We start from the raw sequence: 49,932 nt of genomic DNA on the forward strand, positions 1-49,932 counted from the left end.
CCCTGTATTTTTTGACATAATTGTAGCGTGTTATGGAAAAGAAAAGAGTATTGCATGATAGCCGCAAGAATGGTATTGTTTGTTGATGGATATATACGTAAAGAAGGAGTGTCACAATGCGATTAAGACATAAACCGTGGGCAAAGGACAAGCTGCTGGCATATCCCCAATATGCAGTGCAGCATCCGGAGGAATGGAAAGGAAAATGGGATCAAGCTTTCAGCGTTAAAGGACCCATTCATATAGAGGTAGGTACAGGAAAAGGCAGATTTATTACAGAGATGGCAAAAGCTAATCCAGATATTAACTATATCGGGATTGAACTGCAAGAAAGTGTCATCGTTTCCGCTTTAGACAGAGTGATTGAGGCGGAAATTCCGAATCTAAAGCTGATGAATCTCGATGCATCTAAGCTGACTGACTATTTCCTTAAAGGGGAAGTAGAGCGCGTTTATTTGAATTTCTCTGATCCATGGCCAAAAACTAGACATGAGAAGAGAAGGCTAACTTATAAGAATTTCCTAAAGTCATATGAGGAAGTCCTTATCCCGAACGGTGAAATTCACTTTAAGACAGATAACCAAGGGTTATTTGAATATTCTCTTCGCAGCTTCTCTGAGTATGGCATGCTGCTGAAGTATGTCAGCCTTGATCTTCATAACAGCGATTATGAAGGTAATATAATGACTGAATATGAAGAGAAATTCTCTGAGCGTGGCAGCAGAATTTACCGCAGTGAAACCCAATTCAGATGATAAGACAAAGAGACTAATGCTAAAGCTAGTCTCTTTTTTTGTTGTCTAAAGAAAAATCAACTATAATTTTGGTAAGAATAATGATTAGGAGGCTAGCTTGAATGAACAGTTTAAAGATTGGTGAAATTACGGTGACATGGCTAAATGGTGGTGTTACAAAAATGGATGGTGGTGCCATTTTTGGTGTTGTACCAAAGCCATTATGGTCCAAAAAGTATGAGTGCAATGAGGTAAATCAAGTAACACTTCCTTCAGACCCGATGTTTCTTGAGTGGGATGGAAAACGAATACTGATTGATGCAGGAATTGGAAATGGGAAGCTTACGAAAAAGCAAATGCGCAATTATGGTGTTGATGAAGAATCTTTTCTTGAAAGAGATTTACAAGCACTTGGGGTTTCTCCAACAGAAATTGATTATGTGCTGATGACACATATGCATTTTGATCATGCTTGCGGACTATCTAAGTTAGAAAATGACAAATTGGTGTCTATTTTTCCGAATGCAGAAATCATTACTTCAGAAACGGAGTGGCAGGAAATGAAAAACCCGAATATCCGCTCTAGAAATACATATTGGGAACAAAATTGGCAGCCGATTGAAGCACAAGTCAAAACCTTTGAAAAAGAATGGAGCATGGGTCCGTTAAAGCTTATTCATACGGGAGGCCATAGTGATGGTCATTCTATTCTTCTTATCGAAGACGGAGGCGAGACAGCCATCCATATGGCAGATTTATTGCCAACACATGCACATCAAAATGTTCTGTGGGTGACAGCATATGATGATTACCCGATGACATCCATATCAGAAAAACAAAAATGGTTTAAATGGGGAGCAGACAAAAATGCCTGGTTTACATTTTATCATGATGCATTATACCGAAGTGTTAAATGGAATGAAGCAGGAGAAATAACAGAAGCAATAAAGCGGGATTAGTAAAAATGTCCATTGCAAGTATCGCAATGGACTTATGTATCTTTAAAGCTCATATATATCAAGCAAATTTCCTGTTTTGCTGTCTGCTAGAAATTCGAAAGACTCATTTTTGCCATCATTATCTCTCGTGATTCCACCGCGATAAATGAGCTGTGTTGTACCGGCTGTTTCATAGGGTTCTTTTTGCATGTTGATCCAGCTGCCTGTAATAGGTCCTTGCTCTTTAAAAACAGCCTTAACTATTTTTAGAACGCGGTCACTTGACAGGGAATAATTTCTGGAAACAGCTTCCTTTACTGCATAGCTTGCTGCAAATCCTACAGCTGCTCCTGCAACTATCGTTTTCCAGTTCATGATTTTAGCTCCTTTCTTTCGTTCTTATTATAGCCAAAATATTAGAGATAAGTGAAATAAAACCAAAAAAACCAGTAATAAACCTATTTTGGTTATATTAATAATAATCTATTTAGCAAGCAATATGTTTAATGGTGGCAAGGAAATTAATATTTCGATAAAATAAATATATACATAATTTTTAAAAAAAGAGGAGCAATACGATGAATGAGCAAACATTGGAATTATTCCGTACACTGACTGAGCTACGCGGTGTTGCAGGAAATGAGCATGAAGTACGTGATTTTATGCGTAAGGAGCTTGCCCTTTACAGCGATGAAATCATTCAAGACAATCTTGGCAGCATTTTTGGTGTGAAAAAAGGAAGTACTGATGGTCCTAAAGTAATGGTTGCAGGACATATGGATGAAGTTGGCTTTATGGTTACTTCTATCACAGAAAACGGAATGCTGCGTTTTCAGCCGCTGGGAGGTTGGTGGAGCCAAGTCTTGCTTGCCCAGAGAGTTCAGGTAATGACAGACAACGGTCCAGTTATCGGTGTAATAGCTTCAATTCCTCCACATTTACTTGATGACGCACAGCGTAATAAACCGATGGATATTAAAAACATGCTTATTGATATCGGTGCTGACGACAAAGCAGATGCTGTTTCAATCGGCATCAAGCCAGGGCAGCCTATTGTTCCAATTTGTCCTTTTACTCCAATGGCTAATAAAAAGAAAATTATGGCCAAGGCTTGGGATAACCGCTATGGCTGCGGTCTTGCAATTGAGCTGCTGAAGGAGCTGCAAGGAGAGGTGCTGCCAAATACTTTGTATTCTGGTGCAACTGTTCAAGAAGAGGTTGGCTTGCGCGGCGCGCAAACAGCTGCCAATATGATTCAGCCAGATATTTTTTATGCATTAGACGCGAGTCCTGCAAATGATACTTCTGGTGATAAAAACCAGTTTGGCCAATTAGGTAAAGGTGCTTTGCTTCGCATCTACGATCGGACAATGGTAACGCATAGAGGCATGAGAGAATTTATCCTCGATACAGCTGAAAGCAATAATATTGCGTATCAATACTTCATCTCCCCTGGCGGTACAGATGCAGGAAGAGTGCATACAGCAAATGATGGAGTGCCTAGTGCTGTAATCGGCATCTGCTCACGATATATCCATACAAGTGCATCCATCATTCATATTGATGACTATGCAGCTGCAAAGGAACTGGTTGTGAAGCTTGTAAAAGCGACAGATAAAGCAATGGTGGATTCAATTAAAGCAAATGTATGAGGAGAGTAACAAGAGGCAGACAATTAGACTGTCTCTTTTTCCATGAAGAAAAAGGTTTTTAAAGAGAGGCGGATGGAAATGATTGTTTGCATCGGAACAAGAAACCCAGCAAAAACAAGTGCTGTTAAAGAAGGATTCAGCACAATGACAGACGTAGAGTTCATAGAAATAGATGTCTCTTCAGAGGTAAGTGCCCAGCCATTCTCTGATGAAGAAACAATGACTGGGGCAATTAATCGTGCAAAAAATGCTTTAGCTGCTGGAAAAGGCGACATTGGCATTGGTCTTGAAGGCGGTGTAAAGCAAACAGAACATGGCCTGTTCGTCTGCAACTGGGGAGCCCTTGTACTTCGCGACGGCAGAACCTATATTGGCGGAGGTGCGAGCATTCCTTTGCCCACGGAAGTGGCAGATGCTCTGTTGGAAGGGGAAGAGCTTGGTCCTGTAATGGATCGTTATGCAAACAAAAAGAATGTCCGTCATCATGAAGGTGCTATTGGCGTATTTACGAACGGCAGAATTACGAGACAAAAAATGTTTGCACATGTTATCGAATCATTGGTTGGACAATACGAATATGATGCTAAGTCACGTTCATAATAAAGAGTAAGCATAATAGTAGTGAAACAGCAGAGATTTTGTTAGTATCAATTAATAAAAAGCTTTAATCAGGGGGATTAAGACGATGAGAGATCTACAGTCACAAGAAGAATTTAATGAGTTGAAAAACAGCAGCAATAAACATGTTTTCCTATTTTCTGCTAACTGGTGCGGAGACTGTCGCTTCATTGAACCATTCATGCCAGAAGTAGAGCAAAAATACAGTGAGTATACATTTATTCACATTGACCGCGATAAGTTCATCGATACTTGCATTGAGTTAGATGTATTTGGAATTCCAAGCTTTATCGCATTTGAAAACGGGAAAGAGCTAGGCCGTTTTGTCAGCAAAGATCGTAAAACGCAAGAGGAAATTGAGCAGTTTATTGAGTCGTTATAATCATATAAGAGAAAAATGAAAAACAGCGTGTCTCTGTAAAAACGCTGTTTTTTTCTGCACGACAAAATTCTACATTCTTTGAAAAGACGGTCAACTGCTATTATAATAGGAACAGCATAGATCATTACCCACTCTTAAAGGGGGAAAAAGCATTAATGAAGATGGATAGCAAAAAAATGAAAAATCTCTTACAGGACAGGCTTAAAGCCGAAGGAAGAGTATTTACGTTTGATTCTAAAAAGGATCAACTTCGAATAGAAAGCAAGGATACAGGAAAGGGTGTAACCGTTTCTCTGCCAGGAATTATTGCAAAATGGGAGCTGGAAAAGGAAAAGGCTGTTGACGAGGTTGTATACTATATTGAAAATGGTTTAACAGCATTAGTGGATGACCCTACACTTGAGGGGAAAGAAAAAAATATTTACCCTGTTATTCGTTCCACTTCGTTTCCAGTTCAAACGAATGAAGAAATACCCTTTGTAGTAGATGAACATACAGCAGAAACAAGAATATATTATGCCTTGGATATGGGAAATACGTATCGACTCATTGATGAGAAAATCATGGCGAAGGAAAACTGGAAACATAGCAGAATTAAGGAAGTAGCCTTGTTTAATGCTCGCTCTTTAAGCACGGCCCTTAAAAAAGATGTTGTAGCAGGCAACACTTTTTATTTCCTAAATACAAATGACGGATATGATGCTAGCCGCATCCTTAATGACTCTTTCCTGAAGGAAATGAGCGAGACAGTGAAGGGGACGATGGCAGTTGCAGTACCTCATCAAGACGTATTAATTATAGCGGATATTGAAAATGAGACTGGTTATGATATTTTGGCACAGATGACGATGAGTTTCTTTGCCAGCGGCAGAGTGCCAATCACTGCGTTGTCCTTCTTGTATGAAGACGGCAGCCTTGAGCCTGTTTTTATATTAGGTAAAAATAAGAAAAAAGAGCAATAATATTAAGTGCTTTGTATGCAAAACTTAATCAATTTGATTTGATAATATTGCCTGAATGAAAACAGGATGTAATATTCGTTATCTACAATAAGGGTAGTGTGCGTGTTGATTAAGACTAAGAGGGTCTTATTAACAAGCAACTGCCCTTTTTCAATAGGATATTTGGTAAATAATAGATGCGAATAAATGTTTTGCCTTCTTGCAATTAAAATTTTGTAAAATATAATAGAAAAAGCAGGGATAATAGCGATTTTTATCTCGATTTTATTAATAAACTGTTAAAATAGTAGAGAGAAAGATGGAAAGAGTGATTTACAGTGAGTTGGTTCAAGAAAGTAATAAAGCAGTTTATTAAAGAGGACCAAGAAGAAACGGACCAATTTGAAGCTGCAGAAGAAAAAAGCGAAGCACCGCATGTACAAAACGATTGGAATAATGAGTGGAAAAAAGAAGTAGATTCAAAGATTATTTATCAATATCCAAAGGGGAAGTTTCGTTTTCCTGTTATATCAGATGATGAAATAGGCATTTCCGGCAGACCAGCCAGACAGGAGAACGCAGCTGAACGAAGGCAGAGTGGTTCAGCCTATGCTAAAAGGCAATCACCGCCGGAAGAGGAAAAGCAAAACACACCAGCTTTTACAGGCAGGCAAACACCGCCCGAAGAAAATGCATTTACTGCAGGCAGGTTTGAGAAGCCAGGTGAAAGAACCCTGCAAGGGGCAGCCAATGCAGGCAAACAAGAGCGCCCGCTAGAAAGAAGACAGTATGGTTCAGCAGGTAAGGAAAGATCTGAATTTCAACAAGGCAGAAGGAAGTCTGCTGTTTCAAATAGGCAGGAGCCTGCTGAAACAAAACCAAGCTCCGATGCCTTACATAACAGAACAAAGCCACGGGAAATACCAGAAAGCAGTCCGAAGAGCTATCAGTCAAAAATGCCGTTTAAACCGACAGAAATACCGTCTCCTATTTATGGATATAATCGGCCGGCAGTTCAAGCTAAACCAAAGATGGAACCAAAATCGGTCCGTCCCGTTATGGACAGCAGCGATTTTCTGACATCTATTATGCGAAGAAAAGAGGCGGAACAAGCAGCCTTACGAGCACAGCAGAAAGAAGAGCCAATCGAGAGCTCATTGCTGGATAAAGAATCATTAGTGCGCCCAAACAGTGGTGAGGAAACGAAAGCTGAACTCACCCCTGAAGCAATAGAGAAAAAAGCCGAACATCTTCTTACAGAGGTAACAGAAAGAAACAAAGCAAAAGAACAAGAAGTAATATATGCTGCAGAGACAGCACTTCTCCCAGAAGAAAAACAGCAAATCGAATCCGCTGCAACCTTAGAGCTTGCGGAGCAACCAATTCCTCATGAAGAACAACAGGAAGTAAGCATAGCAATGCAGGAGTCAATAGAGGCAGAAGCAGAAATGCCTTTCGTTGTGGAGCTGATAGAGGAAACAAACCTTCAGGTAGAAGCGCCGGATACTTTAGACGCTCGAATCCAGCAGGTGCTAGAGGAAGAAGTGATTGAAGCAGAAATAACAGCAGTTATTGAAAATGGAGAAGACCCTGTCATGCAGGCAGAGGAGCCGTATGCAGTTGAGACAGAAGTTCAGCCTGTGCCAGAGGAAGAAGTGGTTGAAGCAGAAATAACAGCAGTTGTCGAAATGGCGGCAAAACCAGTCATGCAGGCGGAAGAGCCGTACACAGCTGAGTCGGAAATCCAATCTGCGCTAGAGGAAGATGAAGTTGAAGCAGAAATAACAGCAGTTGTCGAAATGGCGGCAAAACCAGTCATGCAGGCGGAAGAGTCGTACACAGCTGAGTCGGAAATCCAATCTGCGCTAGAGGAAGATGAAGTTGAAGCAGAAATAACAGCAGTTGTCGAAATGGCGGCAAAACCAGTCATGCAGGCGGAAGAGCCGTACACAGCTGAGTCGGAAATCCAATCTGCGCTAGAGGAAGAAGTGGTTGAAGCAGAAATAACAGCAGTTGTCGAAATGGTGGAAGAACCATTCATGCAGGCAGAGGAGTCGGATACAGTAGCGACAGAAGTTCAGACTGCACCAGAGGAAGAAGCCGCTATTGTCGAAATGGCGAAAGAATCAGTTGTCCAGGTGGAGCCGTACACAATTGAGTCGGAAGTTCAGTCTGCACTAGAGGCAGAGGAAGTAATGGAGGCAGAAGCAGTAGTTACCGAAAGGGCCGAAGAACCTGTCATGGAGGCAGAAGAGCTGAGTATTTCCAACCCAGTAAGCGAACAATTGCGAGAGGCAAATGCAATTCAGCCAGCAGAGCAGACAATATTACTTGAAATGGAAAAAGTGGCAAGCGTTCCAGAAGAGGTGGAACCTGTTGTTCTAAATGCTGCTGAAAATAAGGATTCTAATCATTCAGAAGCTGTTGGGTTAGATGAAAACTCTTCAAGTGAGCAAGAGACAGCCAAACATGGACAGCAGGAACAGGAAGTGGGAGATAAGCAGGCTAACGAGGCTGACCAAGCTCCACCTGCCAAGAAAAAAGCTCTTCCTTTTAATGTGTTAATGCTAAATACTGATCGGAAATCTCTTGAAAATAAAAGAAAACAACAGCCAATAAGCAAACCAGTGCCTCAGCCTGAGCCTGTTAACGATGTGGCAGAAGAACCTGTGACAGAAGAAACAGCAGCTTCACTTGAGTCTGTTGCGGTGCAGGAAGAGCTGCCGTACTATGTCTTTCCTGAAGAGAATTTATTAAACCCTCCGATTTTCGATGTGGAGCATGACGGCTGGATTGAAGAACAGACTGAGCTCTTGAATCATACATTTAAGAACTTTAATGTTCATGCGAGAGTTGTTAATGTCACACAAGGGCCGTCTGTTACAAGATATGAGGTACAGCCAGAGCCTGGTGTGAAAGTCAGCAAGATCACCAATCTTTCAGATGACTTAAAGCTCAGCCTTGCTGCAAAGGATATTCGAATTGAAGCGCCGATTCCTGGCAAGCATACGATTGGGATTGAAGTTCCAAACCGGACAAGCAGACCTGTATTGTTAAGTGAGATTCTTAATAGCAATGAATTTAAAGAGTCTGCGTCTCCACTGACAGTTGCGTTAGGTCTCGATATTTCAGGTAAGCCGATTGTTACTGATTTGCGCAAAATGCCGCATGGATTAATTGCAGGAGCAACTGGTTCTGGTAAAAGTGTTTGTATTAACACAATGTTAGTAAGTCTGCTGTATAAGGCGAAGCCAGAAGAGCTTAAACTATTGCTGATTGATCCTAAGATGGTGGAGCTTGCTCCATATAATTACATTCCTCATCTGGCAAGCCCTGTTATAACAGATGTTAAAACAGCAACAGCTGCCTTAAAATGGGCCGTTGAGGAGATGGAGCGGAGATACGAGCTGCTTGCACATGCAGGTGTAAGGGATATAACTAAATTTAACCAGCTTGCAGAGGAGCATAAACAATATGCGGATAAGCTGCCGTACATTGTTATCATTATTGATGAGCTTGCAGATTTAATGATGATGGCCCCTGCAGATGTAGAGGAAGCCATCAGCAGGATTGCCCAAAAAGCAAGAGCATGCGGTATCCATTTGTTAATCGCGACACAAAGGCCGTCTGTTGATGTTATTACAGGACTGATTAAGGCAAATGTACCGACAAGAATCGCATTCTCTGTATCGTCTCAAATCGACTCAAGAACAGTCATTGATATAAGCGGTGCAGAAAAGCTCCTCGGTAAAGGGGATATGCTTTTCTTAGAAAACGGGACATCAAAGCCAGTCCGCTTACAAGGGACATTTGTTTCAGATGAGGAAATTGATCAGGTTGTTGCACATGCTAGAAGAGAAAGAAAACCGGAATACTTGTTTGAGCAAGAAGAGCTTCTTAAAAAAGTCCAGATGTCTGAAGAGGAAGATGAGCTGTTTTATGAGGCATGCGAATTTGTGATTGAGCAAGGCGGTGCTTCAACTTCAAGCCTGCAAAGAAACTTCAAAATCGGCTATAATCGTGCAGCAAGACTTATTGACATGATGGAGAAACACGGGTATATTTCAGAGGCAAAAGGCACAAAACCAAGAGATGTACTCATTACGGAAATGGAATTTTTGCAGCTTCATGACACGGAACAACATTAATTTTTCATAAACTGTCTGTATCACTAATATAAATCCTTTCAGTAGGGAATATGATTGATACATAGTTTTTCTCCATAAAAGATGGTATAATGAATAAATGTGAGTGAAAAAAGGAAAAAAAAGTTAAATCTGGCCTGATTGGATATTACCTTGTTTTAGCATTTTCTTTAAAAAGGTAATATCCCTTTATGAGGCCCATAGTGGCGAAATTTATGCTATGAGCAAATTATAGGTTCATTTCATATACTGTGTAAAAGATATACGATAGTTGGAGGTTCTTTATATGACTATTTACCACTTCGTAGGTATTAAAGGGTCAGGGATGAGTGCACTTGCACAAATCCTGCATGATATGGGATTAAAAGTTCAAGGTTCAGATGTAGAAAAGAGATTTTTTACACAGGTGGCTTTAGAACAGTCAGGAATTAAAATTCTTCCTTTCTCAAAGGAAAATATTCAGCCGGGAATGAATGTCATTGTGGGCAATGCTTTCCCTGATACGCATGAAGAAGTTGTGGAAGCAAACGCACTGGGTCTACCAGTTGTCCGCTACCACCGTTTTTTAGGCGACTTTATGAAGCAGTTCACGAGTGTGGCTGTGACAGGCGCCCATGGTAAAACATCCACAACAGGGCTGCTTGCTCATGTGATAAAAGGCGCGAAGCCGACAGCATATTTAATTGGGGATGGAACAGGAAGAGGTACGGAGAATGCGGAGTACTTTGCATTTGAAGCATGTGAGTACAGAAGACACTTCTTATCTTACTTCCCAGATTATGCCATCATGACGAATATTGATTTTGATCATCCTGATTATTTTGCGAATGTTGATGATGTATTTTCTGCCTTCCAGGAAATGGCTTGGCAAGTGAACAAAGGAATCTTTGCTTGTGGTGATGATGAACAGCTTCAAAAAATTCAAGCAAAAGTGCCTGTTGTGTTCTACGGATTTGACGATGAAAATGATTTCCAAGCAAGAAATGTTGTAAAGTCAACAGAAGGTACGACGTTTGAAGTATATGTAAGAAATACTTACTATAATACATTCTCAATTCCGACATTTGGCAACCATAATATTTTAAATGCACTTTCTGTTATTGCTTTAAGTCATTACGAAGATTTGGATGCAAGCATTGTGCAGGAACGCTTAATGTCATTTGAAGGTGTAAAACGCAGATTCTCTGAAAAACAAATCGGAGATCAAGTAATCATTGATGATTATGCACATCACCCAACGGAAATCAAAGCGACGGTTGAAGCTGCAAGACAGAAGTATCCGGACAGAGAGATTGTGGCAGTATTCCAGCCGCACACATTCTCACGTACGCAAACTTTCTTAAATGAATTTGCTGAAAGCTTAAGCTTGGCTGATTCCACTTATTTGTGTGAAATATTCGGATCTGCAAGAGAAAACCATGGCAAGCTTAGCATTGAAGACTTGGCAGAGAAAATTCCAGGCAGCAAAGTCATTTCAGAAGAAAAAATTGAAGCACTGAAAGCACACGAAAAGAGTGTTATCCTATTTATGGGTGCTGGAGATGTTCAGAAATTCCAAGAGGCGTATGAAAAATCGCTTGTGTAAATAGTATAAAAAAGATGCTGCTAAAAGCAGCATCTTTTTTTTGTCATTTTATTTAAGGTTTTCTGGATTCAATGACTCCAGTTCAGGTATAACAAATCTTCCATCCTTACGAATAAGCACACCGTCGAAATAAATTTCTCCTCCGCCATAATCAGGTCTTTGAATATTGACCATATCCCAATGAATATTAGAATGATTGTCATTGAATGCATCATCATAGCATTGTCCTGGTGTGAAGTGGAAGCTTCCATCAATTTTTTCGTCAAACAGAATATCCTGCATTGGATGAAGAATATATGGATTTACCCCAATCGCAAACTCCCCAATAAATCTTGCGCCCTCATCTGTATCAAGGATTGCGTTCAAGCGTTCTGTATCATTAGAAGTTGCTTCAATGATTTTGCCATCCTTGAATGTAAGCTTAACCTGCTCAAACGTGAATCCTTGGTATGGAGATGGTGTATTATAGGTAAGCGTTCCGTTTACAGAATTGCGCACAGGAGCAGTATAAACTTCCCCGTCAGGTATATTCATTTGGCCAGAGCACTTGATGGCAGGAATATCTTTAATAGAGAAAGTCAAATCAGTTCCAGGGCCAGTAATTTTTACTTCATCCGTTTTGTTCATTAGATCAACAAGACTATCCATTGCTTTATCCATTTTGCCATAGTCTAGATTGCAGACATTAAAGTAGAAATCTTCAAATCCATCTGTGCTCATTTTTGCAAGCTGGGCCATAGATGGACTTGGGTAACGAAGCACAACCCATTTTGTCTTCGGAACACGAATTTCCCTGTGGACTTTCTTTCCGATTGTAGAGCCTTCGATTTTCATTTTTTCAGCAGGAACATCTGCATGTTCATTAATATTGTCACCTGCACGAAGTCCAATATAAGCATCCATTTGGCTCATTACATTCGCTTCAAAGGCAGCCATCATTTCATATTGTTCTTCTTGGGCACCTAATAGCAATGATCTGTTCACATCATTATCCTTTAATGAAACAAATGGGTATCCGCCTGCAGCATATGCTTCCTTCACAAGAGCTTTGACTAGCTCCTTTTGCAAACCGAAGTTTTCAATAAGTACTTTTTCTCCTTTTTGCAATCGAATAGAGTAATTAATTAAGTTTTTAGCTAACAGCTCAATACGTGGATCTTTCATAAAATGCCTCCTATATTATTAAAAAATTTCGACTCTTCTTTGTATGTAGATACGTCGAACCCCCGATTATGTGGTCAACTATATTATTGTACCCTAAAAAATATTTTTCTTAAATAATATTGTCTGAAATAACCTAAACTAGGGGAGTCTTTTGACACAAAAGTTATAGGATGAATTTACCTGTTTTATTTGTTTCTGGCTGTTTTTCCAACTATAATAGAAGAAAGGTTTAGGCATTCGCCAAATTGGGAAAAACATTGAAAAAGCGGAGGTGTATAGTAAATGATTATTATTTTATATTGCAGTGTTGCATTGATTGCCATTGCTTTCACTATTTTGGTAATTTATGTTGCCAGAACATTGAAATCGTTACATATCACACTTGATAGTGTCTCCAAAACATTAGTTGGCCTTGAAAGACAGCTTGATGGTGTCACGAAGGAAACGACCATTTTACTGCATAAGACAAATGTTTTGGCAGAGGATATTCAGCAAAAATCAGAAAGCCTCAACAGTGTTGTCGATGCTGTTAAAGGTATTGGCACTTCAGTTAAAGGATTTAATGATTCTATTCAAAACATCAATCAAAATGTGGAGCAAAAGCTTGTCCACAATCAGGACAAGATTGCCCAAGTACTTCAATACAGCAAGATGTTCTTTAACATCAGAGATCAGTGGAAAGCTCGCAAAGCTGCTGAGAGTAACATAAAAGTAAAAGCTCATTAATTTTTTAGGAGGGGTAATGATGACAAGGGAATACGAAACAACAGTTGTAGAAAATGAAAGCTCAAACGGAAAAGACTTTCTGCTAGGTGCCATTGTAGGCGGAATTGTTGGAGCAGCGACAGCTCTATTCCTTGCTCCAAAGCCTGGTAAGGAACTGATTCAGGATTTGAATCAGCAGGCAGGACTTCTGAAAGAAAAAGGAATTGAGCTCTCTGGCACAGTTAAGGATAAAGGAACTGAGTATATCAGCATTGCTAAAGATAAGACAGGCAGCTTAGGCAATACGGTAACGAAGCATTCCAATGGTTTAATGGAGAAAGTAAAAAATCGAGGGAAAGACGAACAGCAGACAGATAATGCAGAAGCTGCTGCAGGTACGGAAACTGACGACCCTTTCAAGGGCGAGTATGATGAAATCCAAAAGAAACTGGAAGAAACAAAAAAAGCGTTTGATGAAACAGAAAGCAGATATAACCAATAATAAGGTGCCCCAGCTAATGGGGCTTCCTTTTTATGTAAAGACAAAAACTGGAGGGAAATCCATGAAAAAAATTGAGACAGTAGAACAATTGGAAGAGGTTTTGAACAGCAGCAAGAAAGCATTCGTTGTGAAGCATAGTTTAACATGTCCGATTAGTGCGGCAGCATTTGACGAATATAACCAATATGCAGACACAAATAAAGATATCGATACCTATTATTTGGCTGTACAGGAGGCTAGACCGCTATCTAACTATATTGCTGAAACATTCGGGGTTAGACATGAATCGCCGCAAGCTTTGTTGTTCTCTGACCGTTCTGTTGTATGGAATGCATCACACGGTGGAATTACAGTCGACTCTCTTCAAGAAGCAAGTGCACAAGCATAAAAAAAGATGGCAACGGGATACTCCCCATGCCATCTTTTTTTTATGTTGCAGCAACCTTCCAGACAATGGAAAGGTCGTCACCTTTGTCGATAGGTGTTAAAAAGGTTGCTTTTTCCCCATTTTTCATCAGTTCAAAGCTTCCTTGGTTACTTTTTGGCATATCTATTTGCACATATGCAAATAAATCTTGGAATAAGAAGCCTTCAAAAGGTTTCTGTTCAATTTGAATTTTTTCGTTAGGATAAATTTTATCCTCTAGGTTTAATGCTTGCCCATTTCTTGAAACTTGAGCTAGCTGTTTGGAGAGGGTCAATTTCTTTCCATTAAAGGTGACAGGGAGCACTTGAACAAACAGCACCTGTCTTCTTTCCGCCAATTCTGAGACTGTTGGAATCTGCCTTTTTTCAATCATGATTTCATCGTTAGTATCAAAGCTGTGATTTAGCTTGGAGGGCAGTCCGTTTCGATAAAGCTTTCCGGAAAAAGCTGGAATGACAGTATCCTTTTCATTGATTTTTATTTGGAAAGGACGCAATTCCTCCAAAATATCGTATAATTCAAGACCTTCCAAGAGCTCTTGAATGGTATAGACTGTTACTACATCAATTACATCACGATCTTCTATCCATTTATCGAGAGAGGCTGCTTGCCCGTTGCAGAAAACTCTGTCACAAATTGTGTAATCCTTGCCATTAATGCGCACACTTCTGCCAGTATCTGAATCTAGCAAGCTCTTAATCTGTACTTGTGTCTGCTCTCCATCCTTGCCTTTTACCACTTTCAGACTTTGCCCGTTTTCGACTAAATCATCTAATGAACAAATTTCCCCATCTCTTGTAATGACAGGTCCTTCCCCATGGCTTCCTGGGATAGTAATTTTTTGCCCATTTAAAGAAATGATTTTTGCTATTCCCGGCTTGCCGTACAGTTTAGATACGGAGAGGCCAGAGGCAAGCAGACAGTCTCCAATTGTCAGCTTATTTACTTCAAACAGCCTGATAGGCTGTTCGTTCACATAAACAGTTTTATATTGCACAGGAGATTGACCTGCCGCTATCGCAATGCCTGCTGGTGTAACAAGCTCAGGTCCTTTAATAGCCGAATCCTCAAAGGTTAAGTTATTAATAGCATCAATGCCTCTAATTGCAACTCGGTTCGCAGGCAAATTTAACAGCTCTGCTATTTTTTCTTGAAGTGCAGGTGTTTGGCTACCTCCGCCGACAAGCATGACAGCCTTTGGTGACTGATGGTTATTCAGGAGCAGTATTTCCCGGCAAATGGCGTCTGCAAGCTTATCTAATGCAGGAGATATTTGCTTGATAACTTCTGCTCTGCTTATGTCTGTAGAAAAGCCAAGAATATCAGTAATCGTTATTTGCTCCAGTTCAGAGAGCTGTTTTTTGGCTGCTTCTGCTAATGGAAAATCCAATAAATATTGATCGCTGATTGCTTCTGTTATTTCATCCCCAGCGACAGGAACCATGCCATAAGCGATAACAGTGCCTTCATCAGTAATAGCAATATCGGATGTTCCTGCTCCAATATCTACAAGAGCGACATTTAATCTTCTCATAGATGGAGGAATCAATACATTAATGGCGGCAATCGGTTCAAGTGTCAAAGCCTCCATTTCCAAATCTGCCCTGTGCAATGCGGCAATCAATGATTCTACGACAACCTTTGGCAGAAAAGTAGCAATGATCTCTACCTTTGCAACATTTCCCTGCTGGTCAATCAAGCTCCCCATTTCTTGTTCATCAAGTGTGTAACGAAGCACAGAATAACCAACACAATAATAAAATTGACTGTTTTCGCGACTGTTTTTTTCAGCAACCGCACTTTGTGCCTGCTGGACGGCCGCAAGCTCCATATGTAGAATATCCTGCTTAGTCATCATTGGTTTTCTTGCGATTTCTACCGTATAAGCAGCTTTTTCTGTTTTTAGTGCTCTCCCTGCTGCAGCTACACTGACTTTGCGGAGAGGACCATGTTTTTCTTCCATTTTAGTTTTAATTTCCTGAATGATTTTAGCTACTGCAAGGACATCATGTATTTGTCCGTCTAGCATTGCTCTTTCTTTATGCTCAATGGAAAGAATATCTGAAACATGATAATTATCACTATCAGCTTCAATGATAATGCCAACTACGGATCGTGTACCAATATCTAATGCAAATAATTTTTCTTTATTTTGCAAAAAATACACCTTCTTTTAATGAAAATGATAAAAAATGGGTTTATTGTGTACATAATAAATGTTATTGTTTAACTTATATTTACAGAAAAAATATGAATAAAAACGCTTTAGTGCTTAAAAGCGTTTAATTAATAAAGAAAAGTAGTGACAACCGAATAAAGTTGTTTTATAATAAACCCAATTAAAAGAAATGTAACATATTTTTTAGTTGGTATAAAGAATAATCGGCAGTTGTCCAAACAGGTTATAGAAAACACTGATTTGGATTATTGATAGAAGGGATGATGGAGATAGTGAGCAATAAAGAATTGGAAATGCTTCGTGACAGAATTGATGAGTTAAACTTAGAAATTTTAGAGAAGATTAACGAGAGAGCTAACTTAGTCCAAAAAATCGCACAAACAAAAGTGACACATGGAGCACATCGTTATGACCCTGTAAGGGAACGCAAAATGCTTGACGATATTTTAGCTAAAAACGACGGGCCGTTCGATAATGCAACGATTGCCCACTTGTTCAAACAAATCTTCAAAGCTGGTCTGCAGCTGCAGCAAGAAGATGACAGCAAAGCACTTCTTGTTTCCCGTAAAAAGAAACCGGAAGATACAATTGTTGATATTAGAGGAACAAAAATTGGCGATGGAGTACCTAAATTCGTCTTTGGTCCATGTTCAGTTGAGTCATATGAGCAAGTTGCAAAAGTTGCTGAAAGTGTAAAAGCAAAAGGTTTAACATTGCTTCGTGGAGGAGCGTTTAAACCAAGAACATCTCCTTATGATTTCCAAGGTCTTGGTGTAGAAGGTCTAAAAATCCTAAAGCGTGTTGCTGATGAATACGATCTTCGTGTAATCAGTGAAATCGTAAGCCCACAGCATATTGAAGAAGCATTGGATTACATTGATGTTATTCAAATCGGTGCTCGTAACATGCAAAACTTCGAGTTATTAAAAGCAGCTGGTAGTGTGAAGAAGCCTGTATTGCTAAAAAGAGGACTTGCTGCCACAATTGAGGAGTTCATTAACGCAGCTGAATATATTATTTCTCAAGGTAATGACCAAATCATGCTTTGTGAACGCGGTATCCGCACATACGAACGTGCTACAAGAAATACCCTTGATATCTCTGCAGTACCAATCTTAAAACAAGAAACACATCTTCCTGTATTTGTTGATGTAACACACTCAACTGGAAGAAAAGATTTGCTGTTGCCTTGTGCTAAAGCAGCACTTGCAATCGGAGCAGACGGCGTTATGGCTGAGGTTCACCCGGATCCTGCAGTTGCTCTGTCAGATTCTGCACAGCAAATGGATATTCCGCAATTCGATGAGTTCTACAAATCAATTCTTGAGTCACCATACGTAAGAGCATAATTTTTTGAAAAAAGCAGATGGATGATACCATCTGCTTTTTTGTTTGCTCTTTCATTAGGTATAAGTTTGTTGGAAAATGTCTATAAAATGAGTAGTGATAATAGGTATCACGGGCATTTTAGATTCATATATGTTAGAATATTTAGAAATGAAAACGCTCTGACAACAGGGCTAACCTTAATTAATTAAAAAAAACAGCTTTTTTGAAAAAAAATGAAAGCTTGTCATTGCGGCATTTGCAACGTTATCGTATGATTAAATACATAATCAGACAAGATTAGCTAAATTGAAACAAACAATGTTTAGGTTCTAGCTACTTGCCGTAAAATAAATATAGTGAATGTACGTTTAAAAGGAGTGTAGAACATGAATATTACAATATATGATGTCGCTAGGGAAGCGAGTGTATCAATGGCTACTGTTTCCCGTGTTGTAAACGGAAACCCGAATGTGAAACCTGCAACAAGGAAGAAGGTCCTTGAGGTAATTGACCGTTTAGGATACAGACCTAATGCTGTAGCGCGCGGTTTAGCAAGTAAAAAGACAACGACTGTAGGTGTCGTTATACCTGATATTTCAAGCACTTTCTATGCAGAGCTTGCTAGAGGGATTGAAGATATTGCAACAATGTACAAATATAATATTATTTTGAGCAACTCAGATCAAAATAAAGATAAAGAGCTTCACCTTCTGAATACAATGCTTGGAAAACAAGTTGACGGGATTGTATTCATGGGCGGTAACATTACAGAGGAGCATGTTCAGGAATTTGAAAAGTCTCCAGTGCCGATTGTACTTGCAGCAAGCGTTGAATCAAGCAAAAAGATTGCTTCTGTAAATATTGATTATGCGCAAGCAACTTATGATGCTGTTACTTCTTTTGTAGAAAAAGGACATAAGGTTATTGCACTAGTGCTAGGTTCATTAGAAGAGCCTATTAACAAGTTGCATAAGCTTGAAGGATATAAGCGAGCATTGGCGGATGCAGGCATTGCCTTTAATGAAGATCTTGTTGTAGAAGGAGATTACACATACGAATCTGGTATGGAATCATTTGACAAACTAATGGAATTGGCTGAAAAGCCTACTGCTATCTTCGTTGGATCAGATGAAATGGCAATCGGCGTTATCCACTGTGCAGAAGATAAAGGCTTTAAGGTTCCAGACGATTTTGAAATTATCAGTTCTGACAATACAAAGCTTACACTAATGGTAAGACCGCAATTAACAACTGTTGTTCAGCCGCTTTATGATATTGGCGCAGTGGCAATGAGGTTGTTGACTAAGTATATGAACAAAGAAACAGTGGAAGATGGCATCGTTGTATTGCCTCACCGTATTGAGTCTAGAGGATCAACAAAATAATAATTTTTCAAAAAAAGATGGCTTTGGTAGATGCCATCTTTTTTTGTTTTGTATGTCTTATTTCCCATTAATTACACCTAGTAATCATGTCTTTAGATTTATAAAATGAAGAAGTATTATATTGTTATTTTACTATTTTTATAACTAATAGATAGATAGTCATGGGTAATAGGGGGAAATAGATGAAAAAGATAATGTGTATGTTGCTTATTTGTGCTGTTGTAATTTCTGTCCTTTCACCACAAATAAAGGCGGAAACAGTCCCAATGTTAGAAGTGAAGCTTGTCAATTATCTCGGCAATAATTCTTCCATTACGGTTGTTTTTAATGGAGAATATACCCTTTCCAACGGTAAAAAAGTCAGTGCAGGAACAGAGACTGTCATGAGTATTGTTAACAATGCGTTAAAACTGTCTACAAGCAAAGGACAGGTTCTTCTAGAGAATGGAACAATCACAGCAACTCCATTGAAAACAGATAGCTCTCTAGCATTAAATGGCCGCAGCTATTATGGGTCCTTCCAATTTGTATTAGAAAAAGACACGAAGAATAATAAATTGTATATTCGTCCAATCAATAAAATTGATATAGAAACATATTTAAGGGGTGTCGTTCCGCAAGAAATGCCAGCACTGTGGACTATGGAAGCATTAAAGGCGCAAACAGTAGCAGCAAGAACATACGCCTTAAAACATATAAATGATGCAAATATGGTGGATACTATTGCAAAGCAAGTGTATGGGGGGATTACAGGAAGTCATTCTCGCAGCGATACAGCTGTCAAGGAAACAGAAGGGCTTGTCCTGAAATACAATAATACGTTAATAGATGCAGTATTTTCTGCAAGCAATGGGGGCAAAACAGAACTAAACAGCAGTGTTTGGGGAGGAAATGCAGTTCCTTATTTTGCAGTAGAAGAGGATGCGTATGATTTTCACCCATCTACAAAGGAAAAGTTCCCTTGGGTAATCCAACTAAAACAGCAGCAGGTGACAGACAAGCTGGATTTGGATGCGGCTGACACATGGTGGACATCTGTGAAGGAAGCAGATGCAGACCAGCAAGTGCTGAAAAATATGAAAACCTGGTTGAAAACAGAAGGCTATACAAGTGATGTTAACAAGATAAAAATCTCCACAATTTCAAAGCTGGAACTCGATTTAAAAGCATTGTCAGCTGGTGGGAGAGTTTCTAAAGGATCTGTAAAGGTTGAATATCTGCTGATAAAAGCTGATGGCAAGACTGCTGAAAAGAAAACACTAGAATTAAATGGTGTTCCAGCATCAAAGATTCGGGCGATGGTAGGCATCGACAAAATGCCAAGCTATTTAATTGATGTTTCTGAATTAAAGAACGGAATAATTATTATTAAAGGCCGCGGAAATGGTCACGGTGTAGGCCTTAGTCAGTATGGCGCCAAAAACAGAGCAGAGGCTGGACACAATTATAAACAAATACTCCAGTTCTATTATCCCCGTACCGCTCTTGTTAAGGAATATAGTAATGCAAGCAGTAACTCGAACACATCAACTAACAAAACAGTAAAGAAAGATACTGTTGCACCTGTTATTTCAAGCTTTAAAGCTAATACCGATTACAAGAAGAATACAGTTAAGCTGTCCATGAAGATTAATAAAGCTGGCAAAACGACCATTATAATGAAAGACTCAAAAGGAAAGACGATCTCCACATTAGCCAATAATAAAGCAGTGAAATCTGGCTCTATTTCTGCTGATTGGATTATCAGCAAAATAGCAAATGGCAATTATACTGTTGAAATCACGGCAGCAAACTTGGACGGATATAAGAAAACCATTAAACAAAAAGTAACGATTTCAAAGCCTGCTAAAGAGAAAAAAGGCAGTGTTAAGGCATCAGTGCTAAATGTAAGACAAAAGCCAAGCACCTCTTCAAAAGTGATGACAAAACTAAAGAAAAAGCAAACAGTTATCATTCTTTCACAGCAAGGGACATGGTATAAGGTGAAATCAGGCTCAAAGACCGGCTATGTTTCTGCTAAATATATAACAGTATTAAAATAAAAAAAGACGTTCCGTTAAACGGAACGTCTTTTTTGCAGCAAGATCAAGTATTATCGCTTTTTTCTTCCTCACTTGCAGCGTTAGAGTCTTCTTTATCTGAATCAGTTGATTCATCATTTGTCTGTTCTTGCTTGTTTTTATCCTCGTTCGAAGCTTCTGTTTTATTCTCTTCCTTTTTCTCTGTGTTTTTCGCCGTATCTGCTTTCGCTTTAGAGTTTTCCTCTTTTTTAGCGCTTGTCTTATTGCCGACTTCTATCTTATTAGAGTTAGAAGATTCTTTACCAGCAATATCAACTGCTTTCACAACATAAGCCCCGCTGCCAGCTCTATAGGAGAGACTGTCACTCGCTTTAATGCTTGCGACCTTTTTGCCGTTTTGATACACACGATAGCCGATAACATCTTTTTCCCCGGATCTTGACCAGGTGATCGTGTTACCGCTGCTGCTGATTTTTGGAGCTCCTGGAGCTTTTCCGTTGTCCGTTATTTTATTTGATGGAACAACGACATTTTTCAGCGCTGTGTTATTTTGAATCAAGGTACTAGGATCCGTTACAGTAATTCCAAACAGTTTTTCAATATAGTCAGGATTTAATATAACTCCATTTTCAGCAAATTCACTTGGTGTTGAGTCTAAAGCCATATATTTCGTATCGCCAATCTGCACATATTTCCCTGCAACGATACTGTCATCTGTCTTGTTCGGAACAGCATTTGCTTTAAATAAATCTGTTGTAACAAGTCCCGCTTTTGAACATCCCTCTGAGGCAAGCAAACCAGAAAGGGAGCAGACAGATCGTCTGACAATTCCGCCTGGCATTGTAAAGCTTTCAGACGGGTCTACAAGCTTCGAATCGACATCGTAAGCAGCATTCATTAAATCTGCCCATAAATAGTTATTACGCATGCTGTAGCTCATCGTCCCGGAACTCTGGAGTGATTTAGGTGTGTCATAACCTGTCCATACCCCGAAGGAAACATTCGGGTTAGTAGCCACAAACCAGGAATCCTTAAATTCCTGTGTTGTTCCTGTTTTTCCAGCCCAGTCAGAGCTGAACTTCAAGCGGCTTTTAACTGCCGTAGCGGTTCCTTGATTAATAACATCCCGCATCATATCGATAGTTAAATAAGATGTTTGCGGGCTGAATACTTTCACTTTGTCTGCTTTATGCTTATAGATAACTTTTCCGTCTTTATCAACAATTTTATCAATCATATAAGCATCAACGAACTCTCCGCCATTTGCAAATGTTGCAAAGGCATTCGTATTTTCCTCAACAGAGACGCCGTTTGTTATTCCCCCAATAGAGGTTGCTCTGTTAGAATAATCGGCATCTGTTAATGTTGAAAAGCCCATTTTTTCTAAGTAGGTAGCAGGCTTTTGCGGCAGAATTTGCGCATAAGCCTTTACCGCAGGGACGTTATAAGATTTAGCGAGTGCAACCCTTGCTGTTACAAGACCATGAAACTGGAAGTCATAGTTGTTCGGCCAGACTGTCCCAGGTCTTGCTGGGTCCAGAGCCAAAGGCACATCTGGAAGGACTGTTCCAGGTGAAAGTGTTCCTAATTCAATGGCAGGACCGTATACGAGCAGCGGCTTCATTGTGGAACCGTTCGGTCTTGGGGCTGTGCTATGGTTTGTAGCTTCTCTGTCATAATCTCTTCCTCCGACAAAGCTGATAATAGCACCAGTCTTATTATCAATCAGCACCGCACCTGTTTCTACAGGCTCCATGATAGTTTTCTTTTCTCCTGTTTCGCTGTTTGTAACAGTTTGTGGTTTATCAGGACCGTAATATGGGTATTTAGCTACTACATCCTGAAATTTATCATACATTTTTTTATTGATTGTACTGTGAATTTCATAGCCGTTCTGATGGATTTGGCGATCAGCCAGCTCATAATACTGCTCTTCCAGAACTTCATCTTCCTCTAAATCCTTCGCATTATAGCCGTCTTCTTTTGCAAGCATTTCAGCGATGATTTGGGTCGCTCTATTTTCAATTTCGTAAGTAACCCATGGATATTTTTCAGTCGGACTTGCCTCAGGGCTCGCGAAATCCTTCGTTATATCATAGGCAGATGCTTTTTCGTACTCTTCTTTTGTAATTTTATGCTGGTTGTACATTCTTGTCAGAACCGTCTGCAGTCTTTCCAAACCAGGTTCTAAATTCTTTTTGACTGTTCCATCTTGGGTGAACGGAGTATAGCCGAACGGACTTTGCGGCAGTCCAGCGATAAATGCTGCCTGCGGCAATGTAAGATCTTTTGCTTCCACCCCAAAGATTCCTTTTGCAGCAGACTGTACACCGGCAATATTTCTGCCAGAGGCATTTCTGCCGAAAGTAGACACATTTAAGTATGCTTGAAGAATCTCCTCTTTAGAGAAAAATTTCTCCAGCCTTAATGCGAGTAATATTTCCTTTGCTTTTCGTTCAAAGGAAACTTCATTCGTTAAAATCTGGTTTTTGATAAGCTGTTGTGTTAAGGTGCTTCCTCCAGACTGTGTGGAGCTGTTAGAAACTTCCTGAACCAATGCTCTCATTATCGCTTTAGGAACTACACCATCATGCTTATAGAAGTTCTCGTCCTCTGTGGCAACGATCGCATCCACTAAATATGGTGATACATCCTCTATTTGCACTTCTTCTCGTTCTAAATCTGTCGGCAGTTTTCCTAAATAAACGTTATCGGCAAAATACAGTTCGGACGTTTCTTCATAATTATAAATGTCCTTTTGCATCGTCTTGTAGGAGCGGATAGGTTCCTCCTTAACAAGAGAAGCAAAATAGCCTGCACCGATTCCTCCAGCAAAAGCACCGCCGACTATCAGTAGAATAATGAATATCAATATAATATTCCAAGAGACTTCATAAGTGATACGAGCTCTTTTGGCGGTTTTTTTATTGGTGAAGAAGCTTAGGAAACCATGGAGATAGTTTTTCCACTTCGGGCTTTCATTCATATGGTATCATTCCCCCTAAAATCACATACATTATAGCATAAAGCAATGGGCAATATGGACAATGTTCGATAATTTCCAACCTTTTTCGCAAAAGCATTTGACATGCTACGTTCTTTTATGGTAAAAATAACTCAAACTAATATTGATTCGTTATTGCGTTGATGGGAATAAGTAGTTCTTTTATCACTATACTAAGAGAGCCATTGGTTGGTGTGAAATGGCATATATAAAAGGATGAATTACCTCCCGTAGCTTCTGTTGGGAAATCCTCATATGGGTTAGTAGCAGCAGACGGTTGTGAGCCGTTATCTTTTTTAAGTGGAGAGAAGTTTTCTTTTCTCAATTAGGGTGGTACCGCGCTAAAAAAGCGTCCCTGCATATTCATGCAGGGACGCTTTTTTTTGTTTCAGAAAAAAGAGCCGCACAAAAAGCACGCGCTGTTAATAACAATCAAAAGGAATAACGAATGGAGGAATTATAGTGAATTTACTTGAGGATTTACATTGGAGAGGCATCGTTTACCAGCAAACAGATGAAGAGGGCTTAAAAGATGTTTTAGCTGACGAAAAAATCAGCTTATACTGCGGGGTGGACCCGACTGCAGACAGCATGCATATCGGACACTTGCTTCCGTTTTTGACATTGAGACGCTTCCAAAATGCAGGACATACACCAATCGTGCTTGTCGGCGGAGCAACAGGTCTTATTGGTGATCCGAGCGGAAAGAGCGAAGAAAGAAATCTGCAAACACTAGATGCAATCGGACATAACGTTAAATGTCTGCAAAAACAGCTCGAGAAAATATTTGATTTCGGTGGCGATAATGGTGCGGTGATGGTTAATAACTATGACTGGGCTGGCAAGATGGATATCGTTACATTCCTAAGAGATTACGGCAAGCATATCGGCATCAATTACATGCTGGCAAAAGACACAATCTCCTCAAGATTGGAAACAGGTATTTCCTTTACAGAATTTACTTACACAATCTTACAGGCCCTTGATTTCTTGCATCTTTACGAAAACCATAACTGTAAGCTGCAAATTGGCGGCAGTGACCAATGGGGAAATATTACGACAGGATTAGAGCTTATCCGTAAAAATAGTGCAGAAGGTGCAAAAGCTTACGGATTAACGATCCCGCTTGTAACGAAAGCTGATGGAACTAAATTTGGTAAAACAGAAAGTGGTGCTATTTGGCTTGATCCGGAAAAGACTACACCGTATGAGTTCTACCAATTCTGGATTAATACAGCAGATGCTGATGTGATTAAATACTTGAAATTCTTTACATTCCTTTCAAAAGAAACAATTGAAGAATTGGAGCAATCATTACAGGCTGAAGCTCATTTAAGAAAGGCGCAAAAAGCTCTAGCTGAAGAAATGACAAAAATGATTCACGGCGAAGCAGCGTTAGAGCAGGCCATGAAAATTACGGAAGCACTTTTCAGCGGAGACATTAAAAACCTGACAGCATCTGAGATTAAGCAAGGCTTTAAGGATGTTCCAACATACAAGCATGAAGAAGGTGATGCAGTTCTAGTTGACCTGTTAGTAGCTGCTGGCATTGTATCATCGAAAAGGCAAGCTCGTGAGGACATAACAAATGGTGCTGTGTACGTCAATGGTGAGCGAAAGCAGGATTTGGACTATGTTTTAGGTGAAGAGGATCGTATTGAAGGACAGTTCACCGTTATTAGAAGAGGGAAAAAGAAATACTACTTAATTCAATATTAATAAATGAAAGCTTCTTGGACTGTTTGTCCAAGAAGCTTTTTTATAGTGCCGACTTATTCTCTAAATAGAAAATAATTTTCTGTGGTACAAGTCCCTGCCGCTGAATACATTAGAAGTAAATATACATATGCGGAGGGATTTATGGGTACTTTTTTTCCTTATATATTATTAGGTGTTTCATTGGCGGCACCTGTTGGTCCTGTTAACGCTGCACAATTGGACAAGGGAATCAGAAATGGTTTCTTTCATGCCTGGGTGTTCGGGCTTGGTGCATTGGCGGCTGATGTCATTTATATGATGATGGTTTATTTTGGAGTAAGTCAGTTTATAAACACACCATTTATGAAAACCTTTTTGTATTTGTTCGGTTTCTTCGTACTGACGTATACCGGAATAGAAAGCTTGATTAATACAGCCAAAATTAATGTGACAGAAAGGAATAAACAGGACAATTCTTTGTTTAAGTCGTTTTTTTCTGGGTTTTTAATGTCTATTTCCAATCCTTTAACCATTCTCTTCTGGCTTGGAATATATGGCTCTGTATTGGCAAAATCAGCAGAGAGCTTTTCTAATAAGTCCTTCATATTATGCAGCTTGGCTATTATCTCAGGGATTTTATTATGGGATCTCATAATGGCCCTCATTTCAGGCATTGCAAGAAGGCTGCTTCATTCTAATATGCTGTATGTAATTTCTGTTTTGTCATCTTTATCAATGATTGGTTTCGGACTTTATTTTGCTTACCAAGCATATAAGGCTTTATTCTGAGTAGGTAAATTTTTGTAAACAGACGATTGACTGCATGGATTGTTCAAATCCATGCAAAATATGTTTTGTATCACAGAAAACACAAAGCCGGAAGTTCTAGGAGGATAATGATGCAAAACTCAATCAATGGAATGCAGCAAATAAACCAATGCAGACAGATTGTTCAACACTTAATTCAAAAGCATCTTCCTATCCTTCTAACAACATGTATCAACAATAATAAATAGAAGAAATGGAGGAATTACGATGAAAAAAACACAGAATGCTCCTGTAGCGGGAAAAACCTACGAAACAGAAGACTATCAAAAGAACGATGTTGTCTCAAAAGGGCTTGCTGAGACCCATGAGCAATCATCAGATACCTATACAGAAGGCACTATTGACGGCGTGATGGAAAATGTCGCTGGAGAAGATATTCCCCTTCAAAATGACGGTCATAAAAAATAAGCAAATAAAGGAAGGTAGGAGAAGCATCCTGCCTTCCTTTATTTTTAAGGATGGAAGAAGGATGTAACTTTTTTAATATTTTATATAGCTGAAGACCTTGAATTAAATAAAAGAATATTCTTACAAAAAGAATAGTAGGAATTAAGAACTATTGAAGGAGGAAATTTATAGTTCTTTATAACTGATGTTATCTAAACAGCTTGAATTTACAGGTAGATTCAGTCAAAATTTGTTATATATTGTCGACATTTGAAGAAAGATTATCCTTTTTTGTATCCGTTTACCCTTGTTAGAATAAATTTCTATGGAAATTATTAAAGGGGTAGTTTACATATGAGTATTCATTTAAATGAACAAATTGAAATGCTGAGAGAGAATATGATTTCAACAGGAATGGCAAAGGGGTTCACTTCTAAAGAAACAATTTTACTTAGTAAGAGATTAGATAATTTAATGAATTTACAAATGATGATACATAAAGGAGAAGCAGCTTCTTGAATTGAGGCTTACATATAAAAAATAAATCGAAGGAAGATGAACGTTGCAAGAAAACTTAATGACATTATATGATTATGACAAAGCATATGTAAGAAATGTATTGAAACGGGAAAGAGATTTTAAGGTTCCTGCTAAAGGTGGTCCGCTTCGAATTAAAAGTACAGAGCTAGTTGAGTGGCTGATAGAAGAACAGTCCAAGGATGAAATAAGGAAGCTTGTGACAATGATGAAAGCCATCAGAAAACGAAATGCTTCTGTGAGGACATTAATCGAGACTATAGCGATAGGCTTGATAAAATAATTGGAATGCAGAAGACCTGGGGGGGTCTTTTTTTTATGGGGAAGGAGCAAAGGCAGTGGTGAGAAAATTGGGGATCGCTAAAACGCCTTTGCTCCTTATTAGACTTATAGCCGTATTTTTCGGAATTAAACATTGGGCAGTATCAAAGAAGATGACAAAAAAGCCTCAGAAATTGCAGTAATTTCTGGGTCTTTTAGATGCTTTATTAACAGAATTATTTGTACTTTCTTATAAAGGATTCATGATTTAAGCCTTCACAAAAGTTGTGAAGGTCTTTTTATGTTCTTTTTTAAAAGCTAATAATTTCTTGAAATGAACAAACAGCAAGAAGTTACCTAATAAGGAGAATGTGACTTCTAAAAAATTATTAGGCAAAATTAGCTTTCTGTTACAATAATGTACCTATTAATTATACAAGTCATTTAGTCAAAGTGGATAAAACATGATCGATAACAAAAAGAAGATACAACGATATAAAGAATTAATGCATTGATAAAAAATGCAGTTCCAGTATTGATATTTTTCACAACAACTAAAGATAGGAAAAACAAATTAGAGAAATGGTGTAAAGGGAAGGGTTTTAGCTTTCAAGTTAAACTATTTACTGAAATATAGAGGATGTGTCTGTCCACACTAATAATTCAGTCCCAATATAAGCCCCAATACATCATTCTACGAAGCGTAATAAAAAAACCCCAGAAGCGTTGATACAACGCGGTTTCTAGGGTTTGATAATGCTGTATTAGCAAATCTATTAACGAGAGTAGAACTCAACGATTCTCTCAACCCTTGATATATCAACGTTTAAAGTAGTGTTATTCAGAATTGGCCACAGTTTTGGCCCCACTTAGACTTTCGGAGAATAACTGAACGGTTTCTTCTTCTAGATCCAAAAATGTGTGGCCGTATATATCGAGAATCATTTGTGGTGTATTTCCTAGTCGTTCCGCGACGACCTTCACACTTGCCCCACGTTTACCTTGGCTAAGGAGAAGTGTGGCATGTGTATGTCTTAATCCATGTGGAGTAATGGGTTTTAAATCAGCCTTTTTTATTATACGTCTCAGTGAATAAATGATGCTGTTGTCCGTGATAGGCTTGCCAGTTTGATAGGAAATGAAGATGAAATCATTATTATTCAAACGGTGTCCAAATTTTAGTCTCGTTTCCTTGCACCACTTCTTATACGTTTTCAACTGTTGGATTAAGATATCATCAATTAGGATGGTACGGTAACTATTTTTAGTTTTAGGTGATCGTACCCCTTTGTTGTCTCTAGTCCGTTCTACTGTAAGTGTTCTCTTAGAGAAGTCAATATTGTCCCATTGGAGTCCACATGCTTCTCCACGACGTACTCCGGTATAAGCTAAGAGCAACATGACGGTGTAATTAGTGATATTCTCATGCTCTTTTGCAGTTGATAATAACTTGTTTAACTCATGCGCTTCTAAAAAATTATCTTTTATACTTGTCCCTGTGGAAAGTAGTTCTGCCTTTTCATCGCGAATGGTAATTTTAGTGAAGCGGTTTCTAGGTAGAATTTCATCATCTACTGCTGCATTGATACCGATTTTAAATAGTCGATGAAATAGCTTTACAGTTTCGACATTATACTTTTTGAGAAGCGGATTTATAAAGGACCGTTTATAAGTTGTTTTGTCCAACTTTTGAAGCTTATAATGACCCAATAAAGGCTTGATTTGTAAGCGAATGGCCATCTCTCGTTGTTGACGAGTGGTAGGCTTCCAGTCTAACTTATGCGTTTCGTACCAAAGATCAAACCATTCAGCTATGGTGTAATTTGAATACTCTACTTGTTTGATAGCTCCTTGTAGTGTATTAGTTTTTACTTCTAATAAGGCTTGGTACGCCTCTTTTTCGGAAAGAAACCCTCGCTTCTTTTTCTCTTTACGTTTCCCCAATGAATCATAATATTTGTGACGAAACATCCAGCGTTTTTCGCCTTTATCATTAATGGAATAATAAAGCTCAGGATCCTTTTTTGATTTGTGATACTCCACTCTATCTATCCTTTCATTAGCATGGGTGAAGGGATAGAAAGAAAGTACACAGTGATTCTGTTTAAGTTAATTATAATCAAAAATAATGAAAATGTCTTTCCTAAGTATTGAAGTGTTTACAAGTTATTGATTTCATATATCAATGTTACTTTGTGGAAAAATGTACTTAAACTAAATGACAATTTAGTAAAGGAATTGACATTAGCGATTATTCAAGAATCGGGCCATTATCTGGAATAACACTTAAAAATTTAATTGGATATTTATGTTAAAATATAAAGAGAAGATCAGAAACGGGTGGGAAATTTTATGAGCAGCTGTGATTAAGGGAGTTGTAAGATGAACAGAAAACAACATTTAGCATTAATTGTTAGTGGATTACTATTGTTTATATACTTATCTTTTTCAAATTTGATTTTTAATGGGAAAATTTTGACAGTGGTTTCGAGCGAAATATTCTTCACGATTATTATTGTTATGTATATTGGAGTTTGTCTTTTCACATATACATATAGAAAAAGATATAAAAATTCACTTGAAAGTAGTTTTTTCATAACAATACTGATTGTAACAGGGCTACCAGTAGGTGCTATTACTCTCTTGAATATCATAGCTTATTTCTGATTCATTCGAACATAAGCTTTTAAACAGCTCTATTCTATTAATAGGGGCTTTAGCAAAATAGCTAAGGACTATCTTGCAACTTTGGAGTTCTTCAATATTCCGTTATCGGGCGCAAAAATAGAACAACGATAGACTGTATTAGCAGATTATTTTCCTTGGTAATTTATCAATTAAAAGGGCAGGGAATACAATTCAACAATTGAAAATAATGGGGATACCTTAATTTAGGAGGGGTAAAATGCAAAAAGTGATTCCTGCATTTCGCATTACTGATTATTCAAGAAGTAAGGCTTTCTACGTGGAAAGAATGGGTTTTCAAATCGACTGGGAACATCGATTTGAACCACATTTTCCTGTTTTTGTTCAAATAACTAAGGATGAAATGGCTATTTATTTGACTGAACATACTGGTGACTGCCAAGTGGGTGGATTAATTCATTTTTTTGTCCCAGATGTTGATAGCTGGTACAGCGAGTTAAAGAGCAAAATTGGTAGCTTTATTGTTGAGCCTCCAAATGAGGATCTTGAAGGGCTTCGCATGATGACAGTCGTAGATCCAGATGGTAATCAATTACGTATCTGTACTCGTTTATAAAAAAGATTGAACTAATAGGACACGAAAACTCAGTTCTTCATACGAAGGTTGCTGACAAGGAGGGATAGGTGACTATTCAGCAAACGGGCGCAATTCTCTAATAAAGAATTGCGTCTAAATTTAACATAAAAATGGTGAGAAATAAAAAAGAAAGAGCAATGTACTCTTTCAGTTGGAAATTAAGTATTAGTTTTATTCGACTGATCTAGTTTATCAGATATATTTTTTAGAATTAGGTTCTTTTCCTGTTGTATTTTTAGAAATTTTAAAAGGAACCAAATTACAAATACAACGGGAGCTATGTAAAACAAAATAGATATAATTGGAAAAAGGGCAAATATTGCATCACCATTCATAGTTAAGTAAGCCTCCCTTCATATTGGATTATTATACCATAAGAACATGTTAGGAATTTTATAAAATCATCTATTAGCTAGTGAAAAGCTCGTCAGCATTATGTAGTAGCTTATTCAAGAAAAGGGCGCTTTTCCGAAATAAAAAAAGCGTCTTTTTTTATTTCTCCCAAGGGTTATGAGAGTTTCTAAAAAATGGTTAAATCTTAGATTGTTGAATAATACTAGTATAAATTTACTCTTTTTGAACATTATGAAATCTAGATTAAATGTTTCAAAACCTAGGAGAGTGAAGTGGAATGTTATTATCTGAAGCATAGGAGAAGTATCAACTGGATAAGAAGACTGAGGGATATTCTGCTCTCACATTGAAAACTTATTGTTTTCAATATAACCTGTTATTAAGATTTTTTGGCGATATTGATATGAGTGAATTTACAACAGAGAAACTCAAAAGCTACTTAATTGAAGTGGGAGAACATTTAAAACCGTCCAGTCTAGGGCATCGAGTTCGTTATATTCGATCACTTTTCAAATGGACATATGATGAAGGATTCATTTCCAAGAATCCAGCTACTAAACTAAAGGAACCAGAGTTGGGCAAAAGAATCCCAAAATTCCTTTCAGAACTTGAAATAGAACATCTCAGGGAAGCGTGCGAAACCTCTCTGGAAAATGCATTATTTGAATTTATTTATTCTACCGATTGTCGTATTGGAGAAGTCGTAAAACTCAACCGTGATGATATTAACTTCTCTACAAATTCTGTTATTGTGCATGGAAAAGGCGATAAGGAAAGAAAAGTGTACTTTAATACTCGCTGCTCAATGTGGTTAACAAAGTAAAGGGGATATTATAAAGGTCTATACTTAAACTTAAACTACTTGGCAGGTTAATTGGAATTAAATCGAAATAATGGCAAAAAAATTATATGTGTTAACTTATTTATAGGTAATTATTTACTTTTAAGGGGGAGAAAAATGAATAAAACTCGAACAATTATTACACTTGTGAGTAGTTTTCTTATTTTTGCTGTTGGCGTGTTTAGAATACTTAACGAATCTCTTACTTTTACACCTTTGTTTGTAGCATATATATTTGTAATTGCTGGTTTAATTGGAGTCATTGCAAGTGGAGTAAAACTAAAGAAAATTGAAAGCTAATTAACCTGCTAAAGAGCTTAATGATAAAAAATGTTTTAATAAGAGGAATAGGTTAGGTATTGAAATCTATGGGCTAAGAAAGGGAGAATATGTATTCATTACTATTTGTTGTTTTAATTGCATTAATCATATTAATTATTATAAAAAGACAGAACAAAAAGGTAGTCTTAATTTTAACTGCAATATTAATTTTGCTTCTTATTGGTGGACTTATGTTTGTAAGGGATGTTGTACAAAATTTTGCACCATAACTTATTCAAGTAACGGGCGCTTTCCTGCAGTAATGAATAAGCGCCATTTTTTCACATTTTAGAGCCAGATTAACTATAGTTTTGAAGGTGGAGTTTTGCATCAGTATTCTTGAAAAGCTCTTCAAATAGCTGAATTCCCTCCAAACATTTTTGCTCTATAAGTTCAAAGAAATCAGTGTAATTATTAAATGAATTGTCATCAAAATGCTTCTGAGCTGTTTGAATAATGTTGTCTATTTGTTCTTTATGTGTCAATGACATATTTACGATTTCTCCAAAAGTAATCTTATGAGAAAAAATACTATACACCAAATATTCTTCACATAACTTCTTGTACTGTAATATTTCACTTTTTGGGAGTATCCAGATAGTCAGAAACATCTAAAGAGTCAGTGTAAATATGCAATGGTTTAGCTGTATGATGTATACTTCTTATTCTGTTTTGTAACCAACGCATTTCAAATAATGATAGAAACTCTTTCCAAGAAAATATGATGTTAATTGGATTAGTAAATTCGGTTCGTACATCTAAAGAGATAGTAATAAGATAGTGGCATTGATATCTAATTATCCGACAAATTTTTATAGGAATAAAAAAACGAACTCCATCTTGGAAGTTCGTTTTTCTGCAAATATTGAGATTCCTATTGTTATAAAGTAGTGATTAATTTCCGGCAGAACGTACTAACTCAGTAAATATAGTAGCCGTCTCCTTTTTGCGCTCTTGCAAAATATGATGATAAGTTTTATGAATTTCCTGTGGGGTGTTTCCAAGTCTATCAGCCACATCCTCAACCGTGGATCTATTTTCCTTATCGTTTAGAAGAACTGTTGCATGAGTATGTCGTAACCCATGTGGTGTGATTCTTTTTATCCCTATCTTTTTAATCGCTCGATCTAAAGAACTATTAAAAGTGTTTTCTGATAGCGGTTTTCCTGTTTGATAGGAGATAAAAATAAAGTCGTCTTCCTTCAAATGATGCCCAAAAGATAAAAGTGTTTTTTTGCACCAAGTTTTATATTTTTTTAACTGATCAATAATCGATTGATCTAAATCGATTGTCCGATAGCTATTTAATGTTTTTGGAGGACGAACACCTTTGTTATCTCTTGTTCTCTCGACGGTAAGTGTACGTTTTTCCATATTTATATCACTCCAACAGAGTCCGCAGCCTTCTCCTTTTCTCAAGCCAGTATAAGCTAAAACAAAAAATAAAGTATAATTGGTAATATTAAAGATTTCTTTTGCTTTATCCAACAATAGCACTAATTCATGAACTTCTAAATAGTTTTCCTTTATACTAGAATTTGCAGCAATGGTCTCCTTTTCTTTCTTATCTTCATTGCTCTCTTTGTTTTGAATCTTTAATTTGGTAAAACGATTTCTTGAAATAATCTCGTCTTCAACCGCTGAATTAATTCCTATTTTAAAAATGTTGTGCAGAGATTCTACAGTACTTGGTTTTTTATTTTTTAGAAGATTATTAATGAATTCTTTTTGATAAGTTGTTCTTTGTAGTTCAGATAGTTTATAACTACCAAGTAGCGGCTTTATATGCAGACGGATAGCAGATTCTCTCTGTATACGTGTACTAATTTTCCAATTTTGGCTGTAGGTTTCATACCAAGTATCAAACCATTGAGCAACTGTATAATTTGAAAATTCAACCGGCTTGGTAGCCCCTCTTATGGTATCAACTTTTAATTTTAACAGAGCTTGGTATGCCTCTTTCTCCGTATCGAACCGTTTCTTTTTCTCTTTTCGTTTTCCATATTGGTCGTAATATTTATGACGGTACATCCATTTCTTTTCACCTTTTGGATTAAAATAATAATAAAGTTCTGGGTCCTTTTTTGATTTGTGTAATTTCATCCTTCTATTCCTTTCTATGAGCATGGGCAAATGCAAATAAAAGAAATATATCGATTGATTTAATAAGCTTAAACATAATACATGATGAAATTTTCCTTTCTAACCCCCCAAGAAAAATAATTTATTTTTATTTTTTTGAAAAGCTATTCGAATTAGTAGAATTGGGTGCTAATATGCTTCACAGCAAGTTTCATTGCTGCTTGTAATGTGGGTACTATGATAGAAAGAGGGGGAAAGTGTGTTATCACAAGCAAAGGTAAATATAGAATTGGATACTGAGTCGATCAAGGAATATATTCAACAAAAAATTGATGAACAAGTCAGTGAGAGTTTATTATTGGTAGACGTTGATATTTTGTGTAAAAAATGCTCTATGTCCCGACGCTTTTTAGAGGAAGAATTTCTGAATGATCCTCGGTTTAAACTTATTGAAAAAAGAAAAGTTCGAAAAAGATTTTACTATTGGGAAGAAGCGAAGAAAGTAATTGATGAAATTATTGCTGAATGGTAAGGATGAGTTTAGAAGCTACTGTCAATATATAAATTATAAAAATGATCAAATATAAATAATTAAAATAGCATGGGCAAATGATGTAAAAGGATATAATTTTGGTAAAGATTAATAGCAATCTATGAATAAAGAAAGGGAGTGCATAAAAAGCACTTCCTTATTTAAACTTATAAGTCACACTAATATCAAAAATATCCAAGATGATTATTGTTGGTTTCGTACAGTAGTCATCTTTTTATTTCCTTTTAGAGTTACCGATTGTGGTTTGCCTTATCCATTTACGTATTAAAAGGAAGCTGATGGTCTTTTTTCTTTAATGAACATATTTACAGAAGTTCCTTTAGATAATTTGAATAATAAGTTATTTCATTTAAAATAGAAATTATAGATACGATTTACCTAGTGATTTTGAAACGAGGGATTTTTAATGGAATATTCAGCTGGTTTTACGAGCGAAGGATGGTTCCAACAGGAAATTGAATATGTTTTAGACCAACTTCACAAAGGTTTTAGCCGCAGAGAAATAAGGAGTAAAGTAATTGAGGATAATGTTTTCTTGTTAAGAAGTGAGTCGGCTATTAGTAAAAGGTTTCAAATGGTTTATCGCAGAGCAAAGACATTATATCCAACATTATCTGAATACTATTTCAATGGCACTAATTCTGATCAAAAAGTACTATTATTATATAGCTTCCTTAAATGTTATCGATATGCCTACGAAAATTTCTATGAATTAATTGTTTATAGATATCAACATAAGAATGGAACTTTACAGGTTTCAGATATGAACTTTTACATGGAAGAAAAGGAACAACAATCAGAGAAAATCGCAAATTGGCATATAGCTACAAAAAAGAAAATCAACAGTACTCTTCTATTATTTTACAGAGAAACTGGTATGATTGAATTAGTAGAAGGTGAGTATAAAGTCTCTCCTTTACATGTGAGTCAAGCTCTTAAACAATATGCTGAAGAACAGGACACTTTGTTAAAAGCATTAATAACATTAAAGGCAGGTGGTTAAGAGTGACCATATATAAACGATTAGAACAATTGGAAGAACGTATAAATGAAGAAAGGTTTACGACACCAAAAGGGATTGGGAGTGAAATTCCACATTTTGTTTTTGATTATCCGGCTGAAGATGAATTAACAGTACGTACATATGTTGAGGGATTATTAAAAAGAACTTCATTAAATATTAAAGAAATCAATCTTTTTGAATTTCTTATCAGTTTATTCGAAGAAGATCTAGAAGAACTAATCACTATTGCTGAAGAAGAAGGCTATGTTGAGCTTTCTCAAGCTATTCAAACTGTACTAGAAGATCAAGATTTGTTGGTGAACGCATTCATTGAAAAAGCGGATAACGAGGAATTGATTTTTATAACAGGTGTAGGAACAGTACATCCATTTATTCGCTCCAGTCATTTACTAAAAAAACTATCTAATCATGCATTTAGAACACCGCTTATATTATTTTATCCGGGTTATTTTTCTGGAGTAGATTTACGTCTATTTAACAAATTCCGCCATGAAGATGAATACCAAATTACAAGGATTTCATAAGGAGTATGAATAATGATTATTCAAGAGATTTTTGAGAAGAAAATTGACCGACCAATTAATGGTGTTGTACAAGCAGGTCAGATTGATGAAAATACAATACAAACAGAATTAGAAGAATACGTTGTAACAGCAGAAATTTTAGAAAGCTTAAAAGGATTTTATAAAAATTATGAGAAGGCGTATTCAACACCAACGAAAAATGTGGGTGTGTGGATTTCTGGTTTCTTTGGTTCCGGTAAATCACATTTCCTCAAAATTTTATCGTATTTATTGGATGGTAAGAAAGTGGGAAATAAAACACCATTTGAATACTTTAAAGATAAAGTTTCTGATACCGCACTTTTAGATGCAATGTCTCGGATAGAATCAAAATCCTCAGATGCATTGTTATTTAATGTTGGGTCTGAAGCAGGAGCCAGTGCAGCACGTGGAACGAAAGAAAGTATTATCGAGATTATCTTACGTATTTTTAATGAACATCTCGGTTATTCCAATACGCTTTGGGTAGCGGATTTTGAACGACAACTAGCGAGTGACCAAAAATACGATGCTTTTTGTTCGAAAATTGAAGAATTGTATAACGAAAAATGGCAAGATTTCCGTACTAAATTCCGCCTGCGTTATGCAAAGATTATATCGGTACTCTGTGAAATAGGCTATGAAAGAGAAACTGCAGATTTCCTAGTAAAATCCGCACAAAAGGAATTTTCGATTTCAGCGGTTCAGTTAGGGGAGCTTGTTGCACAATATTGTAAATCTAAAGGCTCCGACTATCGCTTAATCTTTTTAATTGATGAAGTTGGTCAATATATCGGTACAGATAATAACCTTATGCTTGATTTACAAAACGCTGTTGAAGAAATTGGTGCTGCTGCAATGGGACAAGCATGGATTGCTGTTACTTCTCAGGAAAAGATTAAAGACGTCTCTAATATGAATGCAGCCAATACAAAAGATTTTTCGAAAATTCAAGGAAGATTTGAAACACGGATTAATTTATCGAGTTCAGATACAGACGAAGTTTTAAAACGCCGTTTATTAGAAAAGACAGAAACGGCTTCGAAAACATTAGAGTCTATTTTTGAACCGAATGAGCAATTAATTCGTAATCGCCTTTCTTTTGATAAAGATCGAACACAATATCGCTCTGGCTATCGTTCTACTAATGAGTTTGTTGAAACATATCCATTTGTACCTTATCAAGTTGATTTATTGCAAGCTGTTTTAGAGAAAATTGGTATACATGGTGAAGGAAGTTCCTACGCTTCAAGAGGGGAACGTTCATTATTAAAAGCTTTCCAAGAAGCCGCGGTTTATAATGGCCAAGAAGAGTTAGGCAATTTAGTAACGATGGCGGAGTTTTATCCAACTATTCGTCAACATTTAGAATCAGCTATCGTACAGACCATTTCGAGAGCTGAAAACCGCGCAAAAAATTCGGAAGGTCTTGTTGAATATGATGTTGATGTATTAAAAGTATTGTATTTGATTAAAGGTATAGACCACATTAAAGCAACACCAAATAATATTTCAACACTTTTATTAGATAGTATTCAGTCTGAAAAAAATGAACTTGTAATTAAAGAATCGTTAAACCGTCTAGAGCAAACGATGTTTATTGAAAAGCACGCAGACGGTACGTATTCATTCTTATCAGATGAAGAGCAAGAAATAAATAAAGAAATTCGTAACGTTGATGTTAATGCTATCAAAATTAAAGAAAGATTAGGCGATTCATTTTTTGAGAAAATGTATCCAAACGCTAAATATAACTATCAAAAAGGAATGCTTTTTGATTACAATAAACGTTTTGATAATTATGCAAAAACAAATATGAAATATCCGTTAACAATGCAAGTCATTACGGGTGGGTTAACCCCTATAGAATCTGCTTTACAGGCTATAGAAGGGCAAATGGTTATTTATCTAAATGAGGAATTAATTGCAGAGGCAGAAGAAGCCATTCGTATTTCTGAACAGATTCGCCGTTATGTGAATTTAAAACGTAATCCAAGTACAACACAGGCGCAACATCGTATTTATGACGCGAAAATGGACAGTATTGGTGACTACGAGGTAAAGGCAGAAGAATTATTACGAAAAGCTTGTGAAGAAGCAACAATCTTCATTCAAATGCAGGAGCGGACATTCCGAGGGAATTTTGAAAAGCAAGTATCAGACGCCTTTGATATGTTAATCCAAAACACATACAAGTATTTAGAATACATTGATGAACCAATTCAAATGAAAACATTCAAAGAACAATGGAGAAACCTAACTGAGAAAGGTATTTCAAATGATTTACTAGGTGAAACAGGTAATGTGAAAGCTTATAACGAAGTATTACGCTATTTAGATGAGCTCATTCGTATGCATCAGAAACCATCGTTAAAGGATTTTATTGATAAATATAATCAGGTCCCTTATGGCTGGAGTGACTACGATACAATTGGCATTGTCCTAGCTTTAATGCAGTCCGGTAAAGTAAAGTTAATGATTGCAGATGAACATTTTACACCAACGAATTCACCTCAATTTTATGATAAACTTGCTCGAACAACAGAGCGAGATAAAATACGTGTTATTCCCGAAATTGAAGTGGATCCAAAAGTGCGTCGAGATTTCATTGGATTATATAAAGATCTGTTTGGACGAATGGATATTGGGGATTCTTATCAAGAGTTTGCAAATGCAATTCAAACTGCAGTTAAGAATTATCTTATCCAACCATTAGAGGAAATTGATGATCGTCGAAAGAAAACTATATCTTCTGAGTTCGCTTATCCTGAAGGAGCAAAAATTAGCTCTTTAAAAATTGATATTCTCCGATTAACACAAATTCGGGAACCAGAACAACTTGTAAAGGCATTTATTGATGCCGAGGATGATTTATACGATTGGCAAGATGCGATTGAACAGTTAGTTGGTTTCTATTTAAAAGCACCAATTGAACGGTTTGATGAAGCAGTATCGTTTTTAAATCAAGTTCAAAATGATTTACGTTATACTCAATCACAAAAGGTAAACCTGCTAAAGAAAAACATTACCGACATTTTAACAAAAGCATCACCATATAGTGAAATTCCGCAATTACCTAGTTTAATTGAAAAACTTGATCAAGCAATTCAAGAAGAAGTAACAGAACAAAAACAAGGTCTTGCAAGTCAAATTACACAATTAGAGAAAAAGATAGATGATTTAAAAGATTATTATTCAAATAATGAAATCATTACGGAATTAATAAATGATAAAATGCAGAACTTCAAAGTATTGCAACAAGAAATTCTTAATAGTAGTAGCCTAATCACAATTCAAATGAATTTGACGAAACTACGTACAGTAACAGAAACAATTCAAGAAGAAGCAAAACGTAAAGAAAAAGAATTACTACAATTAAAACCACCAACACCACCAACAACAGACCCATCTGTTACGGTTGTACGTGAAAAAGGAACAAAAGTTATTTCTTCAAGAGAATTAAAAAGCATGATTTCACATACAAGCATCGAAACACAATCTGACTTAGATGCTGTATTAGCAGAGTTACGAACACAGTTATTAAAAGAACTAAAAGAAAATACATTAAAAATTGAATTATAGGCATTGGAAGGGGCCTTCCCTTCCTTTGTTGTAATGAGGTGGAAAAAGTGAACAAAACGGAATTGAAAAACTTTGCCATTCAATCACGTCGTCAATTAATCGATCAAGTAAAAACAAAGGCACTAATGTACGGTATTAATGAAAAGAATGATTTAGAAATTCAAGAACAATTTGGGCAATTAATGATTAATGATAAGCCATATCCCCTTTATATGAAACCAGCATTTAACTCATTAAAAAATCAGCTTAAACAAAAAGGTTATAAGCAGTTAGTTGAAGAGGTTGCCTACACATGGTTTAACCGTATTATTGCCATTCGTTATATGGAAGTACATGATTACTTACCTGAAAAAGTAAATGTGTTGTCAAGTAGTGTAGGACGAGTAGATCCAGATATTTTATTTGATTATGAAACAATGGATTTACCTGTAAAACAAGAAGAAATTCGTGAATTATTAGATGCAGGGGATACAGAAGGTGCATATCGCAAGCTATTTATTGCACAATGTAATACATTAAACAGTATTTTGCCATTCCTATTTGAACAAATTCAAGATTATACGGAGCTTTTACTACCAGACTTTCTACTTGATGCAGAATCAGTCATTAAGGTACTAGTTCAAAATGATGAATTAACGAATAGTTTTGATGAAATTGAAGTGATTGGTTGGTTGTATCAATATTACATCGCGGAAGAAAAGGACCGAGTATTTTCTCAAAAAAGCAAATATAAAAAAGAAGAAATTCCTTTTGCAACACAGCTCTTTACACCGAAGTGGATCGTACAGTATATGGTACAGAACTCGCTTGGACGCTACTGGACTGAAGCGCATCGAGAAGATGAAGATTTAATCAGTAATTGGGAATACTTCATTAAGCATGAAGAAGAGGATTTCCACGAGAAAATCGCTCCATATGTGAATAAAGAGTTAAGAGTAGAGGATATTAAGCTACTTGATCCAGCAATGGGAAGTGGACATATTTTAGTTTATGCCTTTGAAGTATTCCATCAGATTTATGAAAATTGCGGATATCCAGAACGAGAGATTCCCCGCTTAATCATAGAAAACAATTTATATGGATTAGATATTGATGACCGGGCATATCAGCTAGCAGCGTTTGCGGTAGTCATGAAAGCTGCTTCTTATTCTCGTCGCTTCTTACGAAGTGTTGAAAGAGATGGTATTAAGTTAAATTTAGCATCAATTCAAGAAACTAATCATATTTCAGACAGCGTGATTGCCTATATTGCTCAAGAAGAAAAAGGGGAGCGATATAACCAAGTAAAAGCCTTCTTTAATCAATATGAAAGTGCGAAAACATATGGTTCTTTAATCAATATTACAGAACGGGATACTACATTTATTGAGGAACGGCTAAAACATATTCAACATCATCCTGTAGAAGATCTGTTTTACGGTGAGCAACATGATATAGCAATAGAAGTACTGCCAGCATTAGTTCAGCAAACGAAGATTATGCGGAATGAGTACGATGTAGTGGTAATGAATCCTCCGTATATGGGGTTAGGTAATATGAGTAAAGAATTAGGGGATTTTCTAAAGAAATATTATCCTGATTCTAAAGCAGATTTATTTGCAGCGTTTATGGAAGTTGAGCAATATTTAAAAACAAATAGCTTTTACTCTGCAATCAATCAGCATTCATGGATGTTTTTATCTAGTTTTGAAAAATTACGAAAAAAAGTAATTTCCAATTCATTAATAGATTCAATGCTCCATCTTGGACCAAGAGCCTTTGAGGATATAGGTGGTGAAGTTGTACAGTCGACTGCGTTCGTCATCAGAAACAAAATAATAAAAGAAGTAAACGGTGTATATTTGAGGTTAGTTGATGAAAGAACTACAATTGAAAAACAAAAAAAAGCTATAGCTTTAGAAGGTAACTCATCTTGTTCTTATAAGTATCCATTTAACCAAAATAACTTCATAAAAATCCCCGGTAGTCCTATTTCCTATTGGATATCCAAACATAGTGCGAATTTGTTTAAAGAAACTATCGGAAAATATTTTAAAGCTAATGCAGGGATTTCCACTGGTAGTAATGAAAATTATATATTTTTCTGGCATGAAATATCATCTGAAAATATTGCATCATCTAAGAAAGAAGTAACGAATCCAAAAGTATTTTACCCAATTTCAAAAGGGGGACAATATAGAAAATGGTATGGTAATCAATTTTATGTGATTAAATATAATGTACAATCAATAAAAGAAATGGAGAAGTTTGCGGGTTTTAGACATGATGGTAATAGATATTATTTCAGAAATTTGTTGTCTTGGAGTAAAATTACGAGTTCAAAATTAAGTGTTAGATATTATGAGCCTAATCATATTTTTGATAGTGCTGCTCCTACCATTAGTACTGAAAATCCTGAATATGAACTTTTGGGATTTTTGAATAGCAAATTGTCTAATTATTTTTTAGCATTTATTAGTCCAACATTGAACTTTCCACCGGGATATATAGAACAGTTACCATTTTTAATAACTAAAAATGCTTCAATAGAAATAAAAGTAAAAAACTGTATTGAGTTAAGTAGAGATGATTGGAATTCTTTTGAGGAATCTAGAGAGTATAAAAGACATCCATTTTTAAACAACTCTATGGTTTTAATTGAAGATGCATATAATAATTGGATAGAATTAACGGAATATCGTTTTAACCAACTTAAACACAATGAAGAAGAGTTAAATAGAATTTTTATTGAAATTTATGGTTTACAAAATGAATTGTCACCAAATCTAGAAGACAAAGATATTACTATTCGGAAAGCAAATTTAACCTATGATATACGTTCATTTCTTTCTTATTTCATTGGTTGTATCGTTGGTCGATATTCATTAGATATAGAAGCTATTGCATATGCCGGTGGTAATTGGGATGAAAGTAAATATATATCATTCAAACCAAGTCTCAATGGTATTATTCATTTCACTGAATCAGCTTATTTTGAAAATGACATCATCACTCGTTTACGTGAATTCCTTGCTGTTGCCTTTTCACCAGAAACAGTAGACGAAAACTTACAATGGCTAGCCGAAGCAATTGAGATGAAAAAAGGTGAAGATGCGGAGGCTCGTTTAAGACGTTATTTCTTAGATGAGTTTTTTATAGATCATTGCAAAATGTATCAAAAGCGTCCGATTTATTGGTTAGTGGATTCAGGCAAACAAAAGGGATTGCGTACACTAATTTATATGCACCGTTATGAGCCAGATACAATGGCAACAATTCGTTTTGAACATTTACAAGAAATTCAAGCTAAGTATCAAAATGAAATTACAGATTTAGAAAACCGATTAGTAAATCCAAACTTATCTGCAAGTGAGAAGAAAAAGCTAGCAGCAGAAAAAACTTCTTTTGAAAAGAAAATGGATGAACTACGAGAATTTGATAAGCGACTTGCTGAAATAGCTAATGATGAGATTGAAATTGATCTAGATGATGGTGTGAAAGTGAACTACGAAAAGTTCTATCGTGGTGGTAAAGGTGTATTAGCGAAGATTAAATAAATCATCATGGCCTTCTTACTTTGGTAAGGAGGCTTGTTTCATATTAAGGTATAATTAAAATTATTAGTAAATATTCATAATGAGGTGACACAATGAATGTCATTGAACTGTTAAAAGAGCGAATAGAGGACGAACTATATAAAAAAAATAAGCCGCGCACGGTTATTTTTTGGTATGACGAGCAAGGAGAATATACTGTTTCTGATTTAGAAGAAGCATTTGCAGAGCAACCAATTCATATCCGCCAATTAACACGTAATAATTTCTTTACGCTTAAATTAGAAATCGAGTTGGAACAGAAAAAGGATTCTTTTTTATTATATGCTGATTTTGCAAAACCAGCGATAGAAGAGAACTTTTTACTGGATATGGAGCTTTACGGTGCTGAATTTAAAGCGGATACGAATGCTTTACTTGCAGAGCAGTTGCAAGTAAGTGATGCTATTTTAAGACCTTTAATTAAGGAATATGGAGAGTTTTTTAAAAGTGCAGAGCGTAAAAGTAAATTAAAGAAAGTAGTACCGCCTAATGCCACTGATCGCGAAATCGAGTATGCAATGTTAGCGGTGCTTACAGGCGCACCCATTGCAAATATGGAAGAGATTGCTCGCCATTTATTGTTGCGTGGCTTACAAGAAGAAACCAATGAAATATATAAAGCCATATCAAAACGGTTTAGCACGAATCGTATGTGGGAGCTAATTTCGGAATACTTTGGTTTGCATTCAAGTGATTTGACATTGCAGTATTTAATGGAACACGTACTGTATGCGCATTTCAAACGTCATGCACAATTTGAAGAACCATCATTACAAAAGAAATATGAAACAACACGCGGCAATGCATGTGCTTTATTTATTGATGACTGGCTACATACAAAAGAAAGCGAAGTAGAAGTCTTAGAAACCTATATGAAGGAAATCGAACAAAGATTTTCGATTATTGATGTGTTACACGAACGTCCAATCGAGCAATTTGCTGACATTTCAACTTTCCCAATAATTGATCATTTATTGATAAATAGGTTAACAGTGGAACTTCTTCATCAAACATCTAATTTTGATACTTGGAAAGAAATTTTGAATAAACGTTTGAAGATGCATTGGGCGAAACGAAATGAACGAATCCGAAGCTTGTTAAATGTATTGATAGATGCAGTTGGTTTGACAAAGTATAAAATGTATTTGAAGCAATATGATACTCGTGAGCCTTTATACGTCCAATACACAAGTGAACTTTACTTAATTGATCAAGCTTATAGACGCTTTATGACAGGGTTTATGCAATTAGAAAATAAAGAAATGCTTGAAGAACTAGCTGAGCAACTAACGAACTGGTATGAAAATAAATATTTATTGAAAATTGCTCAAGAGACCAATTATCTTTTAGAAACAGAAGAGGTAGGGAAATTACCTAAACAGGCTAAGTTTTATAAAGATGTCTTGCAGCCAATACTTGAGAAAGAATCAACACGGGTATTTGTAATTATTTCAGATGCTGTACGATATGAGGTAGGATCGGAATTAACATCTCAATTAAATTTACGTTCAAATGGGGTTGCCTCTATCAGTCCGTTAGTTGCGAATTTACCAACGTATACACAGTTAGGTATGGCTTCATTATTACCTCATAAACAATTAACAATTACTGAAAATGGGATAGTTTTAGCAGATGGTCAACCGACAAATGGACTGGCTAATCGTATTAAGATTTTACAAAATGCTCACCCAGAAGCAATTGCCTATCGTTTAACAGATTTATTAGATTGGTCAAGAGCGACAGCAGATGAAAATTTAAAAGGAAAGCGTCTCGTATACTTATATCATGATGTAATCGATGCAGCAGGTGATTCTGCAAAATCCGAACGAGATACTTATATAGCTTCAGAACGTGCAATAAAAGAATTATCAATTGCTGTTGATCGATTATCTAAATTGCAAGCAAAACGAATTTTTATAACAGCAGATCACGGATTCCTTTATCAGTATCCAAGAATTGAAAATGATATTAAAGTAGTGAGTGTTAAAGGTGAAATTATTGATTCGAATCGTCGCTTTGCTGTTGGTCATAATCTACTAATAGATGATGGAGCTATTAATGTGCCAGATGATTTTTCAACATTAGAAGGTGTTGAAAAAGTGATTGCTAAAGGCGTAAACCGATTTATTGGTGGTGGAGGATTACAGTTTGTACACGGCGGTGCAACACCTCAAGAAGTAATAGTACCACTAATTGATTATCGTCGTACTTCACAATCTCTTCCTGTTGAAATCAGTGTAGCCATGCCAAAACGTGTAATCACAGGTTACCGTATCCAAGTACCAATATATCAAGAACAAAGTATTTCACTGGAATATAAGGCACGTACAATTCGGGCTGCATTTTATCTGAATGATGAGCGAATTTCAAATGAAATTGAATGGACATTTGATATGGTGGGAGAAAACCATGAACGTACGGAGCAACTAACGTTTAATCTTGTAGAAAACTATTATCCAACAGGGCAAACTTGTGAGCTGAGAATGGTAACCGTGGAAGATGACAAAGTCACACCTTTTCGCGAGACAGAATTTACGATTCATATGTATAATGCGCTTTACTAAAGAGAAGCTAGAGAACTGATTACACAGTTCTCTAGTTTTTTTTGTCTTATATTTCTTCTAACAGTATCTGGGTGATTGCTATATAATTTAAATTAAGTTGATTGAACGTAATTATTGAAGGGGATGCCAATATGTTAAAAGTAGGAGAAATTATTAAAGGCTCTTTCTGGCCGGAAATTGTTGAAATAAAGCATTTTGAAGAAATTGATGATGATTTATTTTTAGTTGAATCAATTGGACGTAAAACTAATAAATACTATGAGCAGTATTTAGATAGGGTACAGCTAGGTCAATTAGAGAACATTCAAGAAGAGGAAAGTTCCTTTAATTCTGAAAGACTGCAACACTATTTACAATATTACATATTAAAGACAGAGGATAAGTTTTCGAAGTCTCGTGCGCGAGGAAACAAAAAGATTATCCCATTACCACACCAAATAGAAGCAGTTTATAGCCGCATGTTACAGTCACCTCAAGTACGATATTTATTAGCGGATGATCCCGGTGCAGGGAAGACAATTATGTCTGGTATGTTAATTCGTGAGCTAATTGCGAGACAAGCTGCAGAACGTATTTTAATTTTAGTTCCCCCTTTAGTGTTGAAGCAATGGCAAGAAGAACTAAAAGATAAGTTTGGAGAAGAGTTTACCATTATAAATCGAAGTATATTAAATAGCTCAAGTGAAGTAAATCCATTCGAATCACATGACAAAATAATTGCGTCAATTTATTGGGCTTCACGCGAAGAAATTAAAGCATTTATTTTAAAAGCACAATTTGATTTAGTAATCGTTGATGAAGCGCATAAAATGGCTGCATATACACATGGCGTCAAGAAACGGAAAGTAAATCGTACGAAAATATACCAGCTTGGGGAGAGTTTACTTCGTCATACAGAGCATTGCTTATTACTAACTGCTACACCGCATAAAGGAGATAAAGAAAATTTCCGGCATTTAATGAGTTTGGTAGACCATGATATTTTTTCACGTTTAAATACAGGTGATTCTATATATGAAAAGAGTAATCCTTTTGTTATTCGTCGTTTAAAGGAGACAATGAAAAATTTTGATGGTACACCGTTATTCCCAAAAAGAACAACAACGACAATTACATTTGAATTAAGTTATGGCGAACGCGAGCTTTATGAAGATGTAACTGCTTATGCACGCGAGCATTTTAATCGAGCAAAACAAAATAATAAACCAAACGTAGCATTTGCGATGATGATTTTACAACGTCGGCTAAGTTCGTCTTTAGATGCTATCTATTTATCTCTTAAACGACGTAAAGAAAAGTTAGAAGAATTATTAGAGTCTGAGTTAACAGCTACTAAATCGATTGAGCCATTTGAATACGATGAGCTTTCAACAGATGAGCAGGAAGAAATAGAGACTTTAGTTGAAGGTGAAACTGTTGTTATTGATATAGAGGAACTAAAGTTAGAAATAGAAATACTAGATGGATTAGTTCTTAAAGCAGGGATTCTCGTAAATCAAGATATTGAGCGTAAATATATAGAGCTAGAAAACACGTTATTTGGTCAGGATGGATTGCTTTCCAAAGGAGAAAAGATTCTTATTTTTACGGAATCAAAAGATACTTTATATTACCTTGAAAGAAAGCTCTTACAGCATGTCCCTGAAGTCACAAAAATCGTTGGGAACTATTCGATGGATCAACGTCGTGAACAAGTGGAGCGATTCCGAAATGATGTACAAATTATGCTTGCTACAGATGCCGGGGGAGAATCTATCAACCTTCAATTCTGTAATCAAATGATTAACTATGATATTCCGTGGAATCCAAATCGTTTAGAACAGCGTATGGGACGTATACATCGTATTGGACAAAAGAATGAAGTATTCGTCTTTAATCTTGTTGCGAAGAATACACGTGAAGGAGATGTATTGGTACGACTACTTGATAAGATGGAACAAATGCGCACAGATTTGGGACAAGATCAGGTCTATGATTTTATTGGTGAAGTACTAGAAGAAAACAATATCGATTTATCTCACTTAATGGAGGAAGCGATTAGCGGCCGTGAAAATTTAGATGAGCTGATTGCACAAATGGAAAAAACATTATCTGAAGAACATGAACGATTATTAGAATTAGCTAAACAAGAACGCTTCGATGATTCCAGTTTTGATTTACCGGGTGCAAGACGTGCATATCAAGAAATTTCAATTAGCAGTATGCCATCGCGAGTCTATGGTGAGTTTGTAGTAAAACAGTTTGAAGAAACTCGAATTAAAGTAAATATCTCAAATAATGGCAATACAGTTCGAATTGATCGTTTCCCTAAAAATATTCGTGAACTAATTAAGAAACGAAAATATTCTTTAAGAACTGATGAATCATTACGGTTTACATTAAGACCAGATAAACAAACAGAACAGTTATTAATATTACCGAATGACCATTCGTTAAAAAAGTTAGCGATGGAATTAGCGAGTCAAGAGTTGCAACAAGTGGCTTTACCAATTTGTACAGTAAAAACATATGTTAGTGAACCTTTAACATTAGAAATTAGCCGTATTAGTGTAGTTGATGGTACAGGCCGAGAGTTAGAACAAGAATTAATGTTATTAGCTAAAAGAGAAAATGGAGAATTTCTTCAAGTAGATCCATATTTCCTTTTCCAAAAGCAATTTGAATTAATCAATACAGTAGGAACAGAAGACAAATCATTTAAAAAAGAATCCATTCTTCAAGCGAGGAAGATACTTCAATCAGTTCAAATGAAGCGTGATGATTATTTAAATCGAAAGAGTACTTATTTACGTCGTTCATTTGATGAACAAATGCAAACGCTACAGGAAAGATTAACAAATTATTTAAGTGATAACCTAAATAATAAAAATAGCGCATTAATTAACCAAACCTATACTCAAATTGAAGATTTAGAGGAACGTAGTAAAGATCGGCTTGAAGATATTGAAAGGGAAAGAAGTATACAGTTACAGTCCATTAAGCCAATTACACAACTGCATGTACAACCAATTGTAAGTGCAGCACGTATTATTCCAAAAGATTTCATAGAAGTTGTAAAAGAGTATGAATATCAAAATGGACGATTAAATATCCGTGCTAAGAATGCATTTGGTTTAGTTGATTTCACTAGTGAAGAAGCAGAAGGTAATACACGATTTATTTTATTAACACCATCTTTGGAGTTGCTTTCACAACAATTGGAACTAAATGATTACCGAGAATTGAATGGATCGGTATATGTTTATGTGGTAAATCAACATAATATCGTAGAAGAAGTGAAAATGGATCAAATCATTGGAATCTAGTTAGAGAGAAAGTTATTCGATTTAAAAAAACTTCGCTTTTCCAATAGTTGGTAGTAGTTGAAGGGGGAATACTTAATTTGGGGATTAATCTTAGGAATTTCAAACTGTTGGTATTGGCAGCGAGAAATTAAAATTTTTTTTATTAAGTTCTAAAAATATCTTAAAATCTTAAAAAATGCGGCTATAATTTTTATAGTTTAAATTGAAAGGAGCGAAAATAATAAAATTAAGTATAAACAAATAAAATTAAATTTGTTTTAATTCAAATTAATTAAATTCAATTTAAAAAGGGAGATCCCCAACTTGGTTCTAATAATGTGTGTTTTAAACATTCATTATCTGAATAAGGAGGGGGTCTGTGACCGTCAAGTAGAATGACACAATTTCTGCTGACTAATTTGAAACACTTTTCTCACCAAATATCGTTTTTCGATGTTTCATTCTCCAACTGTCTTCATTTAAATGAATAATCTCTACTCGATGT

Annotated in this window: 35 protein-coding genes, 1 pseudogene and 1 other annotated feature; of the genes and pseudogenes, 29 read left to right on the forward strand and 7 right to left on the reverse strand. The window is 36.5% G+C overall.

Going from position 1 to position 49,932, the window contains the following annotated elements; all coding sequences use genetic code 11:
* Positions 1 to 116: 116 nt before the first annotated feature.
* Positions 117 to 755, forward strand: a complete 639-nt coding sequence (gene trmB / locus M3600_RS16980; protein WP_233317656.1) for a tRNA (guanosine(46)-N7)-methyltransferase TrmB — start codon at positions 117 to 119, stop codon at positions 753 to 755.
* Positions 756 to 856: 101 nt separating this feature from the next.
* On the forward strand, positions 857 to 1,693 hold the full coding sequence (locus M3600_RS16985; protein ID WP_251646822.1) for a YtnP family quorum-quenching lactonase: 837 nt from the start codon (positions 857 to 859) through the stop codon (positions 1,691 to 1,693).
* Between the two features lie 42 nt (positions 1,694 to 1,735).
* Here the strand turns inward: M3600_RS16985 and M3600_RS16990 are convergent, their stop codons facing one another.
* Entirely contained in the window at positions 1,736 to 2,047 is a 312-nt protein-coding gene (locus M3600_RS16990) for a PepSY domain-containing protein (protein WP_233317677.1), read from the reverse strand.
* Between the two features lie 203 nt (positions 2,048 to 2,250).
* Between M3600_RS16990 and M3600_RS16995 the strand changes: the two genes are divergently transcribed.
* The 6 genes from M3600_RS16995 to murC all read left to right on the forward strand — a co-directional run bounded on the left by M3600_RS16995 (position 2,251) and on the right by murC (position 10,995).
* The gene (locus tag M3600_RS16995; protein WP_233317678.1) at positions 2,251 to 3,324 is read left to right on the forward strand and encodes a M42 family metallopeptidase; all 1,074 of its coding nucleotides are present in this window, start codon (positions 2,251 to 2,253) and stop codon (positions 3,322 to 3,324) included.
* Positions 3,325 to 3,402: 78 nt separating this feature from the next.
* Positions 3,403 to 3,924, forward strand: coding sequence for a DUF84 family protein (locus tag M3600_RS17000; RefSeq protein ID WP_233317680.1), 522 nt, complete (start codon positions 3,403 to 3,405; stop codon positions 3,922 to 3,924).
* An 85-nt stretch (positions 3,925 to 4,009) separates the two neighbouring features.
* Positions 4,010 to 4,324 carry a thioredoxin family protein gene (locus M3600_RS17005; protein ID WP_233317682.1) on the forward strand — a complete coding sequence of 105 codons (315 nt, stop codon included), beginning with the start codon at positions 4,010 to 4,012 and terminating at the stop codon, positions 4,322 to 4,324.
* A gap of 161 nt (positions 4,325 to 4,485) precedes the next feature.
* Positions 4,486 to 5,286: a DUF1444 domain-containing protein gene (locus M3600_RS17010; protein ID WP_233317729.1), complete on the forward strand. Its 801-nt coding sequence runs from the start codon at positions 4,486 to 4,488 to the stop codon at positions 5,284 to 5,286.
* 317 nt (positions 5,287 to 5,603) lie between these two features.
* On the forward strand, positions 5,604 to 9,413 hold the full coding sequence (locus M3600_RS17015; RefSeq protein ID WP_251646824.1) for a DNA translocase FtsK: 3,810 nt from the start codon (positions 5,604 to 5,606) through the stop codon (positions 9,411 to 9,413).
* 283 nt (positions 9,414 to 9,696) lie between these two features.
* Entirely contained in the window at positions 9,697 to 10,995 is a 1,299-nt protein-coding gene (gene murC / locus M3600_RS17020; protein WP_233317687.1) for a UDP-N-acetylmuramate--L-alanine ligase, read from the forward strand.
* A 48-nt stretch (positions 10,996 to 11,043) separates the two neighbouring features.
* Here murC and M3600_RS17025 read toward each other — a convergent pair whose 3' ends face one another.
* Entirely contained in the window at positions 11,044 to 12,159 is a 1,116-nt protein-coding gene (locus M3600_RS17025) for an aminopeptidase (protein ID WP_233317689.1), read from the reverse strand.
* Positions 12,160 to 12,441: 282 nt separating this feature from the next.
* On the opposite strand from M3600_RS17025, the gene M3600_RS17030 reads away from it, so the two are divergent.
* The 3 genes from M3600_RS17030 (at position 12,442) to ytxJ (ending at position 13,754) form a co-directional block, all read left to right on the forward strand.
* Entirely contained in the window at positions 12,442 to 12,885 is a 444-nt protein-coding gene (locus M3600_RS17030) for a DUF948 domain-containing protein (RefSeq protein WP_233317691.1), read from the forward strand.
* Positions 12,886 to 12,901: 16 nt separating this feature from the next.
* A complete protein-coding gene (locus M3600_RS17035; RefSeq protein WP_251646825.1) occupies positions 12,902 to 13,366 on the forward strand; it encodes a YtxH domain-containing protein in 465 nt (154 codons plus the stop codon).
* Positions 13,367 to 13,427: 61 nt separating this feature from the next.
* Positions 13,428 to 13,754, forward strand: coding sequence for a bacillithiol system redox-active protein YtxJ (gene ytxJ / locus M3600_RS17040; protein ID WP_233317694.1), 327 nt, complete (start codon positions 13,428 to 13,430; stop codon positions 13,752 to 13,754).
* Between the two features lie 40 nt (positions 13,755 to 13,794).
* Here the strand turns inward: ytxJ and pilM are convergent, their stop codons facing one another.
* Complete coding sequence (pilM, locus tag M3600_RS17045) at positions 13,795 to 15,951, reverse strand: cell division protein FtsA (protein ID WP_251646826.1); 2,157 nt, start codon at positions 15,949 to 15,951, stop codon at positions 13,795 to 13,797.
* Positions 15,952 to 16,244: 293 nt separating this feature from the next.
* Between pilM and M3600_RS17050 the strand changes: the two genes are divergently transcribed.
* From M3600_RS17050 to M3600_RS17060, 3 genes are all read left to right on the forward strand, one after another.
* Positions 16,245 to 17,321: a bifunctional 3-deoxy-7-phosphoheptulonate synthase/chorismate mutase gene (locus M3600_RS17050; RefSeq protein ID WP_233317698.1), complete on the forward strand. Its 1,077-nt coding sequence runs from the start codon at positions 16,245 to 16,247 to the stop codon at positions 17,319 to 17,321.
* Positions 17,322 to 17,687: 366 nt separating this feature from the next.
* The gene (gene ccpA / locus M3600_RS17055; protein WP_233317700.1) at positions 17,688 to 18,686 is read left to right on the forward strand and encodes a catabolite control protein A; all 999 of its coding nucleotides are present in this window, start codon (positions 17,688 to 17,690) and stop codon (positions 18,684 to 18,686) included.
* Between the two features lie 182 nt (positions 18,687 to 18,868).
* Positions 18,869 to 20,728, forward strand: coding sequence for a SpoIID/LytB domain-containing protein (locus M3600_RS17060; protein ID WP_251646827.1), 1,860 nt, complete (start codon positions 18,869 to 18,871; stop codon positions 20,726 to 20,728).
* A 43-nt stretch (positions 20,729 to 20,771) separates the two neighbouring features.
* On the opposite strand, the gene M3600_RS17065 is transcribed toward M3600_RS17060, so the two are convergent.
* Positions 20,772 to 23,693, reverse strand: coding sequence for a transglycosylase domain-containing protein (locus tag M3600_RS17065; protein ID WP_251646828.1), 2,922 nt, complete (start codon positions 23,691 to 23,693; stop codon positions 20,772 to 20,774).
* 149 nt (positions 23,694 to 23,842) lie between these two features.
* Positions 23,843 to 24,071: a binding site (T-box leader), on the forward strand.
* Positions 24,072 to 24,173: 102 nt separating this feature from the next.
* Here M3600_RS17065 and tyrS point away from each other — a divergent pair.
* From tyrS to M3600_RS17090, 5 genes are all read left to right on the forward strand, one after another.
* Entirely contained in the window at positions 24,174 to 25,430 is a 1,257-nt protein-coding gene (tyrS, locus tag M3600_RS17070) for a tyrosine--tRNA ligase (RefSeq protein WP_237941808.1), read from the forward strand.
* Positions 25,431 to 25,571: 141 nt separating this feature from the next.
* A complete protein-coding gene (locus M3600_RS17075) occupies positions 25,572 to 26,198 on the forward strand; it encodes a LysE family transporter (protein WP_233317708.1) in 627 nt (208 codons plus the stop codon).
* A 246-nt stretch (positions 26,199 to 26,444) separates the two neighbouring features.
* Positions 26,445 to 26,645, forward strand: a complete 201-nt coding sequence (locus M3600_RS17080) for a YozQ family protein (protein ID WP_233317710.1) — start codon at positions 26,445 to 26,447, stop codon at positions 26,643 to 26,645.
* A 333-nt stretch (positions 26,646 to 26,978) separates the two neighbouring features.
* Positions 26,979 to 27,143, forward strand: coding sequence for an aspartyl-phosphate phosphatase Spo0E family protein (locus M3600_RS17085; RefSeq protein ID WP_233317712.1), 165 nt, complete (start codon positions 26,979 to 26,981; stop codon positions 27,141 to 27,143).
* Positions 27,144 to 27,186: 43 nt separating this feature from the next.
* Positions 27,187 to 27,444 carry a hypothetical protein gene (locus tag M3600_RS17090; protein WP_233317714.1) on the forward strand — a complete coding sequence of 86 codons (258 nt, stop codon included), beginning with the start codon at positions 27,187 to 27,189 and terminating at the stop codon, positions 27,442 to 27,444.
* Between the two features lie 815 nt (positions 27,445 to 28,259).
* Here the strand turns inward: M3600_RS17090 and M3600_RS17095 are convergent.
* Positions 28,260 to 29,465 (reverse strand): tyrosine-type recombinase/integrase, encoded by a 1,206-nt coding sequence (locus tag M3600_RS17095; RefSeq protein ID WP_251646829.1) that lies wholly within the window; start codon positions 29,463 to 29,465, stop codon positions 28,260 to 28,262.
* Between the two features lie 862 nt (positions 29,466 to 30,327).
* Here M3600_RS17095 and M3600_RS17100 point away from each other — a divergent pair.
* The 3 genes and pseudogenes from M3600_RS17100 (at position 30,328) to M3600_RS17110 (ending at position 32,200) form a co-directional block, all read left to right on the forward strand.
* Positions 30,328 to 30,684 carry a glyoxalase superfamily protein gene (locus M3600_RS17100; protein ID WP_251646830.1) on the forward strand — a complete coding sequence of 119 codons (357 nt, stop codon included), beginning with the start codon at positions 30,328 to 30,330 and terminating at the stop codon, positions 30,682 to 30,684.
* 685 nt (positions 30,685 to 31,369) lie between these two features.
* Positions 31,370 to 31,879: pseudogene (locus tag M3600_RS17105) on the forward strand (tyrosine-type recombinase/integrase); the annotation flags it as partial.
* A gap of 138 nt (positions 31,880 to 32,017) precedes the next feature.
* Complete coding sequence (locus tag M3600_RS17110) at positions 32,018 to 32,200, forward strand: hypothetical protein (protein WP_251646831.1); 183 nt, start codon at positions 32,018 to 32,020, stop codon at positions 32,198 to 32,200.
* Positions 32,201 to 32,520: 320 nt separating this feature from the next.
* On the opposite strand, the gene M3600_RS17115 is transcribed toward M3600_RS17110, so the two are convergent.
* Complete coding sequence (locus M3600_RS17115) at positions 32,521 to 32,712, reverse strand: hypothetical protein (RefSeq protein ID WP_251646832.1); 192 nt, start codon at positions 32,710 to 32,712, stop codon at positions 32,521 to 32,523.
* Between the two features lie 403 nt (positions 32,713 to 33,115).
* A complete protein-coding gene (locus M3600_RS17120) occupies positions 33,116 to 34,324 on the reverse strand; it encodes a tyrosine-type recombinase/integrase (RefSeq protein ID WP_251646833.1) in 1,209 nt (402 codons plus the stop codon).
* A gap of 238 nt (positions 34,325 to 34,562) precedes the next feature.
* Between M3600_RS17120 and M3600_RS17125 the strand changes: the two genes are divergently transcribed.
* The 7 genes from M3600_RS17125 to M3600_RS17155 all read left to right on the forward strand — a co-directional run bounded on the left by M3600_RS17125 (position 34,563) and on the right by M3600_RS17155 (position 49,448).
* Complete coding sequence (locus M3600_RS17125; protein ID WP_251646835.1) at positions 34,563 to 34,835, forward strand: hypothetical protein; 273 nt, start codon at positions 34,563 to 34,565, stop codon at positions 34,833 to 34,835.
* A 427-nt stretch (positions 34,836 to 35,262) separates the two neighbouring features.
* Positions 35,263 to 35,859, forward strand: a complete 597-nt coding sequence (locus M3600_RS17130) for a BrxA family protein (protein ID WP_251646836.1) — start codon at positions 35,263 to 35,265, stop codon at positions 35,857 to 35,859.
* Between the two features lie 2 nt (positions 35,860 to 35,861).
* The gene (locus M3600_RS17135) at positions 35,862 to 36,404 is read left to right on the forward strand and encodes a BREX protein BrxB domain-containing protein (protein WP_251646838.1); all 543 of its coding nucleotides are present in this window, start codon (positions 35,862 to 35,864) and stop codon (positions 36,402 to 36,404) included.
* Between the two features lie 12 nt (positions 36,405 to 36,416).
* On the forward strand, positions 36,417 to 40,004 hold the full coding sequence (gene brxC, locus M3600_RS17140; RefSeq protein WP_251646840.1) for a BREX system P-loop protein BrxC: 3,588 nt from the start codon (positions 36,417 to 36,419) through the stop codon (positions 40,002 to 40,004).
* A gap of 47 nt (positions 40,005 to 40,051) precedes the next feature.
* A complete protein-coding gene (pglX, locus tag M3600_RS17145) occupies positions 40,052 to 43,540 on the forward strand; it encodes a BREX-1 system adenine-specific DNA-methyltransferase PglX (RefSeq protein ID WP_251646842.1) in 3,489 nt (1,162 codons plus the stop codon).
* 92 nt (positions 43,541 to 43,632) lie between these two features.
* The gene (gene pglZ / locus M3600_RS17150; protein WP_251646844.1) at positions 43,633 to 46,143 is read left to right on the forward strand and encodes a BREX-1 system phosphatase PglZ type A; all 2,511 of its coding nucleotides are present in this window, start codon (positions 43,633 to 43,635) and stop codon (positions 46,141 to 46,143) included.
* Between the two features lie 131 nt (positions 46,144 to 46,274).
* Positions 46,275 to 49,448, forward strand: coding sequence for a DEAD/DEAH box helicase (locus M3600_RS17155; protein WP_251646846.1), 3,174 nt, complete (start codon positions 46,275 to 46,277; stop codon positions 49,446 to 49,448).
* Positions 49,449 to 49,932: the final 484 nt, after the last annotated feature.

The organism is Niallia sp. MER 6 (assembly GCF_023714395.1).
Classification (GTDB): Bacteria; Bacillota; Bacilli; order Bacillales; family Cytobacillaceae; genus Niallia.

Excerpts from the sequence above, each read along its gene's own strand:
- trmB (WP_233317656.1), top strand. The coding sequence starts at position 117 with ATGCGATTAAGACATAAACCGTGGGCAAAGGACAAGCTGCTGGCATAT.
- M3600_RS16985 (WP_251646822.1), top strand. The coding sequence starts at position 857 with ATGAACAGTTTAAAGATTGGTGAAATTACGGTGACATGGCTAAATGGT.
- M3600_RS16990 (WP_233317677.1), bottom strand. The coding sequence starts at position 2,047 with ATGAACTGGAAAACGATAGTTGCAGGAGCAGCTGTAGGATTTGCAGCA.
- M3600_RS16995 (WP_233317678.1), top strand. The coding sequence starts at position 2,251 with ATGAATGAGCAAACATTGGAATTATTCCGTACACTGACTGAGCTACGC.
- M3600_RS17000 (WP_233317680.1), top strand. The coding sequence starts at position 3,403 with ATGATTGTTTGCATCGGAACAAGAAACCCAGCAAAAACAAGTGCTGTT.
- M3600_RS17005 (WP_233317682.1), top strand. The coding sequence starts at position 4,010 with ATGAGAGATCTACAGTCACAAGAAGAATTTAATGAGTTGAAAAACAGC.
- M3600_RS17010 (WP_233317729.1), top strand. The coding sequence starts at position 4,486 with ATGGATAGCAAAAAAATGAAAAATCTCTTACAGGACAGGCTTAAAGCC.
- murC (WP_233317687.1), top strand. The coding sequence starts at position 9,697 with ATGACTATTTACCACTTCGTAGGTATTAAAGGGTCAGGGATGAGTGCA.
- M3600_RS17025 (WP_233317689.1), bottom strand. The coding sequence starts at position 12,159 with ATGAAAGATCCACGTATTGAGCTGTTAGCTAAAAACTTAATTAATTAC.
- M3600_RS17030 (WP_233317691.1), top strand. The coding sequence starts at position 12,442 with ATGATTATTATTTTATATTGCAGTGTTGCATTGATTGCCATTGCTTTC.
- M3600_RS17035 (WP_251646825.1), top strand. The coding sequence starts at position 12,902 with ATGATGACAAGGGAATACGAAACAACAGTTGTAGAAAATGAAAGCTCA.
- ytxJ (WP_233317694.1), top strand. The coding sequence starts at position 13,428 with ATGAAAAAAATTGAGACAGTAGAACAATTGGAAGAGGTTTTGAACAGC.
- ccpA (WP_233317700.1), top strand. The coding sequence starts at position 17,688 with ATGAATATTACAATATATGATGTCGCTAGGGAAGCGAGTGTATCAATG.
- M3600_RS17060 (WP_251646827.1), top strand. The coding sequence starts at position 18,869 with ATGAAAAAGATAATGTGTATGTTGCTTATTTGTGCTGTTGTAATTTCT.
- M3600_RS17065 (WP_251646828.1), bottom strand. The coding sequence starts at position 23,693 with ATGAATGAAAGCCCGAAGTGGAAAAACTATCTCCATGGTTTCCTAAGC.
- M3600_RS17075 (WP_233317708.1), top strand. The coding sequence starts at position 25,572 with ATGGGTACTTTTTTTCCTTATATATTATTAGGTGTTTCATTGGCGGCA.
- M3600_RS17080 (WP_233317710.1), top strand. The coding sequence starts at position 26,445 with ATGAAAAAAACACAGAATGCTCCTGTAGCGGGAAAAACCTACGAAACA.
- M3600_RS17085 (WP_233317712.1), top strand. The coding sequence starts at position 26,979 with ATGAGTATTCATTTAAATGAACAAATTGAAATGCTGAGAGAGAATATG.
- M3600_RS17100 (WP_251646830.1), top strand. The coding sequence starts at position 30,328 with ATGCAAAAAGTGATTCCTGCATTTCGCATTACTGATTATTCAAGAAGT.
- M3600_RS17110 (WP_251646831.1), top strand. The coding sequence starts at position 32,018 with ATGAATAAAACTCGAACAATTATTACACTTGTGAGTAGTTTTCTTATT.
- M3600_RS17115 (WP_251646832.1), bottom strand. The coding sequence starts at position 32,712 with ATGTCATTGACACATAAAGAACAAATAGACAACATTATTCAAACAGCT.
- M3600_RS17120 (WP_251646833.1), bottom strand. The coding sequence starts at position 34,324 with ATGAAATTACACAAATCAAAAAAGGACCCAGAACTTTATTATTATTTT.
- M3600_RS17130 (WP_251646836.1), top strand. The coding sequence starts at position 35,263 with ATGGAATATTCAGCTGGTTTTACGAGCGAAGGATGGTTCCAACAGGAA.
- brxC (WP_251646840.1), top strand. The coding sequence starts at position 36,417 with ATGATTATTCAAGAGATTTTTGAGAAGAAAATTGACCGACCAATTAAT.
- pglZ (WP_251646844.1), top strand. The coding sequence starts at position 43,633 with ATGAATGTCATTGAACTGTTAAAAGAGCGAATAGAGGACGAACTATAT.
- M3600_RS17155 (WP_251646846.1), top strand. The coding sequence starts at position 46,275 with ATGTTAAAAGTAGGAGAAATTATTAAAGGCTCTTTCTGGCCGGAAATT.